Origin of the sequence: Mycobacterium bulgaricum, from assembly GCF_041287165.2 — a bacterium.
GTDB lineage: Bacteria > Actinomycetota > Actinomycetes > Mycobacteriales > Mycobacteriaceae > Mycobacterium > Mycobacterium bulgaricum.
This window is the reverse complement of record NZ_JBGGKV020000015.1, coordinates 1-55,171: the sequence shown is the minus strand read 5'-3', so window position 1 is coordinate 55,171 and position 55,171 is coordinate 1. Positions and strand designations below refer to the sequence as shown.

The 55,171-nt window shown below is 68.2% G+C and carries 65 protein-coding genes (1 of these 65 cut by a window edge); 33 read left to right on the top strand and 32 right to left on the bottom strand.

Annotation, left to right across the window (positions count from 1 at the left end; genetic code table 11):
* The 8 genes in view from ACAG24_RS26445 to ACAG24_RS26410 are tightly spaced (at most 39 nt apart) and all read right to left on the bottom strand, a layout consistent with a single transcriptional unit that may run on beyond the window.
* A protein-coding gene (locus ACAG24_RS26445; RefSeq protein ID WP_370475372.1) for an FUSC family protein crosses the window boundary here: on the bottom strand, positions 1–631 show its 5' portion. 449 nt of this gene lie to the left of the window's left edge; the window shows 631 of its 1,080 coding nt (coding positions 1–631); the start codon lies at positions 629–631; its stop codon lies off the left edge, out of view.
* A complete protein-coding gene (locus ACAG24_RS26440) occupies positions 618–1,133 on the bottom strand; it encodes a (2Fe-2S)-binding protein (RefSeq protein WP_370475371.1) in 516 nt (171 codons plus the stop codon). The genes ACAG24_RS26445 and ACAG24_RS26440 overlap by 14 nt, the downstream gene beginning before the upstream one ends.
* On the bottom strand, positions 1,123–2,022 hold the full coding sequence (locus tag ACAG24_RS26435) for an FAD binding domain-containing protein (protein ID WP_370475370.1): 900 nt from the start codon (positions 2,020–2,022) through the stop codon (positions 1,123–1,125). Before ACAG24_RS26435 ends, ACAG24_RS26440 begins: the two co-directional genes overlap by 11 nt.
* On the bottom strand, positions 1,998–4,349 hold the full coding sequence (locus ACAG24_RS26430; RefSeq protein ID WP_370475369.1) for a xanthine dehydrogenase family protein molybdopterin-binding subunit: 2,352 nt from the start codon (positions 4,347–4,349) through the stop codon (positions 1,998–2,000). The genes ACAG24_RS26435 and ACAG24_RS26430 overlap by 25 nt, the downstream gene beginning before the upstream one ends.
* A complete protein-coding gene (locus tag ACAG24_RS26425; RefSeq protein ID WP_370475368.1) occupies positions 4,328–5,131 on the bottom strand; it encodes an ABC transporter permease in 804 nt (267 codons plus the stop codon). The genes ACAG24_RS26430 and ACAG24_RS26425 overlap by 22 nt, the downstream gene beginning before the upstream one ends.
* Positions 5,128–5,982, bottom strand: coding sequence for an ABC transporter permease (locus ACAG24_RS26420; protein WP_370475367.1), 855 nt, complete (start codon positions 5,980–5,982; stop codon positions 5,128–5,130). Before ACAG24_RS26420 ends, ACAG24_RS26425 begins: the two co-directional genes overlap by 4 nt.
* A complete protein-coding gene (locus tag ACAG24_RS26415) occupies positions 5,979–6,779 on the bottom strand; it encodes an ABC transporter ATP-binding protein (protein ID WP_370475366.1) in 801 nt (266 codons plus the stop codon). Before ACAG24_RS26415 ends, ACAG24_RS26420 begins: the two co-directional genes overlap by 4 nt.
* Positions 6,780–6,818: 39 nt before the next feature.
* Positions 6,819–7,829 (bottom strand): ABC transporter substrate-binding protein, encoded by a 1,011-nt coding sequence (locus ACAG24_RS26410; protein ID WP_370475365.1) that lies wholly within the window; start codon positions 7,827–7,829, stop codon positions 6,819–6,821.
* A gap of 154 nt (positions 7,830–7,983) precedes the next feature.
* Between ACAG24_RS26410 and ACAG24_RS26405 the strand changes: the two genes are divergently transcribed.
* Entirely contained in the window at positions 7,984–8,196 is a 213-nt protein-coding gene (locus tag ACAG24_RS26405) for a hypothetical protein (RefSeq protein WP_370475364.1), read from the top strand.
* Here ACAG24_RS26405 and ACAG24_RS26400 read toward each other — a convergent pair.
* A complete protein-coding gene (locus tag ACAG24_RS26400) occupies positions 8,177–9,175 on the bottom strand; it encodes an LLM class flavin-dependent oxidoreductase (protein ID WP_370475363.1) in 999 nt (332 codons plus the stop codon). The two genes, ACAG24_RS26405 and ACAG24_RS26400, sit on opposite strands and share 20 nt — an antisense overlap.
* Positions 9,176–9,275: 100 nt before the next feature.
* Here ACAG24_RS26400 and ACAG24_RS26395 point away from each other — a divergent pair, with 100 nt between their 5' ends.
* Positions 9,276–9,881, top strand: coding sequence for an SRPBCC family protein (locus ACAG24_RS26395; protein WP_370475362.1), 606 nt, complete (start codon positions 9,276–9,278; stop codon positions 9,879–9,881).
* Here the strand turns inward: ACAG24_RS26395 and ACAG24_RS26390 are convergent.
* The 7 genes from ACAG24_RS26390 to ACAG24_RS26360 all read right to left on the bottom strand — a co-directional run bounded on the left by ACAG24_RS26390 (position 9,859) and on the right by ACAG24_RS26360 (position 18,976).
* On the bottom strand, positions 9,859–10,326 hold the full coding sequence (locus tag ACAG24_RS26390) for a RidA family protein (RefSeq protein ID WP_370475361.1): 468 nt from the start codon (positions 10,324–10,326) through the stop codon (positions 9,859–9,861). The two genes, ACAG24_RS26395 and ACAG24_RS26390, sit on opposite strands and share 23 nt — an antisense overlap.
* Entirely contained in the window at positions 10,323–10,979 is a 657-nt protein-coding gene (locus tag ACAG24_RS26385; protein ID WP_374150807.1) for a GntR family transcriptional regulator, read from the bottom strand. Before ACAG24_RS26385 ends, ACAG24_RS26390 begins: the two co-directional genes overlap by 4 nt.
* 264 nt (positions 10,980–11,243) lie before the next feature.
* Positions 11,244–12,374: an alpha/beta hydrolase family protein gene (locus ACAG24_RS26380; RefSeq protein ID WP_370475417.1), complete on the bottom strand. Its 1,131-nt coding sequence runs from the start codon at positions 12,372–12,374 to the stop codon at positions 11,244–11,246.
* Between the two features lie 63 nt (positions 12,375–12,437).
* Positions 12,438–14,351, bottom strand: a complete 1,914-nt coding sequence (dxs, locus tag ACAG24_RS26375; protein ID WP_370475359.1) for a 1-deoxy-D-xylulose-5-phosphate synthase — start codon at positions 14,349–14,351, stop codon at positions 12,438–12,440.
* Positions 14,352–14,373: 22 nt separating this feature from the next.
* Positions 14,374–15,708, bottom strand: coding sequence for a Na+/H+ antiporter NhaA (nhaA, locus tag ACAG24_RS26370; protein WP_370475358.1), 1,335 nt, complete (start codon positions 15,706–15,708; stop codon positions 14,374–14,376).
* 65 nt (positions 15,709–15,773) lie between these two features.
* Positions 15,774–16,976, bottom strand: coding sequence for a class I SAM-dependent RNA methyltransferase (locus ACAG24_RS26365; RefSeq protein ID WP_370475357.1), 1,203 nt, complete (start codon positions 16,974–16,976; stop codon positions 15,774–15,776).
* Positions 16,973–18,976: an APC family permease gene (locus tag ACAG24_RS26360; protein WP_445206229.1), complete on the bottom strand. Its 2,004-nt coding sequence runs from the start codon at positions 18,974–18,976 to the stop codon at positions 16,973–16,975. The genes ACAG24_RS26365 and ACAG24_RS26360 overlap by 4 nt, the downstream gene beginning before the upstream one ends.
* 91 nt (positions 18,977–19,067) lie before the next feature.
* On the opposite strand from ACAG24_RS26360, the gene ACAG24_RS26355 reads away from it, so the two are divergent.
* Both ACAG24_RS26355 and ACAG24_RS26350 read left to right on the top strand, forming a co-directional pair.
* Positions 19,068–19,739 carry a potassium channel family protein gene (locus ACAG24_RS26355; protein ID WP_370475355.1) on the top strand — a complete coding sequence of 224 codons (672 nt, stop codon included), beginning with the start codon at positions 19,068–19,070 and terminating at the stop codon, positions 19,737–19,739.
* A 28-nt stretch (positions 19,740–19,767) separates the two neighbouring features.
* Positions 19,768–20,433 carry a potassium channel family protein gene (locus ACAG24_RS26350; protein ID WP_370475354.1) on the top strand — a complete coding sequence of 222 codons (666 nt, stop codon included), beginning with the start codon at positions 19,768–19,770 and terminating at the stop codon, positions 20,431–20,433.
* A gap of 8 nt (positions 20,434–20,441) precedes the next feature.
* Here the strand turns inward: ACAG24_RS26350 and ACAG24_RS26345 are convergent, their stop codons facing one another.
* On the bottom strand, positions 20,442–21,164 hold the full coding sequence (locus tag ACAG24_RS26345) for a DUF3159 domain-containing protein (RefSeq protein WP_370475353.1): 723 nt from the start codon (positions 21,162–21,164) through the stop codon (positions 20,442–20,444).
* The gene (locus tag ACAG24_RS26340) at positions 21,161–21,532 is read right to left on the bottom strand and encodes an OB-fold nucleic acid binding domain-containing protein (protein ID WP_278038541.1); all 372 of its coding nucleotides are present in this window, start codon (positions 21,530–21,532) and stop codon (positions 21,161–21,163) included. The genes ACAG24_RS26345 and ACAG24_RS26340 overlap by 4 nt, the downstream gene beginning before the upstream one ends.
* A gap of 145 nt (positions 21,533–21,677) precedes the next feature.
* On the opposite strand from ACAG24_RS26340, the gene ACAG24_RS26335 reads away from it, so the two are divergent.
* A complete protein-coding gene (locus ACAG24_RS26335) occupies positions 21,678–22,394 on the top strand; it encodes a serine aminopeptidase domain-containing protein (protein ID WP_370475352.1) in 717 nt (238 codons plus the stop codon).
* A gap of 105 nt (positions 22,395–22,499) precedes the next feature.
* On the opposite strand, the gene ACAG24_RS26330 is transcribed toward ACAG24_RS26335, so the two are convergent.
* Together ACAG24_RS26330 and dut are read right to left on the bottom strand one after the other, a co-directional pair.
* Complete coding sequence (locus ACAG24_RS26330) at positions 22,500–23,312, bottom strand: DUF3710 domain-containing protein (RefSeq protein WP_370475351.1); 813 nt, start codon at positions 23,310–23,312, stop codon at positions 22,500–22,502.
* 29 nt (positions 23,313–23,341) lie between these two features.
* Complete coding sequence (gene dut, locus ACAG24_RS26325; protein ID WP_370475350.1) at positions 23,342–23,806, bottom strand: dUTP diphosphatase; 465 nt, start codon at positions 23,804–23,806, stop codon at positions 23,342–23,344.
* A gap of 25 nt (positions 23,807–23,831) precedes the next feature.
* Here dut and ACAG24_RS26320 point away from each other — a divergent pair, with 25 nt between their 5' ends.
* Complete coding sequence (locus ACAG24_RS26320; protein WP_370475349.1) at positions 23,832–24,320, top strand: DUF3093 domain-containing protein; 489 nt, start codon at positions 23,832–23,834, stop codon at positions 24,318–24,320.
* A 4-nt stretch (positions 24,321–24,324) separates the two neighbouring features.
* Here the strand turns inward: ACAG24_RS26320 and ACAG24_RS26315 are convergent, their stop codons facing one another.
* Positions 24,325–24,627 carry a DUF4193 domain-containing protein gene (locus ACAG24_RS26315; protein WP_011894786.1) on the bottom strand — a complete coding sequence of 101 codons (303 nt, stop codon included), beginning with the start codon at positions 24,625–24,627 and terminating at the stop codon, positions 24,325–24,327.
* Between the two features lie 177 nt (positions 24,628–24,804).
* Between ACAG24_RS26315 and cei the strand changes: the two genes are divergently transcribed.
* A complete protein-coding gene (cei, locus tag ACAG24_RS26310) occupies positions 24,805–25,461 on the top strand; it encodes an envelope integrity protein Cei (RefSeq protein WP_370475348.1) in 657 nt (218 codons plus the stop codon).
* Between the two features lie 2 nt (positions 25,462–25,463).
* Here cei and ACAG24_RS26305 read toward each other — a convergent pair whose 3' ends face one another.
* Positions 25,464–26,345: an inositol monophosphatase family protein gene (locus ACAG24_RS26305; protein ID WP_370475347.1), complete on the bottom strand. Its 882-nt coding sequence runs from the start codon at positions 26,343–26,345 to the stop codon at positions 25,464–25,466.
* A 130-nt stretch (positions 26,346–26,475) separates the two neighbouring features.
* Between ACAG24_RS26305 and ppgK the strand changes: the two genes are divergently transcribed.
* The 16 genes from ppgK (at position 26,476) to ACAG24_RS26225 (ending at position 37,394) form a co-directional block, all read left to right on the top strand.
* A complete protein-coding gene (gene ppgK / locus ACAG24_RS26300) occupies positions 26,476–27,273 on the top strand; it encodes a polyphosphate--glucose phosphotransferase (RefSeq protein WP_370475346.1) in 798 nt (265 codons plus the stop codon).
* Between the two features lie 219 nt (positions 27,274–27,492).
* Positions 27,493–28,950, top strand: coding sequence for an RNA polymerase sigma factor (locus ACAG24_RS26295; protein WP_370475345.1), 1,458 nt, complete (start codon positions 27,493–27,495; stop codon positions 28,948–28,950).
* A 91-nt stretch (positions 28,951–29,041) separates the two neighbouring features.
* Positions 29,042–29,947: a tyrosine-type recombinase/integrase gene (locus tag ACAG24_RS26290; RefSeq protein WP_370475344.1), complete on the top strand. Its 906-nt coding sequence runs from the start codon at positions 29,042–29,044 to the stop codon at positions 29,945–29,947.
* A 20-nt stretch (positions 29,948–29,967) separates the two neighbouring features.
* Positions 29,968–30,525, top strand: coding sequence for a hypothetical protein (locus ACAG24_RS26285; protein WP_370475343.1), 558 nt, complete (start codon positions 29,968–29,970; stop codon positions 30,523–30,525).
* Positions 30,526–30,633: 108 nt separating this feature from the next.
* Positions 30,634–31,002, top strand: a complete 369-nt coding sequence (locus tag ACAG24_RS26280) for a hypothetical protein (RefSeq protein ID WP_370475342.1) — start codon at positions 30,634–30,636, stop codon at positions 31,000–31,002.
* Positions 30,999–31,349: a hypothetical protein gene (locus ACAG24_RS26275; protein ID WP_370475341.1), complete on the top strand. Its 351-nt coding sequence runs from the start codon at positions 30,999–31,001 to the stop codon at positions 31,347–31,349. The genes ACAG24_RS26280 and ACAG24_RS26275 overlap by 4 nt, the downstream gene beginning before the upstream one ends.
* Positions 31,346–32,506 carry an AAA family ATPase gene (locus tag ACAG24_RS26270; protein WP_370475340.1) on the top strand — a complete coding sequence of 387 codons (1,161 nt, stop codon included), beginning with the start codon at positions 31,346–31,348 and terminating at the stop codon, positions 32,504–32,506. The genes ACAG24_RS26275 and ACAG24_RS26270 overlap by 4 nt, the downstream gene beginning before the upstream one ends.
* A gap of 259 nt (positions 32,507–32,765) precedes the next feature.
* Positions 32,766–32,951, top strand: coding sequence for a hypothetical protein (locus ACAG24_RS26265; protein WP_370475339.1), 186 nt, complete (start codon positions 32,766–32,768; stop codon positions 32,949–32,951).
* Positions 32,948–33,112: a hypothetical protein gene (locus ACAG24_RS26260; protein WP_370475338.1), complete on the top strand. Its 165-nt coding sequence runs from the start codon at positions 32,948–32,950 to the stop codon at positions 33,110–33,112. Before ACAG24_RS26265 ends, ACAG24_RS26260 begins: the two co-directional genes overlap by 4 nt.
* On the top strand, positions 33,109–33,996 hold the full coding sequence (locus tag ACAG24_RS26255) for a hypothetical protein (protein WP_370475337.1): 888 nt from the start codon (positions 33,109–33,111) through the stop codon (positions 33,994–33,996). Before ACAG24_RS26260 ends, ACAG24_RS26255 begins: the two co-directional genes overlap by 4 nt.
* Positions 33,993–34,445: a helix-turn-helix domain-containing protein gene (locus tag ACAG24_RS26250; RefSeq protein ID WP_370475336.1), complete on the top strand. Its 453-nt coding sequence runs from the start codon at positions 33,993–33,995 to the stop codon at positions 34,443–34,445. The genes ACAG24_RS26255 and ACAG24_RS26250 overlap by 4 nt, the downstream gene beginning before the upstream one ends.
* A 5-nt stretch (positions 34,446–34,450) precedes the next feature.
* Positions 34,451–35,029: a hypothetical protein gene (locus ACAG24_RS26245; protein ID WP_370475335.1), complete on the top strand. Its 579-nt coding sequence runs from the start codon at positions 34,451–34,453 to the stop codon at positions 35,027–35,029.
* Positions 35,026–35,409 (top strand): capsid cement protein, encoded by a 384-nt coding sequence (locus tag ACAG24_RS26240; RefSeq protein ID WP_370475334.1) that lies wholly within the window; start codon positions 35,026–35,028, stop codon positions 35,407–35,409. Before ACAG24_RS26245 ends, ACAG24_RS26240 begins: the two co-directional genes overlap by 4 nt.
* A gap of 14 nt (positions 35,410–35,423) precedes the next feature.
* Entirely contained in the window at positions 35,424–36,308 is an 885-nt protein-coding gene (locus tag ACAG24_RS26235; protein WP_370475333.1) for a major capsid protein, read from the top strand.
* A gap of 24 nt (positions 36,309–36,332) precedes the next feature.
* Positions 36,333–36,812 carry a hypothetical protein gene (locus ACAG24_RS26230; RefSeq protein ID WP_370475332.1) on the top strand — a complete coding sequence of 160 codons (480 nt, stop codon included), beginning with the start codon at positions 36,333–36,335 and terminating at the stop codon, positions 36,810–36,812.
* 87 nt (positions 36,813–36,899) lie between these two features.
* On the top strand, positions 36,900–37,394 hold the full coding sequence (locus ACAG24_RS26225; RefSeq protein WP_370475331.1) for an HNH endonuclease: 495 nt from the start codon (positions 36,900–36,902) through the stop codon (positions 37,392–37,394).
* Positions 37,395–37,604: 210 nt separating this feature from the next.
* Here ACAG24_RS26225 and ACAG24_RS26220 read toward each other — a convergent pair whose 3' ends face one another.
* The gene (locus tag ACAG24_RS26220; RefSeq protein WP_370475330.1) at positions 37,605–38,060 is read right to left on the bottom strand and encodes a hypothetical protein; all 456 of its coding nucleotides are present in this window, start codon (positions 38,058–38,060) and stop codon (positions 37,605–37,607) included.
* On the bottom strand, positions 38,053–38,904 hold the full coding sequence (locus ACAG24_RS26215; RefSeq protein WP_370475329.1) for a TIGR02391 family protein: 852 nt from the start codon (positions 38,902–38,904) through the stop codon (positions 38,053–38,055). The genes ACAG24_RS26220 and ACAG24_RS26215 overlap by 8 nt, the downstream gene beginning before the upstream one ends.
* Before the next feature lie 284 nt (positions 38,905–39,188).
* On the opposite strand from ACAG24_RS26215, the gene ACAG24_RS26210 reads away from it, so the two are divergent.
* Entirely contained in the window at positions 39,189–40,283 is a 1,095-nt protein-coding gene (locus tag ACAG24_RS26210) for a methyltransferase (RefSeq protein WP_370475328.1), read from the top strand.
* 14 nt (positions 40,284–40,297) lie between these two features.
* On the opposite strand, the gene ACAG24_RS26205 is transcribed toward ACAG24_RS26210, so the two are convergent.
* The 3 genes from ACAG24_RS26205 to ACAG24_RS26195 form a co-directional block, all read right to left on the bottom strand.
* On the bottom strand, positions 40,298–41,980 hold the full coding sequence (locus ACAG24_RS26205) for a hypothetical protein (protein ID WP_370475327.1): 1,683 nt from the start codon (positions 41,978–41,980) through the stop codon (positions 40,298–40,300).
* A gap of 116 nt (positions 41,981–42,096) precedes the next feature.
* Positions 42,097–42,879 (bottom strand): hypothetical protein, encoded by a 783-nt coding sequence (locus ACAG24_RS26200; protein WP_370475326.1) that lies wholly within the window; start codon positions 42,877–42,879, stop codon positions 42,097–42,099.
* 75 nt (positions 42,880–42,954) lie between these two features.
* Complete coding sequence (locus tag ACAG24_RS26195; RefSeq protein WP_370475325.1) at positions 42,955–43,320, bottom strand: DUF952 domain-containing protein; 366 nt, start codon at positions 43,318–43,320, stop codon at positions 42,955–42,957.
* A 133-nt stretch (positions 43,321–43,453) separates the two neighbouring features.
* Here ACAG24_RS26195 and ACAG24_RS26190 point away from each other — a divergent pair, with 133 nt between their 5' ends.
* Both ACAG24_RS26190 and ACAG24_RS26185 read left to right on the top strand, forming a co-directional pair.
* The gene (locus ACAG24_RS26190) at positions 43,454–43,645 is read left to right on the top strand and encodes a DUF7455 domain-containing protein (RefSeq protein WP_278038528.1); all 192 of its coding nucleotides are present in this window, start codon (positions 43,454–43,456) and stop codon (positions 43,643–43,645) included.
* Positions 43,646–43,674: 29 nt separating this feature from the next.
* On the top strand, positions 43,675–44,733 hold the full coding sequence (locus ACAG24_RS26185; RefSeq protein ID WP_370475324.1) for a YihY/virulence factor BrkB family protein: 1,059 nt from the start codon (positions 43,675–43,677) through the stop codon (positions 44,731–44,733).
* Here the strand turns inward: ACAG24_RS26185 and ACAG24_RS26180 are convergent.
* The gene (locus ACAG24_RS26180; RefSeq protein ID WP_024445914.1) at positions 44,723–44,959 is read right to left on the bottom strand and encodes a DUF3039 domain-containing protein; all 237 of its coding nucleotides are present in this window, start codon (positions 44,957–44,959) and stop codon (positions 44,723–44,725) included. The two genes, ACAG24_RS26185 and ACAG24_RS26180, sit on opposite strands and share 11 nt — an antisense overlap.
* 78 nt (positions 44,960–45,037) lie before the next feature.
* Between ACAG24_RS26180 and ACAG24_RS26175 the strand changes: the two genes are divergently transcribed.
* The 3 genes from ACAG24_RS26175 (at position 45,038) to ACAG24_RS26165 (ending at position 47,399) form a co-directional block, all read left to right on the top strand.
* The gene (locus ACAG24_RS26175; RefSeq protein ID WP_370475323.1) at positions 45,038–45,439 is read left to right on the top strand and encodes a DUF3099 domain-containing protein; all 402 of its coding nucleotides are present in this window, start codon (positions 45,038–45,040) and stop codon (positions 45,437–45,439) included.
* 147 nt (positions 45,440–45,586) lie between these two features.
* Positions 45,587–46,546 carry a sigma-70 family RNA polymerase sigma factor SigB gene (gene sigB / locus ACAG24_RS26170; RefSeq protein WP_270715310.1) on the top strand — a complete coding sequence of 320 codons (960 nt, stop codon included), beginning with the start codon at positions 45,587–45,589 and terminating at the stop codon, positions 46,544–46,546.
* Between the two features lie 160 nt (positions 46,547–46,706).
* Positions 46,707–47,399 carry an iron-dependent transcriptional repressor DtxR gene (locus ACAG24_RS26165; RefSeq protein WP_370475322.1) on the top strand — a complete coding sequence of 231 codons (693 nt, stop codon included), beginning with the start codon at positions 46,707–46,709 and terminating at the stop codon, positions 47,397–47,399.
* 1 nt (position 47,400) lies between these two features.
* On the opposite strand, the gene ACAG24_RS26160 is transcribed toward ACAG24_RS26165, so the two are convergent.
* Positions 47,401–48,471: a DUF4192 domain-containing protein gene (locus tag ACAG24_RS26160; RefSeq protein WP_370475321.1), complete on the bottom strand. Its 1,071-nt coding sequence runs from the start codon at positions 48,469–48,471 to the stop codon at positions 47,401–47,403.
* A gap of 177 nt (positions 48,472–48,648) precedes the next feature.
* Here ACAG24_RS26160 and sthA point away from each other — a divergent pair, with 177 nt between their 5' ends.
* A complete protein-coding gene (gene sthA, locus ACAG24_RS26155; protein WP_370475416.1) occupies positions 48,649–50,055 on the top strand; it encodes a Si-specific NAD(P)(+) transhydrogenase in 1,407 nt (468 codons plus the stop codon).
* Positions 50,056–50,061: 6 nt separating this feature from the next.
* Here sthA and ACAG24_RS26150 read toward each other — a convergent pair whose 3' ends face one another.
* The gene (locus ACAG24_RS26150; protein WP_370475320.1) at positions 50,062–50,862 is read right to left on the bottom strand and encodes a trypsin-like serine peptidase; all 801 of its coding nucleotides are present in this window, start codon (positions 50,860–50,862) and stop codon (positions 50,062–50,064) included.
* A 291-nt stretch (positions 50,863–51,153) separates the two neighbouring features.
* Here ACAG24_RS26150 and ACAG24_RS26145 point away from each other — a divergent pair, with 291 nt between their 5' ends.
* Genes ACAG24_RS26145 through ACAG24_RS26135 form a run of 3 tightly spaced genes read left to right on the top strand, consistent with a single transcriptional unit; the run spans position 51,154 to position 53,877 of the window.
* A complete protein-coding gene (locus ACAG24_RS26145) occupies positions 51,154–52,092 on the top strand; it encodes a proteasome assembly chaperone family protein (RefSeq protein ID WP_370475415.1) in 939 nt (312 codons plus the stop codon).
* Between the two features lie 42 nt (positions 52,093–52,134).
* The gene (locus tag ACAG24_RS26140) at positions 52,135–53,157 is read left to right on the top strand and encodes an alpha/beta fold hydrolase (protein ID WP_370475319.1); all 1,023 of its coding nucleotides are present in this window, start codon (positions 52,135–52,137) and stop codon (positions 53,155–53,157) included.
* Between the two features lie 33 nt (positions 53,158–53,190).
* Positions 53,191–53,877, top strand: a complete 687-nt coding sequence (locus ACAG24_RS26135) for a PhzF family protein (protein ID WP_370475318.1) — start codon at positions 53,191–53,193, stop codon at positions 53,875–53,877.
* 6 nt (positions 53,878–53,883) lie between these two features.
* Here ACAG24_RS26135 and nrdR read toward each other — a convergent pair whose 3' ends face one another.
* Complete coding sequence (gene nrdR / locus ACAG24_RS26130) at positions 53,884–54,348, bottom strand: transcriptional regulator NrdR (protein ID WP_024445924.1); 465 nt, start codon at positions 54,346–54,348, stop codon at positions 53,884–53,886.
* Between the two features lie 158 nt (positions 54,349–54,506).
* Positions 54,507–54,977: a LysM peptidoglycan-binding domain-containing protein gene (locus tag ACAG24_RS26125; protein ID WP_370475317.1), complete on the bottom strand. Its 471-nt coding sequence runs from the start codon at positions 54,975–54,977 to the stop codon at positions 54,507–54,509.
* Between the last annotated feature and the right edge of the window lie 194 nt (positions 54,978–55,171).

Here is a 55,171-nt window from a genome sequence, read left to right as displayed (position 1 = left end):
CGCCGACCAGGTCGTCGGGCAGCAGGCCGGCCAGGGCCACCGCGACGGCGACTGCGACACCGACGCGCAGCGCATGCGGCCACGAATCCCGCCAAGTCGCACCGCGAAGCGCTTCGGATTGCACCTGCTCGCCGCGACCGCGACGGATCGCCTCCGCGCACAGGAACCAGCCCGTCCACGCGATCACAACGACGACCGCACCCACCAGGTAGGGCACCAACCAGAGCGCTCCGGCCCCATCGGGCATGTCCACGGCAATCAACACCACCGCGAGTCCGGCAGTCGGGCCCACTCGGCTGAGCAGGCCCCCACACAGCGCGGCGGCCACCGTCGCGGTCGCCAGCAGGAGCGGGTGCCCGGCCGTCGACAACGCCGCGCCGGCGCCGGCGAGAACGGTCAGGCCGCGGATCCCGAGAACGGTCACCGCCGGCCGCCATGCCACCGGCAGCGACGGCACCGCCGTCAGCACGAACCCGAGCCCGATCGCCGACCCGAGCTCGGCGTGACCGAACGCCGCGGTCAGGACCAGGATTGCGCCGAGCGCGCCGGCAAGCCACGCGGCCATGCCCCAGCGGCTCTGGCCGACGGGCCGCAGCAGGTCGACAGCACGCCGACGGTCAGGAGTCCGCACTGTCTGCGCCGTCCGCCGACGCCGCGGCATCCAGCACTGCCGCCACGATGCCCTGATAACCCGTACATCGACAGATGTTGCCCGACAACGCCTCTCGTACAGAGTCGGCAGTCAGCGGTTTTTCGGCGTCCGGATCGCGCAGCAGTTCGACCGCGGTCACCAGAAATCCAGGTGTACAGAAGCCGCACTGAAGTCCGCCGCGCTCGGAGAACGCCCGCTTGAGCCGCGCAGCCTCCTCGAACTGATCGAGACCTTCGACGGTGTCGACGCGCAACCCGTCGGCCTGTACCGCGAACATCAGGCACGCACGCCCCGACCGGCCCTCGATGAACACGGTGCACGCCCCGCAGACCCCGTGCTCGCACCCCAGATGTGTTCCGGTGAGCCCCAATTCGTCTCGCAGGAAGTCGGCCAGCGTGACCCGTGGCGAGACCGAACGCACGACCTGCCTGCCGTTCACGACGAGCGTGACGGTCACCGGCGGCGGGATGTCAGCGGACATCGCGTCCGCCCTGAGCCGCATCGGCGCGACGGTGGGCGTCCGTCAGCGCCTCGGTCAGCGCCGCCGCACAGAGACGGCGTGCGTAGTCGGCGTCGTCGGCAGGAGGCTCGGTGTCGCGGGCCCACGTGTTGGCGAGGTGGCGCCACAGCCGGTCGGACGGAACCTCCCCGACGGCGTCCTCGCCGACGAAAAGCAGCGGGCGGTCGGCGAGGCTCAGCACCCCGGCGCGTACCGAGGCGATCCGCCCGTCCGGTCCGAGGGTCACCACGCAGCCGGCGCCGGCAAGTCCGTAATCACCGTGCTGGTGGGCGTATTCGACGAAGCCCCACCCCTGCTCCGGCCTGATCGCGGGTACCGAGATCCACGTGATCATCTCGTCGGGGGCAAGCCCATTGGTGTAGAAGGAGACGAACATCTGGTCCGCCGGCACCCGGCGGCGCCCCGACGAGGCCGACTCTACGTAGAAGGTGGCGTCGAGAACCAAAGTTGCCAAGGGCATCTCAGCCGCCGGGTCGGCGTGGGCGATCGAACCACCGAGAGTGCCGCGGTTGCGGATGCCGACGTGACCGATGTAGCGGGCAGCGTCGGCGAGCAGCGGCGCGCGGGCTGCGATGAGCGGGTCGACTTCCACTGTCCGGTGCGTGACGAGCGCGCCGAGCACGAGATCGTCGGTGTCGTCGAAGATCCGGCCCAACTCGGTCAGCCGCCCGATGTCGATGACCGCAGAAGGCCGGGCGAGGCGAAGGTTCATCAGCGTCATCAGTGACTGCCCGCCCGCCAGCAACTTCGCGTCGGGGTCGTGCGCCAGCCGTGCGAGTGCCTCGGCGACGGAATCCGGTCGGTGATAGGTGAACGGCGCCGGCTTCACGATGCGTCCCTGAGCAGCCATCGGCACAGGTCCCCGGTGCGCACGGGTGTGCCGGTGAGATGGAAACCGCCACCCATCGCGTCGTCGACGGCGCTCGCAACGGCCGAGTACACCGCAATGGTGCCGCTCTCCCCTGCACCGCGCACGCCGATCGGATTGACCGGGGTGTCGACATGCAGATGGTTCACGATCACGTCCGGCAGGTCGGTGGTCAGCGGAAGGTGATAGGCGGCGAACGTGGTCGACGTCGGCTCGCCGGCGGGCGAGTACCGCCACGCCTCGAACAGCGCGCCGCCGATCCCCTGCGCGACACCACCGACGATCTGGCCCTCGACGATCCGCGGGTTGATCTCGCGTCCGCCTTCGTGAGACACCGCGTAGCGCAACACCTTCACGATGCCGGTGCGCCGGTGTACGCCGAGCACGACCGCGTGCACGCCCATCGTCCACGTCACGGTCTCGACCCGGTAGACCGTGCTCACATCCAGCGCGGCACCTCCCTCGTCGGCACCGCCGACACGAGCCGCCGCGGCGAGTTCGTCCCACCCGATGACCTCGTCGCCGGCGGTGAACCGCCCGTCGGCGTACTCGGCCTGATCACTGCCCAACAGGATCGCGGCCCGGCGCGACGCGAGTTCGACGAGTTCGCCGCAGGCCTGGTGCACGGCCGATCCGGCCAGGATCGCCGATCGGCTGGCGAATGTCCCGACCCCGTCGGGGAGTCGTTCGGTGTCCGACGCGACGTAGCGGACCTGCGACAGCGGCACGGCGAGTGCGTCGGCGGCGACCTGCGCGAAGACGGTCTCGTGCCCCTGACCGGCCGACGCCGCACCGGCGGTCACCTCGAACTGGCCACTGGGCAGCACTCGGGCCCGCGCGGTCTCGTGCGGACCGCGACCGGTCGCCTCCAGGTAGGACGACAGCCCGAAACCGACGTGAAGGTCCGGGTTTTCCCGTGCGCACACTTCGACCGTCGAGGGCGGGAGGGCTTCGAGCACCGACTCCAGGCACGCGGTGTAGTCGCCGCCGTCGTAGGCGATCGGCACACCGTCGCGGTACGGGATCGGGCGTCGGTAGGGCATGTCCTCGGCGGTCAGCAGGTTGCGCCGCCGGATCTCGACTCCAGAGATACCCACGGCCTCGGCGGCGGCGTCGAGGCTGCGCTCGAGTGAGAACGTCGCTTCGGGTCGGCCCGCACCGCGGTACTGCGCCACGAGTGTCTTGTTGGTCAGCGCGGCGCGCCCGCGCACGGAGATCGCCGGGACCCGGTACGGGCCCATCAGATGCACCGCCGTGTTCGCGACAATCCCTGCCACCCACAGGCTTCCCGCGCCGATGTCGACGACGAAATCCACCTCCCAGGCGAGGATGCGGCCGGCGTCATCGACGGCCAGGCGGGCCCGGTGCGTCTGATCTCTGGCCTGCGCGCTGGACACCAGGTGCTCCTGCCTGTCCTCGACCCAGATCACGCGGCGCCGGATGTGTTCGGCGAGCACGGCCAGTACGATCTCTTCGGCATAGACGTTGGCTTTGGTGCCGAAACCGCCCCCGACGTCGGGCACGCTGACCGTCACCTTCTCGCGGGACCAGCCCGTCACCGAGCAGATCGCGTTGCGCACCATGTGTGGAACCTGCGTGGAGGTGTGCAACTCGACGCGGTGCCGACGGTCGTCGAAATCCGCCAGCACGCCGCGGCATTCAAGGGGTACCGCGCCGTGCCGTTCCATCCGGTAGGTGTTTTCGACCACATGCGGCGCCGTGGACAGCGCAGCGGCCGGATCGCCGAATTCGTACTCCAGCCGCGCAGCCTCGTTGTCGGGCAGATGGTCGAACAGGACGGGTGCATCCGCGTCCAGGGCCGCCTCGGCGTCCACCACCGGCGGCAGCGCCTCGTAGGACACCGCCACGTTCTCCGCGGCGTCCTCGGCAACGTACCGATCGTCGGCGACCACGACGGCGATCGGCTGACCCACGTAGTGCACACGCTCGGAGGCGAGGATCGCCAACCGCTGCTCGGCGAGGACCAGCGACGTCGCTGCGGTGAAGCCGGGATCCGGCGTCGTCAGCGACGGGATCGGGGTGCCTTCGAGTCCCAGATCGGGTGCGGTGAACACCCCGTGGACGCCGGGCATGCGGCGAGCATCCGCGGTGTCGATCCCGGTGATCCTCGCGTGCGCACGCGTCGAGCGGATGAACACGACATGCCGCGCTCCGGCCGCCTGATCGGCGAGGAACCGCCCGTTCCCGTCGAGCATGCGGTCGTCTTCACGACGCCGCACCGAGCTGCCGACCCATCGCCCGGTGCCCGGGGTCGCTGCCTCAGAGGTCAATGTATCCGTTTCTCCCACTGCCACAGGGCAATCGAGATGGCGAACGAGATCGTGATGAGCAGCATGATGGTCGCCACCATCGACGGATAGTCACCGTGGCTGTATGCCTGCAGCACCACGCGTCCCAGTCCGCGCCGCGTCGCGAAGAACTCCGAGAGCACCACGCCCACCACGGCGAGGCTGACGGCGAGCCGGATACCGGTGAGCATGGGGCGACGGATGGCGGGAAAGATGATGCGGGTCAGCATCTGCCACGCATTGGCCCGCACCGAACGGGCGAGCTTCCAGTAGACCTTCGGGATCTCCTGCACACCGGTCGACACATTGATGAGCACCGGGAACAACGCGAACAGCACGCCCATCACGACCTTCGAGCCCGACAGGCTGAAGATGGGCAACAGTACCGGGTACAGCACGATTTTCGGGATTCCGTTGAGCATGATGATGAGTGGCTCGAAGATCGTGCGCAGTGTGGCGGACAAGCCCAGCAGCAATCCGATGCCGCCGCCCACCGCGGTCCCGATGACGAAAGCCATCAGCACCGACTGCGCGGTCACCTGCAGATCGAACAGGTAGGCCGGGTCGGAGAGGTTCGCGAACAGCACGGTGATGGTCTGCACCGGCGACGGGATAACGAACGTCAGGCCGGACATCACCTCCCACGCGACCAGCACGACGACCGCCAGCACGCTGGCTCCGAAGAGCTGGCTGGAGAGGATCTTGTGTGTCGAGAAGCGTTGCAGCGCAGCGGTTTCGGTGTCTGACGAGCTCGGTGCCGGGGCCGGGACGGTGGCGGTCATGCGTTCCTCCCCCGCAGCAGCACGCGCTCGACCGCGGCGAGCGCGACCGTCAGCAAGCAGGACAGCACGAGCACCACGGCGATGTAGGCGAACATCTGAATGTTGTCGAAGATCTCGTAGAGGTAGCGGATCCGGTAGCCGAGCCCTGCCTGGGCGGTGGTGAACTCCATGGCGATGGTCCCGATGAGCGCGTAGACAACAGCCAGGCGCAGACCGGCGACGATGTACGGGCCCGCGGCGGGAATGGCGATGGCGAACAGCATCTGTCGCGGTGAGGCCTTCAGCGACCGGGCCAGCTTCAGGTAGACGGCCGGCATCTGGTTGAGTCCGACGGCGGTGTTCAGCGCCATCGGAATGGCGGCCATGATCGTGGCAAGGATGATCACCGACATCGCGTTGATACCCACGAGCACGATCATCACCGGGTAGAACAGCACCAGAGGCACCGCGTAGAAGGACACCAGGTACGGCTCGAAGACCCGCCCGAGCAACGGGACCTTCCAGAACAGCAATCCGGCGGCGAATCCCAGCAGGCTTCCGAACACGATCGACACGGCCACCTCGACGCCGGTGCGCTGCGCGTCGATCCAGAACTGCGGCTCGGTCAGCAATTCGCCCAGCGCGGCGAAGATCACCGACGGGGCGGGCAGCACGTGGTCGTTCCACCAGCCCGCGGCGGATCCGAGCTCGGCGAACGCGGTGAAGAGCGCCAGCAGCCCGATCGTCGAACCCACGCTGTAGGCAGACCTGCCGAACCGGCGCCTCGCGCGGCGAGGCGCGTCGCGATCGGCTCCGTGCGGCGGCATGCTCTCGGTCGGCAGGTCATCGGTGGCCGCGAACGAGGTGCTCACGTCGCTGCGCTTTCCTGCTGCTGAAAGCCTCGCATCGACTCGGCTTGGAGGGAACCCCAGACGCGGTTGTGCAGCTCGTTGAAGCGCGGAGTGGAGACCACGCCGGCATCGCGCTCGCCCGGCAGGTCGATGTCGACCACGTCGATGATCGTGCCGGGCCGGTAGGACATCACCCAGACCTGTTGAGACAGCAGGATTGCTTCGGAGATGTCGTGGGTGACGAACATGATCGTCTGCTTCGTCCTGGCCCAGATCTGGCGGACCTCGGCACCGAGGAACAACCGCGTCTGCTGGTCGAGCGCTGCGAAGGGCTCGTCCATCAGCACCACCTCCGGCTGCACCGCCAGGGTGCGGGCCAGCGCGACACGCTGGCGCATGCCGCCGGAAAGCTGTGACGGATAAGATTTTTCGAACCCACGCAGGCCGACGAGTTCGATCGCGTCCTTGGCCCGCTTGCGTCGCGCGTCTTTCGAGGTACCGATCATCTCCATGGCGAAGCTGACGTTCTCTTCGACCGTGCGCCACGGCAGCGTCGAATCCTCCTGGAACACCACACCGATCTTCGGGTCCGGCCCCGTGACGGGCTTGCCCGCGACACTGACCGTGCCGGTGGTGGCCTTCTGCAGGCCAGCCACCACGGCGAGCAGCGTCGACTTCCCGCACCCGCTGGGCCCGACGATCGAGACGAAGCTCGAATGCGGAACACTCTGGTCGATATCGGTCACCGCTGTGACCCGACGCGCCGCAGTATCGAAAACCACTGAGACGCCGTCCATCTCGATGCCTGGTGAGTCCAAGACGCTACCTTTCGGTTCGATCGGTGGGAGGAGGGTGACTTAGAACGTGGCTCGGTCGTCCTCGGGCAGGTACTGCTGATCGAGCATGGTGGCCCAGTCGACGGGGGTATCGATCTGACCGGCCGCGACCATCAGCTCGGACAGGTTGTTCAAACCTTCGGGGTCCACCTTCAGCGAATACGCCTTGGCGAGATCCGGATTGTTCTTGAGCGCGGCCTGCATGGTTTCCGGTGCGACGCCCACCAGCGGCCCGATCTCGGCGCCGGCTTCGTCGGGGTTCGAGACCACCCACTCGTTGAGCCGGTCGGCAACCTTGAAGAAAGTTTTGATGTTCTCCGGGTTGGCGTCGGCGTACTGGGTGTTGACCGCCACCAGGTCGGCCGGCAGGTCCCCGAGCACGTCACGGGAGTTGACCAGAACTTCGGCACCCTCGCTCGCCTGCTTCTCGGCGATGAAGGGCTGCATCGCCCAGCCCGCAGTGATCTGATTGGCCTTGGCCGCGGTCCAGTTGTCGCCCATCTGGCCGACCGCCTGGGCCCGGACACCTTGACCGAGTTCACGTTCGAGGCCCTTGACGATCAGTTCGGTGGACGAACCCGCCGAGCTGAATCCCAGGACCGCGCCCTCCACGGTGCGCCCCGGGGGGCTGATCCACGAGAAGTCGTTGATCTGGAACCACGGCGCGACGACCTTCAGATTCGAATTGGGCTGCTGCGCCGCGAGGAGAACCGACGTGTTGCCCGCGATCGCCATGTCGGCGTCGCCACTGGTCACCACCCGCAGCGTGTTCCCGCCACCACCGCCGGAGAACAGGTCGACCTTCAGGCCCTCCTCCTCGAACCACTTCTTGTCGATGCCCGCCTGCAGGATGGCCATGAACGGCAGACTGTCGACGCCGGTCGCCGAGATGCTGAGCGTGTCCGTCGTGGCCCCGCCCCCGCCGCCGCCGTCGCCCGACGGCCCCGCGGACTCGTCGGCGCATGCGGTGGCGCCCACGAGGAGGGCTGAAGTGGCGACGATCGCGCCGATGACCTTGGGGAACCGTGACATCCGAGAAGCCTCCGTAAGCCGTTGAATATTGGATACACTATACGAAGGCAGTGTGATCTACGTCAACGTTTAGCTGTTACGACGGTGTGAAATTATCGCCGCCAGTTCCAGGCCGAGGGCCATGCCCAGTAATGCCGCGGCACCCAGGAATCGCGTGACCCCGCGCGAGGGCGTGATCATCGAATCGCACTGCGCCACTGGCGATTCCGACAATCCCCTCGGCGGTGGCGGTGACGCGACGAAAGTCCCGTCGGCGGGCGTCAGCGCCCGTTTCAACGGCGGCGGGGCCCCCGGTGTCGCGCTGCCCGGGGCCGGGTACGAACGCGGGTCGGGGACACCGGACACTGTCACGCCAGGCGGCCGCTGACGATGTCGGCGAAGGCGCGGATGGTGGCCTCTCGGCTCTGGCCCGGCCTGACGAAGGGAACGATGGACACCTGGTCCACCCCGAGAGACTCGATCTCTTTGAGCCGCTGCGCACACTCGGCCTTGGTGCCGGCGAGAGCGAAGAGATCGACCAGCTCGTCGGGCACCAGATCCGCGTGTGCCGCTTCGGGATTCATGTGCTCGTAGTAGTTGTACTGCTCCCGGATCCGGTCGATCGCCTTCTCCAGCGACGGGTCGACCTTCGCCGGAAGTGGTCGGATCGCGACCCGCGACACGTGGGCACGGACCAGATCGCGCGCTTCGGTGCTGTCCTCGCCGATCGCCGTCGGCGTCCAGAGCACGATGTGCAGATCGTCGAGGGAACGACCACTTTGCTCAGCGCCGCGCCCGATGGTGTCCAGGGCACCCTTGATGAACTCTGGTGCCGTACCGACCAGGACGATCACCCCGTCGGCGATGCGTCCCGACATCTCCAGAATTTTCGGCGCCGACGCCGCGATGTAGATCGGGATGTCCACCGGGCCGTCGAGATAGTTCAGGTGGTACTCGGCCCCACTGGTGGGTTCGGCCACCTTTTCGCCGCGGAACAGCGCACGCAGGTCACCGATCGAATTCTCCAGTTCGGCGAGCTTGAGCGGCTTGAGACCCATGGTTCGCAGCGACGAGTCGCCGGTGCCGATTCCGAGAGCCACACGGCCGCCGGTGAATTCGGCCAGGGTCGCCCATGTCGACGCCAGCAGGGACGGGTGCCTGGTGACCGCGTTGGTGACACCGGTGCCGAACACGATGCGTTCGGTGCCGACCGCGGCCGCACCCATCACGGTCGACGACTCACGCCAGATGTTCTGTGAATCCCCGAACCAGACGTGGTCGTAACCGAGGTCCTCGCACAGCCGAACGTAGGAGCACATGACCCCCGTCGGTTCGGTGGGGAACAGTCCGACGCCCATGCTCAGCATCCGGCAAGCCTCCTTGGGCCTCTGCGCGATCAACGGTTGATGTATATCGTATCCAATCGTAAGGTGATGTGGTCCGATCCACAACAGCGAAGGCAGGCCAATGCAGCTCGTCAACGAGTTCACGGTCGATGCGCCGCTGGCGGCGACATGGGCCGTGCTGACCGACATTCCCACCGTGGTGCAGTGCATCCCGGGAGCCCAGCTGGAGCGCCGTGAGGGCGACGACTACTACGCCAACGTCGGCGTCAGGGTGGGGCCGATCGGAATGACGTTGGCAGGCAAGGCAACTCTGGCCAGCCAGGATGACGACGCCCGGGAGATGGTGGTCCGCGGCATGGCCAGCGACCGAAAGGGCAACGGATCCACCGAGGCGACGGTGCGCCTGATCGCCCGCGACGCCGCGGGTCGATCGACCGTCACCGTCACCACCGACCTCGAACTCAGCGGTCGCATCGCGCAGTTCGGCAAAGGCGCGATCGTGCCGGTGAGCAACCGCATCGTCGGCCAGTTCGTCGACCGACTCAACAACGTCATCGTCGGTGGCGACCCACCGCCGCACACACCGACCCGCGACGTCGGCCGGAATGCCGTGGCGACAATGCCCGGGGACTGGATCGCCTTGATCTGCACGGGTTTTGCCGGTGTGGCACTCGGAATTGCAGTCGGCCGCTGGTTGGATCGCCTCAGACCTGCGTCGCGATACTGACGACGAGGTCGAGTTCGACACACGCCCCGCCCGGCAGGGAGGCGACACCGATCGCGGTCCGCGCGTGGGCGCCGACATCGCTGCCGAATGCGTCGATCAGCACCTGCGATGCCCCGTCGATCACCGACGGATGCGCATCGAATTCGTCGACGGCGCGGACATAGCCGCGCAGCTGGATCACCGCGGCCACCGCGTCGAGTCCGACTGCGGCGTCGACGGCCGCCAGCAGGTTGATCGCCGCCTGTCCGGCCTGCTCGGCGGCTTCCCCGAGACTGACGCTGTCACCGACGACACCGCGCAGCGCGGGTATGCCGGCCCGACGGGCCGTCGCCCCGGACACCCAGAGCTGATCACCACAACGCCGACTCGGCGAATAGGCGCCTTTCGGCGGCGGTGGAGCGGGAAGTTCGATCCCGCGTTCCCGCAGCCGTGCGGCGACCGTCATGCCGACGCGTCGGCTTCCGTCTCGAAGATCCGATGGATCGGATCGATGGCATGGGAACGGTGCTCGTGATTCAGCGCGACCATGCGTTCGACGTCGCGGGCAGCCATCGCGTCGATCATCGCGACGTGCTCGTGGCAGACCTTCGGCATGTCGAGCAGCGGGGAGTACATCGGCCGATAGGCGTCGGCGGTGTTCCACAACTGCGTGACGATGCGCTTGGTGCGCGCCATCCCGCTGGCATGAAAGGTCAGGAAATGGAACTGACGGTTGAACACGCCGACCGCGATGGTGTCGCCATCGGCCAGTGCGGCATCCATTTCGGAGTTGCACGAACGCATTTCGTCGACGATCTCGTCGGTGACCCCCGGCATCGCGTCGCGGATCAGCGCTTCCTCCAGGATGGCGCGCAACGTGAAGACCTCGACCAGATCGTCCAGGCTCAGCTTGGTGACGCGGTATCCGCTGTGGGGCACATAGGTGATGTACTCCTCGGCCTCAAGCGTCTTCAGCGCTTCTCGGATCGGGATACGCGACATCCCGAACTGTTCGGCCACCGCCTCCTGGACGATCCAACTGCCCGGAGGAAGCTTGCCGGTGGTGATGTCGTGCCGTAACGCCTCGGCGACGGCCTGCTGCGCGGTCTTCGGGCGCACGAAGTCCGACCGGCGGCCACGAACGGCCTCGCCGCTCAGGCCATTTGGTTTGGATCTGTCGGCATCCCGGGGCCCGGGACGCTTGGCTGCGGTGCGCGGTGGCATCGGCTCTCGCTTTCGCTGATATTGGATACACTATGCGATCACCGTGGCCGCGAGTCAACTACGCCGCGTCTTGAGCCTCTTTGATCCCCCGGTCGACAGCGACGCCGATCCGACGATCACCCGCGCTGAAGCCCATGATTCAACCGGAGGCCGCCTGCGTCAAGCCAAGACGCGCGCGAGGAACGCCGTCGAATCCGGGATCGATTCGAGCACGGTGCCGCTGTGGTCGGCATCCGGATACACCTTGAGGGTCACGTCCTGACCGTTGGCTGCGAGTTCGTCGGCGAACCGCAGCGTCAAACTCGGTGGCACATCGCGGTCCTGCATCCCGACACCGAGGAACACCGGCCGGTCGTAGCCCGACGCCGGGATGCCCATGAAGCGGTCGATGGCCTCCGCGGCACCGGGGATCGACACGACCGGCGCGGTGAAGAACTCGGGCATGGTGATGTCGCTCAGTGCACCGGCCAACTGCGCCGCGCACAGCGTCTCGGCCTCGTCGGCGGCGGACGCGCCTGCCTGCGTCAGCACCTGGTCGAGACCGAGGTCCGGCCGCGCATCACGAAGCGCCGCAACGATATAGGCCGTGTAGACGCTGACCATGGGTCCGAGCTCGGCAGGCACCGCCATGTCGGGTCCGGCCTGCTTGACGATGGTCTCCACACCCGCCGGGGTGCCGGTGGCGACGACCCCCCGAAAGTCCAGATCCGTGCCCCGGCTGAATTCCGTTGCCCATCGCGCGGTCGCGACGGCCGCTCCCCCGCCCTGAGATTGGCCGACCACCGCCCATTTCGGCGAGAGGTCGAGGTCCATGTGCTGCGCGGCTGCCACCGAATCGACCACGCCGCGGGCGGTGGTGATGCTGTTGAGATAACTCATCAAGCCGGGTGTGCCCAACCCCGCATAGTCCGTGCCGACGACCGCGTACCCCTCATCGAGCCAGTGCGACAGGTACTCGCCGTCGCGCCCGCTGCGCGACTGAGTCGACGGAGCGCAGTCGTCGCCGAGGCCGACGGTTCCGTGAGCCCAGGCAATGACGGGCCAACCACCCTGTGGCGGAGGGCTTTTCGGGGTGAACACGGCTGCGGTGCTGACCGCCGGACGGTCATGCTGGTCGATCGTCGAGTACAGGATCCGGTAGGCCTCACCCGCACCTGCGACGGAAAGCCCCTCGTCGAGTGGGACGGACCCGAGGAGCTCTCCCGGCGGCGGAATGGGACCGTCGAAGTCGCGGGCGTCCATTCCGGACCATGCGGGTTCGGTTTCGCGCGCGCTGGGCGCGCACCCCATCAGGGCAACGGCTGTCAGCAGCAGAGCGGCCAGGAGGCGAACGGCGCCGGCGGTTCTCACGCGTCAGTCGACGGGCTGGCTGACTTCGCGTTCCCCGGCCGAAGCGCCCAACGCGGCCACCCAGCCGGTGATCTGGCGGGCGACGTTGCGTTCGGTGAGCCCCACGGCGTTGAGCACCTCGCCGCGCGAGGCGTGTGCGAAGAACTCCTGCGGCAGCGCCGCGTCCCGGCAGGGCACGTCGATCTCCTCGCGCCGTAGAGCCGCCGAGACCGCCGAACCGATGCCACCGTGCCCGCCGTTGTCCTCGAGCGTCACGACGAGTTTGTGCGACGAGGCCAGCGCGCCGATGTGCGCGGGAACGGGCAGCACCCAGCGTGGATCGACGACGGTGACGCCGATTCCCTGATCTCGCAGCCGTTCCGCAACCGCGATCGCCATTCCGGCGAACGCGCCGACGGCGACGATCAGAACGTCGTCGGAAAGACCCTCGGCCGGGACCGCGAGCACGTCCACCCCGTCGCGCCGCTCGATCGCCGGAATGTCCTCGCCGACATCGCCCTTGGGGAAGCGGATGGCGGTGGGACCGTCCTTGATGTCCACGGCCTCGGCGAGTTCTTCACGCAGCCGGGCACCGTCACGCGGCGCGGCGACCCGCATCCCCGGCACGATGCCGAGGATCGACAGATCCCACATGCCGTTGTGGCTGGCGCCGTCGGGACCGGTGATGCCCGAACGGTCGAGCACCAGGGTCACCGGAAGCTGATGTAGGGCAACGTCCATCAGCATCTGGTCGAAGGCGCGGTTCAGGAAGGTCGAGTAGATGGCTACGACGGGGTGCATGCCGCCCATCGCCAAACCTGCCGCCGACGTCATCGCGTGCTGCTCGGCGATCCCGACGTCGAAGAACCTGTCGGGGAAACGCTTCCGGAACGCGCTGAGGCCGGTGGGGCCCGGCATCGCCGCCGTGATCGCCACGATGTCACGCCGCTTGGCGGCGAGTTGGATCAGTTGCTCGGAGAACGCCGACGTCCACCCCGGGCCGGGAATCGACGTGGCCAGTCCGGTTTCGGGATCGATGACGCCGCAGGCGTGCATCTGATCGTCGACGTCGTTCTCGGCGGGCGCATATCCCATGCCCTTGCGGGTGACGACATGGACCACGACCGGCGCGTTGAACGCGCGGGCATGCCGCAGCGCGCCCTCCACCGCGGCCTCGTCGTGGCCGTCGATCGGGCCGACGTATTTCAGACCCAGATCGGTGAACATCACCTGCGGCGACAGCGCGTCCTTGATGCCCGCCTTGATGCTGTGCATGCACTGGTAGCAGAACTCGCCGACCAGCGGAACCCCGCGGACGGCCTTACGACCCTCCTCGAGTACGCGCTCATATCCGGGCTGCAGACGCAGGCCCGCGAGATGCTCCGCGAAGCCGCCGATGGTCGGGGCATAGCTGCGGCCGTTGTCGTTGACGATGATCACAACCGGACGCCGCGACGCGGCGATGTTGTTGAGCGCCTCCCAGCACATGCCGCCGGTGAGGGCGCCGTCGCCGACGACGGCAACGACATGGCGGTTGCGGTGGCCGCTGAGCTCGAAGGCCTTCGCCAAGCCGTCGGCGTAGGACAGCGCCGAGCTGGCGTGGCTGGACTCCACCCAGTCGTGCTCACTCTCGGACCGCGACGGATACCCCGACAGGCCGTCTTTCTTGCGCAGCGAGTCGAAGTCCTGGCAACGGCCTGTGAGCATCTTGTGCACGTAAGCCTGGTGGCCCGTGTCGAACAGGATCGGATCGTGCGGCGAGTCGAAGACGCGATGCAGCGCCAGCGTCAACTCGACGACACCGAGGTTGGGTCCCAGATGTCCACCTGTCGCCGCGACCTTGTGGATCAGGAAGTCGCGGATCTCGCGAGCCAACTCGTCGAGCTGTGCCCGGGACAGGTGCTGCAGATCAGCGGGACCGCGGATCTGTTCAAGCATCAGGCCAGTCTACGCACGGCCGTCACTGTGGGTCCTGTCGAGTCTGGTAGACGTCAGGGATCCCATCGCGGTCCTCGTCAGCCGTTTCCGTGCTGTATATGCGCCGGTAGGCGGCATTTCGCGTGAGCAGGACGACCGCGGCCAACAGAGCTGCGAGCAGCGATCCGGACAACACGCCAATCTTTACGAATTCGTCACGTTCTGACCCGAGTCCGTAGGCGAGGTCACCGATCAGCAGCGAGACCGTGAACCCGATCCCCGCGAGCATCGACACACCGATCACGTCGACCCACCGCAGCGACGAATCGAGGTTGGCGCGCGTCACCGCAGACAAGACCCTGGTCGTCAGGAAGATGCCGATCGGCTTGCCCGCGACCAGGCCGAGCACGATCCCCAGCGTGATCGGGTCGGTCAGCGCCCGCCCCAGCCCATCCAACCCCCCGAGGCTCACCCCGGCGGCAAAGAACGCGAAGACCGGTATCGCGACACCGGCGGAAATCGGACGCAACCGGTGCTCGAAGTGCTCGGCCATCCCCCCGTCGAGTTCACGCCCGTCTCGCAGCTCTGAACGCCGCACCGGAACCATGAAGCCCAGCAGCACGCCCGCGACGGTGGCGTGCACGCCCGACTCGTGCATGAGCACCCAGGTGGCTATCGCGAGCGGCGCGAGCACCCACCACGCCGAGACGCCACGCTGCACACACACGCCGAACAGAACCAGAGGCAGAGCAGCGAGCGCGAGCGCCACCAGGTTGATCTCCTCGGTGTAGAACACCGCGATGACGGTGATCGCCAAGAGGTCGTCGACCACGGCCAGCGTGAGCAGGAAGGTGCGCAGCGACGACGGCAGATGGGTCGAGATCACGGCGAGTACCGCGACGGCGAAGGCGATGTCGGTCGCCGTGGGGATCGCCCATCCCCGCAGCGCCCCGTCGCCGGTGTTCAGGTTGACCAGGACGAAGATCAGCGCCGGCGCGACCATGCCGCCCACCGCCGCAGCGATCGGCAGCGCCGCACGGGCAGGGTCCCTGAGGTCGCCGGCGACGAACTCGCGTTTGAGTTCCAGTCCGACCACCAGGAAGAAGATGGCGAGCAGACCGTCGGCGGCCCACTCACCGATGCTGAGGTCGAGGTGCAGACCCAGCCACTGACCGCCGACGACGAAGTCCCGCAGGCCGAAGTAGTGTTGCGACCACGGCGAGTTGGCCCAGATCAGCGCTGCGGCGGCGGCGACGAGAAGGATGGTCCCGCCGACGGTCTCCTTGCGCAGAATCTCGCTGACCCTGCTGGTCTCGGCCCAGGAGCCGCGAGAGAAGAGTGCGCGCCGGATGCGTCCGGACGAAGGGTCTGGGGTCACGGCCTGCCTTTGTCGACGTCGTCAGATGACGCCGACCAGACTTCCCGGCACACCTGCCGAGCATCCTATCGGCCGCCAGGGGCTCGCCGCAGCGCGGCCACGCACTCCACATGGTGCGTCAGCGGGAACGAGTCGTATACCGTCAACTGCTCCACCTCGTAGCCGTGGCCGCGATACAAGCCCACATCCCGTGCGAAAGAGGCGGCTTCGCAACCAATGTGAACGATCCTGGGCACCTCGGCCGCGGCAAGCAGGTCGATCACGTCGCGGCCGGCCCCGGTGCGCGGCGGATCGAGGACGGCGACGTCGGCGCGCTCGCGCTGTCCCGCCAGTGCGCGCCGCACCGAATCCGTCACGACGGAGACGTTGCCCAGGTCGGCCAGTGCCGACCGGGCCGCGCGGGACGCACCCCGCGACGTGTCGACGGTGAGCACGCTGCCCTCCGGACCGACGGCCTGGGCGAGCGCCGCGGCGAAAACCCCTGCGCCGCCGTACAGATCCCACGCCGACATCCCCGGCTCCACATTCGCCCATCGCGAGACGAGCTCGCTGTAGAGCGCGGGCGCATCCCGGTGCGCCTGCCAGAACGCTGTCGCGGGCACCCGCCACGTGCGTCCCGCCACCCGCTGCACGGTCTCGTAATCACCCTCGGTCACCGTGGTTTTCCTGCCGCGCCCCGCCACCACGGTGTGCCGCTTCCCGTCGTCGTCGACCACGACGTGGACCGCGGCCTCGGCCGGCCACTGCGTTTCCGACACCCCGTCGAGCATGCCGGCGGGCAGCTGCGCGCAATCGAGCCGGTGCACCAGTTCGGCGCTGTGGTAGCGGTGGAAGCCGGCGCGCCCGTCGCCGGATGTGGCCAGCCGCACCCTGGTCCGCCAGCCCGTGGCGTCGCCGTCGCCGACCGGTTCCGCCGTCGCCTCGGATTCGTCGACCCAGTGGTAATTGCCAAGGCGCGAAAGCTGATTGGCGACCACCGCGCCCTTGATCCGGCGCGCGGCCGAAGGTTCGGCGAACGCCAGATCGCAGCAGCCCGCCCCGTCCACCCCAGCGATCGGGCACAGAGAGTCGACGCGGTCAGGCGCCGGTTCGAGGACCTCGACCACCTCGGCGTTCCAATACGAACCCTTGCCGCCCACCAGGCGGGCCCGCACCGTCTCTCCGGGCAACGCGTAGCGCACGAAGACCACCCGGCCCTCGTGTCGCGCAACGCAACTGCCCCCGTTGGCCGCCGCGGTCGCCGTGAGCGTGAGCACCTCGTCGCTCAATCGAGGAAACCCTTGCGCGCATCGCCAGGCGCCGACTCCGGCGCCAGCTTCTTGAGCCGTTCGGACGAGGACAGCTGCCAGGGCACCGATGTCACCATCACGTTGGGTTCGAACAGCAGCCGGCCCTTGAGCCGCAGCGCACTCTGATTGTGCAGCACCTGTTCCCACCAGTGCCCTACGACGTACTCCGGGATGAACACGGTGACCACGGTGCGCGGCGAATCCTTACCCACCCGCTTGACGTAGTCCAGTACCGGACGGGTGATCTCGCGGTACGGCGAGGCGATCACCTTCAACGGCACGGAGATGTCGCTGTGCTCCCACTTGTGCACCAGCTGGCGGGTTTCGGCATCGTCGACGCTGACCGTGATCGCCTCCAGCACGTCGGGACGGGTGGCCCGCGCGTAGGCCAGCGCACGCAGCGTCGGCATGTGCACGTTGGACACCAGCACGATCGCGTGGTTGCGGCTGGGCAGCACGATGTCCTCGGTCTCGGCGGCCCGCGCTTCGAGTTCGCGGCTCACCGAGGCGTAATGACGGTGGATCATCTTCATGATCACAAACAGCGCACCCATCGCGAGGATCGCGATCCACGCTCCGACAAGGAATTTCGTGACCACCACGATGATGAGTACCGTGCCCGTGCAGACGAAGCCGATGGTGTTGATCACCCGGGCCCGCACCATCCGCGCCCTGGCCGCCGCGTCGGTCTCCGTGCGCAGCAGGCGCGTCCAGTGCCGGACCATACCCACCTGGCTGAGCGTGAACGACACGAAGACACCGACGATGTAGAGCTGGATCAGCGCCGTCACCTCGGCCTGGAACGCGATGACGAACGCAACGGCCCCGAACGCCAGAAAGAGAATGCCGTTGGAGAACGCCAGCCGGTCGCCACGGGTGTGCAACTGGCGTGGCAGGAAACGGTCCTGAGCCAGAATCGATCCCAGCACCGGGAACCCGTTGAACGCGGTGTTGGCCGCGAGCACCAGGATCAGTGCCGTCACACCGGCGATCAGGTAGAGCCCGACCGGGAAGTCGTGGAACACCGCGTCGGCCAGCTGCGCCACCAGGGTGCGCTGGTGATAGTCCGCCGGTGCGCCGACGAGCTGTTCCTGCGGACGCTCGGCGATCTGCACGCCGGTCGCCTTGGCCAGCATGATGATGCCCATGAAGAGGGAGATCGAGATTGCGCCCAGCAGCAGCAGTGTGGTGGCGGCGTTGCGCGACTTCGGTTTCCGGAAGGCGGGCACACCGTTGCTGATGGCCTCCACACCGGTGAGTGCGGCGCTGCCGGACGAGAATGCCCGGGCGACGAGGAACACCAGAGCGAACCCCAGGATGTCGCCGTGCTCGGAGTGCATCTCGAAGTCCGCCGACTCCGCACGCAACGGCGTTCCCAGCACGTAGATCTGGAAGAAGCCCCAGCCGAGCATCAGGAACATGCCGATCATGAAGGCGTACGTCGGAATCGCGAACGCGGTGCCGGACTCCCGGATACCGCGCATGTTGATCGACGCCAACAGCATGATCGCGATGACGGCGAACAACACCTTGTGGTCGTTGACGAACGGCACCGCCGACCCGATGTTCGACATCGCCGAGGACATCGACACCGCGACCGTCAACACGTAATCGACCAGCAGCGCGCTGGCGACGGTCAGGCCCGCGGTCGGCCCCAGGTTCGTCGTGACCACCTCGTAGTCGCCGCCACCCGACGGATACGCATGCACGTTCTGCCGGTAGCTCGCGATCACGATCAGCATCACCCCGGCCACCGCGAGGCCGATCCACGGCGCCATCGAATAGGCGGCAAGGCCCGCCACCGACAGCACCAGGAAGATTTCTTCGGGTGCATAGGCCACTGAGGACAGGGCATCGGAGGCGAAGACCGGCAGTGCTATCCGCTTGGGGAGCAGCGTGTGCGACAGCTTGTCGCTGCGGAACGGCCGGCCGAGTACCAACCGCCGCGCGACGGTCGAAAGCTTGGACACGAGTGCCAAGGGTAAGCCCGTCGGCCACCGGCCGTCGGAAAGCGGTAGCGTTCCGGGGACGCGGGTTTTGCGAGAGCCTCGGCCGGGAAAGGACCCTCAGGTGCGTGTAGTGGTGATGGGGTGCGGCCGCGTCGGCGCATCGTTGTCCGACAGCCTGGCCAGAATCGGCCACGACGTCGCCGTGATCGACCGTGACGGCACCGCCTTTCACCGGCTCTCCCCCGACTTCCCCGGCGAGCGGGTCCTCGGCATGGGCTTCGACCGCGACGTACTGATCCGGGCGGGCATCGAAGATGCATCCGCGTTCGCGGCCGTGTCTTCCGGTGACAACTCGAACATCATCTCCGCACGTGTCGCCCGTGAGACCTTCGGCGTGCAACGCGTCGTCGCACGCATCTACGACGCCAAGCGCGCCGCCGTCTACGAACGGCTCGGCATCCCGACCGTCGCGACGGTCCCGTGGACGACCGATCGGCTGCTGAACGTTCTGACCCGCGAAACCGAGACCACCAAATGGCGCGACCCGACGGGCAACGTCGGGGTCACCGAACTGACGCTGCACGAGGAATGGGTGGGCCGCCGGCTCACCGACCTGGAAGCCGCAACCTCCGGACGGGTCTCGTTCCTGATCCGGTTCGGCGCCGGAGTACTGCCCGACGCCAAGACCGTCATCCAGGCCGGCGATCAGGTCTACCTCGCCGCGATCTCCGGCCACATCGCCGAAGCGCTCGCGATCGCCGCGCTGCCGCCGAGCGAAGACGCGGAGGGATGACGATGCCTCGGACGCCAGGAGCACTCCGATGAAGGTCGCCATCGCCGGCGCCGGCGCCGTCGGCCGGTCCATCGCCCGCGAGCTCGTCGACATGCACGACGTGACGCTGCTGGAACGCAACCCCGACCACATCGACGTGGACGCCATCCCCGCCGCGCACTGGCGGCTCGGGGACGCCTGCGAGCTGAGCCTTCTCGAATCGGTGGGCCTGCAGGAGTTCGACGTCGTCATCGCAGCCACCGGCGACGACAAGGCCAACGTCGTCCTAAGCCTGCTGTCGAAGACCGAATTCGCCGTCCCCCGCGTGGTGGCCCGCGTCAACGACCCGCGCAACGAATGGCTTTTCGACGAAGCGTGGGGCGTGGACGTCGCGGTGTCCACCCCCCGCATGCTGGCCTCGCTCGTGGAAGAGGCGGTGTCGGTGGGTGATCTGGTGCGGCTGATGGAATTCCGCAAGGGCCAGGCCAATCTCGTCGAGATCACGCTGCCCGACGACACCCCGTGGGGCGGCAAGCCGGTCAAGCGTCTCGAGCTTCCCCGAGACGCCACGCTGGTGACGATTCTGCGGGGGCCGCGCGTGATCGTCCCCGAACGCGACGAACCGCTCGAAGGCGGTGACGAGCTGCTCTTCGTTGCCGCGGAATCGGCAGAAGACGAACTACGCGAACTGCTGTTGCACCCCCAGCAGCGCTGAGGGCTTCGTCAATTCGGCTTGCGCACCGGGTCGTTCGTGTCGTCGGTGTCAGTCTCTTCTGCTGCTGTCGGCTCGGCCGTCTCACTGAGGCCCGACTCGCGCACGGCGCGCTGCGCCTTCCTGATGGCCAGGTAGGTCACCAGCGCCGCGACCGCAGTCAGCGGCCATCCCATCGCGATACGGGCCACACCGAGCCATCCGGTCTGGTCGGCGTCATACAGGTGGTGCTGCACCACGAAGCGGGACGCGAAGACCGCGACCCACACCATCGTCGCGACGTCGAAAGCCAGCACGGCACCATGGACTTCGCGCCAGCGCCGGTCGTGGGTGTTCACCCAACCCCAGATGTAGCCGACCACGGGCCGCCTGATCACGACCGAGACCGTGAACACCACGGCCCACAGCAGCGATGTCCAGATGCCCAGCAGGAAATAACCCTTCGAGGCGCCCACCAGATAGGCAATCAACGCGCTGATGCCGACACCCATGAAGCCGGAGATCGCGGGCTGGACGGATTCCTTGCGCACGAGGCGCCATATCAGGATCAGCGTGGCGACACCGAGTGCGGCGGCGATGGCGGGCATGAGGCCGAAGGCCGAAGAGACGGGGACGAACACCAGCACCGGAAGCGATGAGTAGATCAGGCCGCTGATGCCGCCCATCTGCTCCAGGACGGCCGCGCCTCGCGCCGGTGAGCTCTGCGTGCCCGGATCGGAACCGGGGTCGCTCACTTCTGAATCTCGTAGTGGGGGTTGTAGATCGCCTTGGTGCCGTTGTCGAGCTTGCCGACACGACCGTGGACCTTGAGGGTGCGTCCCGACTCGATGCCCGGGATGCGGCGCTGACCCAGCCATACCAGCATCACGGTGTCGGTGCCGTCGAACAGTTCGGCTTTCACGCCGCCCGCGCAGCTCTTGCCGTTACACTCGACGCTGCGCAGGGTGCCGATCATGGTCACTTCCTGACCACGCTGACAGTCGATCGCCTTCTGGGCGCCCGTACTCGCAGCCTCATCGCTGAGCTCTTCGACGTCGAGCTGTTCCGGATCTTCGGTCAACCGGCGGGTGAGCCGGCGAAGATATCCCTCGGCCGTGGCCATGGCCTCTCCTGACCTTCTGCCAATCGTCTGTGGACCTCATTTGACCAACGCCACGGTAGACCTCTTGGTTCCCGAGCGCTAACCGCAGGCCGGGTGTTGCGCGAGTCGCAGGGCCCGGACTTCCCTCAGCAGGCACGATCGAAACATGGCGGTCAATCTCCGCGGGATCACCACCGTCCTGCTCCCCGGCACCGGATCCGACGACGACTTCGTCTACCGCGCGTTCTCCCCAGCGCTCCACGAGGTGGGCGCGGTAGTGGTGACGCCGCCGCCGCAGCCGCACCGACTGGTGGCCGGCTACCGCGAAGAACTCGACAACACCGCCCGCGCTGCTGCGCCGCTTCCGATCGCGGTCGGCGGTGTCTCTATCGGCGCCGCGGTGGCGCTCGAATGGGCGCTGACCCATCCGGGGTGTGCCGCCGTGCTGGCAGCGTTGCCCGCGTGGACGGGCGACCCTGAGACAGCGCCCGCGGCGCAGGCAGCACGGTATTCCGCCGACCTGCTGCGCCGCGAAGGCCTGGTGTCCACGACCGCGCAGATGCAGGCGTCCAGCCCGAAATGGCTCGCCGACGAGCTGACCCGCTCCTGGCTGGACCAATGGCCGGCACTGCCCGACGCGATGGACGAGGCGGCGCGGTTCGTCGCGCCGACGAGCGGCCAACTGGAAAGCCTCGCCGCGCCGATGGGCGTGGTGTCCGCGACCGACGATGCGGTGCACCCGCTGGAGGTGGGCCTCGAATGGGTGTCGGCCGCCCCGCGCGCCGCGCTGCGGACCGTCACACTCGACGAGATCGGCGCGGACCCCGCCATTCTGGGTGCCCAATGCCTGGCGGCACTGCGGGACGTCGAAGGGCGCGAATGAGCGCTATCCGCCCGGTCTGATGGGCGGATTCCTCACCGCTTGATCGTCATCCGCCGGCCCGATTGGCGGATTCCTCAACGCGGCTCGTCCCTCACCGCTTGATCGTCATCCGCCGGTGATGGTCCGCAGCTGCTGCATCGCCGAGCCCAGCGTGCTCCGGCGCGCGTTGGGCGCCGGGGGCTCGTCCTGCAGCTGCGGAGGCGCCGGCTGGGGCGGAGCCGGCTGCTGCGGGGCCGGCGCCTGCGGCCGGCCCGCGACCTGTTGCGCGGCCTGCTGTTGCGCGGCCTGCTGTTGCGCGGCCTGCTGCTGAGCGGCGGCGAGCTGGGCTGCCATCGGCTCCGGTAGTTGCACCGGCAGCGGCGTGCGCACCGGCAGCGGCGTATCGCCGCGTCGAACTACCGTGTCGGCCAACGCATTTCGCGCCTGTTCCGCCAGTTCTGCCATGCGCTCGAAGGGCCCGTTGACCACGCACCGGACCATCCAGCGGTACCCGTCCACACCGATGAACCGCACGACGGCGGCACCCTCACCCGCGGAGCCGACCACCTCACGGCCCCACGGGCCGTCCTCGATGCTGACCTTCGGCGCGTCCTTGCGCAGCGAGTCGGCGAGCTCGGAGGCGACCTCGCGCCACAGGCCCGCGGACTTCGGCGCCGCATACGCCGCGATGGTGAACCGCCCGTTGGCCGTCACCACCCACACGGCGCTGGGAGTGCCCGCCTCATTGAGCTCGACCTGCACCTGTCCGGCCTCGGGCATCGGGATCAAGACCGAGCCCAGGTCGAGCCGCGCCAGCGTCGCCACCGACGGATCGTCGAAATCGTCGATGTCGAACGGGCCGTCGAGTTCCTCGTCCTCGATGTCCACCGACGTCACCTCCTCGGGCTCTGCGGCCCTGTCGCTGCGGTGTCTACTCATGCTTTACCCCGCGTCACGCGCACCTCCACCTACAGACTGGCATGTCCACCCGAAGATCCGTGGCCACCGTCGCCCCGGGTCGTGTCGGCAAGCCCCGCCTCGTCGAATGATGTCACCTCGACCAACTCAGGCAGTTCCACGCGCTGCACCACGAGCTGCGCGATCCGGTCTCCGCGCGAAATCACGATGGGGACCGCGGGGTCGAGGTTGATCAGCGACACCTTGATCTCGCCGCGGTAGCCCGCATCGATGGTGCCGGGGCTGTTGACAATCGAAAGTCCAACGCGCGCAGCGAGTCCCGATCGCGGATGAATGAGGCCGACCATCCCGTGCGGAATGGCGACGGCGACGCCGGTCGGCACGAGCGCCCGCGCGCCGGGCGCCAGTTCGACGTCCTGCGCACTGAACAGATCGACCCCCGCATCACCGTCATGCGCCCTGCTGGGCAACGGAAGGTCGCGGTCGAGACGCACTACCGCCAGAGAGGTGGACACGACGTCAGAGATTACTCTGGGCCGCGTGTCAGAGACGCGCGCCACCGCTCAACGGGTTCGCTACCGAGAGCGGCTGTGGGTTCCGTTGTGGTGGTGGCTGCCCGGCCTGGGCCTGGCCGCCCTGATCGCACTCGAGGTGGGCCAGGGCGTGCAGGCGCTGCCGGACTGGCTGCCGTATGCGGTGTTGCTGCCTGTCGCGGCGGTGGTGCTGCTCGGGTTCGGCAGAACCGAGCTGCGCGTGGTCGGCGACGACGGCGGGCCGGCCGAGCTGTGGATCGGCAACTCGGGACGGGGCGCCCACCTGCCCGCGTCGGTGATCGCCCGCTCGGCAGCGGTGCCCCGATCGGCGAAGTCGGCGGCGCTGGGCCGTCAGCTCGATCCGGCGGCCTACGTCGTGCACAAGCCATGGGTCGGTCCGATGGTCCTGCTGGTCCTCGACGATCCGGATGATCCCACCCCGTACTGGCTGATCAGCACCAAGCACCCGGACAAGGTCCTCGCGGCCCTCGGCTAGAGCGTCAGGCGGCGCAATCGGTGCAGATCATCATGCCGTTCTTCTCGCTGGCGAGACGGCTGCGGTGGTGCACGAGGAAGCAGCTCGAGCAGGTGAACTCATCGGCCTGCTTGGGGATCACGCGGACCGACAACTCTTCGCCCGACAGGTCCGCACCGGGCAGCTCGAAGGATTCCGCGGATTCGGACTCGTCGACGTCGACGACAGCCGACTGAGCTTCATTGCGCCGTGCCTTCAGTTCCTCGAGGGAATCCTCCGAAACGTCGTCCGTTTCTGTGCGCCTTGGGGCGTCGTAGTCAGTGGCCATGCCAGTCCCCTCCATGAAGCTCGTTGCAGCAGTGCTTTGTACCAGCGTCGAACGCATCCACCAAACGATTCGTGCCCGGATTGACACCAGTTCTAATGTGATTTGCGTCACATCAGAGAAACCGCTGCTTGACGAGCCGGGCGGTGAGCGGGCGACGCTGCCTCTAGAGTGCTGTGCGTGGTCGCGCAAATCACCGAGGGCACGGCCTTCGACAAACACGGCCGGCCGTTCCGCCGCCGCAGCTACGTGCCGGGCGCTGCGATGTTCGCTTGCCTGGCGGTCGCGGCGCTGCTGGTGTGGGTGATCGCCCTGTCACGTCCGCCGGAGGTACCCCAGGCCGCGATCTGCAACCGGCCGCCCCCGCCGGCCCAACCGGGCGCCCCCGTTCCCGACCTCGGCGAGCAGGTGACGCGATCGACGATGCTCGACGTCACGCCCGCGAAACTCGCCGATACCAAGATCCGGGTGCTCAACGCCAGCGGGCAGGGCGGACAGGCCGCCGAGGTGGCCGGCGCGCTGCGGGACATCGGCTTCACCGAGCCCGAGGCGGCCAACGACCCCATCTATGAGACCGCGCGCCTGCAGTGCGTCGGCCAGATCCGCTTCGGGCCATCCGGCCGGGCCGCCGCGGCGTCGATCTGGCTTGTCGCGCCGTGCACGGAACTGTTCCAGGACGGCCGCGCCGACGACACCGTCGACCTGGCCATCGGCACCGACTTCACCGAGCTGACCCACAGCGACGACATCGACGCGGTCCTGGCCAGCCTGTTGCCCGACGCCACCGCCCCCGCCGACCCCGACCTCCTCACCCAGGCGCACACCGGAACCTGCTGAGCTCAGCGCTGATCGGGCGCGGGCTCCGACACCCCGCAGCGCACCAGCGCCTCATCGAAGGCCGCGCTGATCCCCGCCGCAGCGGCCACCATCAGACCCGCGCCGTCAGCGGTCGCGGGGGGACGCACCCCGGCGCCGGCTTCGGCCGCTATCAGTGCGCCCGCGGCCCAGTCCCACAGGTGCACACCGTCTTCGTAGTAGGCGTCGAGCCTGCCCGCGGCCACCATGCACAGATCGAGCGCGCAGGATCCCAACCGCCGGATGTCGCGGACATCCGGGACGAGCTTGGCGAGACTCTCGCCCTGGCGCCGCCTGCGGTCGCGCTCGTAGGCGAACCCGGTACCGACGAGCGCCATCGACAGGTCGGCCACCTGGCTGCAGCGCAGCGGCGTTGGCCCATCCTCCGTCCGGAGAAGCGCCCCGTGGCCGACGGCGGCCGAGTAGAGCTCTCCTGCCGCGACGTCGGCCACCGCTCCGGCGACCGGTACGCCGTCGCGGAGCACCCCCACCGAGACCGCGTAGGCCGGAATTCCGTAGAGGAAGTTGACCGTGCCGTCGATCGGGTCCAGTACCCAGGTGAGTTGCCCCGGCTCGACCCCGACCGGTCCGCCTTCCTCCTCACCAAGGATCGCGTCGCCGGGGCGTAGCACCGCGAGCCGCTCCCGCAGGAGCCGTTCGGTCTCGGTGTCGACGACGGTGACGGGGTCGGTCGGGGTGCTCTTCACCCGCACGGCGGGCTCCCCGCTCCCGGGCACCGCGCCGCTTGCATTCCCTCCGAACACCTCGATGCGGCGGCTGCGGACGAACGCCGCGGCTTGCGCGGCCAATTGCTCGGCCACCTCGCGCAGTTCGACGGGGTCGGGGGCCGGGTTCGCAACGCTCACACACCTATCGCAGCACACGGAGGCACACCGCACGCGATCCGGCCGGGCGGGATGCGGGACTGACACGCATCGCAATTGGCGAGCCGATAGGGTGTCATCGCGTCCCGCCCACCTCCGCAGAGGAGCCTGCATGACCGCCGCTGCCACCCCCGATTCGGGCCCAGGCCGACCGCGCCGCGGTTTCGGCATCGACGTCGGCGGGAGCGGCGTGAAGGGCGGCGTCGTCGACCTCGACACCGGAATGCTCATCGGCGATCGCTTCAAACTGCTGACACCGCAACCGGCCACCCCCGAGGCCGTCGCCAAGACCATCGCCGATGTGGTGGCGCACTTCGACTGGAAGGGTCCGCTCGGCGTGACGTATCCGGGCGTCGTCGCCGATGGCATCGTCTGCACGGCCGCCAACGTCGACAAGGCCTGGATCGGGCTCAATGCCAAAGACGTCATTGGAGGAGCGCTCGACGGACAGCCGGTGACGGTGCTTAACGACGCCGACGCCGCCGGACTCGCCGAGGAGAAATTCGGCGCCGGCCGCGACAACACCGGTGTCATCGTGTTGCTGACATTCGGCACGGGCATCGGCTCGGCGGTGATCCACAACGGCATCCTGTTGCCCAACACGGAGTTCGGACACCTCGAGGTGGGCGGTAAGGAGGCCGAGCACCGCGCCGCGAGTTCGGTGAAGGAACGCAAGGAATGGAGCTACGAGCGCTGGACCCAGGAGGTCACGAAAGTGCTGGTAGCAATCGAAAATGCGATCTGGCCCGATCTTTTCATCGCCGGCGGCGGGATCAGCCGCAAGGCCGACAAGTGGATACCGTTGCTCAAGAACCGCGTGCCGGTCGTCGCGGCGGAGTTGCAGAACACCGCCGGCATCGTCGGTGCGGCGATGGCGGCCGAATTCAACGTCACTGCTACCGGCAAGTAACCGGCTGGCGCGGCGCGCGGGCGCGTCAAATTTGCCGCCGTGGACAGCGCCGACCCACACTGTCGTTACAATGGTCGACGGCGGCCACCGACCAGACAGCGACGGGGAGCAAACCACCCCGAGATGACGCTTTGAGATCGACGCCGACAATCGACATAGCCGACACTTTCGGTGGCGCACGTGTGCGTGCCGAATGACCCGCAGACCGAAAGGGTGTACGTGGCAGCGACCAAGGCAAGCCCGGCAACCGACGAGCCGGTGAAGCGCACCGCAGCCAAAGCCCCCGCGAAGAAGGCGCCCGCGAAGAAGGCGGCGACCAAGACTGCCGCCAAGGCCGCCAAGCCGCGCGCCGCCAAATCCGGTGACGCCCCCGCGAGCCGCAGCCGCGCCAAGAAGGCGACCTCGCCCGAGGCCGGCGGCACCGACGAGGAGCTCACGGGCGAAGAGCTTGAGACCGACGGCGACATCGAGCCCGGCGAGGACCTCGAAGACGACACCGACCTCGAGCTCGACGACATCGAGGTCGACGACGACGCGTCCGCCGACGGCGACGACGACTCAGACGACGAGTCCGACGAGGTAACCGTCGAGGGCGAAGCCGAAGCCGCGCCCAAGGCGGCCGCCAAGCCGGCCAAGGAGGGCGACGACGACTCGCTTCCCGAGCCGTCGGAGAAGGACAAGGCTTCCGGCGATTTCGTCTGGGACGAAGAGGAGTCCGAGGCGCTGCGGCAGGCCCGCAAGGATGCCGAGCTCACCGCCTCTGCCGACTCGGTTCGCGCGTACCTCAAGCAGATCGGCAAGGTCGCGCTCCTCAACGCCGAGGAAGAAGTCGAGCTCGCCAAGCGCATCGAGGCCGGCCTCTACTGCACGCAGCTGATGGCCGAGCTCGCCGAGAAGGGCGAGAAGCTCACGACCGCGCAGCGCCGCGACTACATGTGGATCTGCCGCGACGGAGACCGCGCGAAAAACCATCTGCTCGAAGCGAACCTGCGACTGGTGGTGTCGCTGGCCAAGCGCTACACCGGCCGCGGCATGGCCTTCCTCGACCTGATCCAGGAAGGCAACCTCGGTCTGATCCGCGCCGTCGAGAAGTTCGACTACACCAAGGGTTACAAGTTCTCGACCTACGCCACCTGGTGGATCCGTCAGGCCATCACCCGCGCCATGGCCGACCAGGCCCGCACCATCCGCATCCCGGTGCACATGGTCGAGGTGATCAACAAGCTGGGCCGCATCCAGCGCGAGCTGCTGCAGGACCTGGGCCGCGAGCCCACGCCCGAAGAGCTGGCCAAGGAAATGGACATCACGCCGGAGAAGGTGCTGGAGATCCAGCAGTACGCGCGTGAACCCATCTCGCTGGACCAGACGATCGGCGACGAGGGCGACAGCCAGCTCGGCGACTTCATCGAGGACTCCGAGGCCGTCGTGGCCGTCGACGCCGTCTCGTTCACCCTGTTGCAGGACCAGCTGCAGTCGGTGCTGGAGACGCTGTCGGAGCGCGAAGCCGGCGTCGTACGGCTGCGCTTCGGCCTGACCGACGGCCAGCCCCGCACCCTCGACGAGATCGGCCAGGTGTACGGGGTCACCCGTGAGCGCATCCGCCAGATCGAATCGAAGACGATGTCGAAATTGCGCCACCCCAGCCGTTCTCAGGTGCTGCGCGACTACCTGGACTAGCCGGTTCGACGGCTAGCACCGTTGACCTGCCGAAACACGGGTATTTTCACGTTCCCTGGACGTGAACAACGGTGCTAGTCAAGATAGTTATGTGCCCAGGAATTTGCCGCCGCTCGACCTCGCTGCCCTTCTGACGTCGTGGCAGTTAGCTCTGCGCGCCGAACGGAAGTCCCCCTCGACGCTCAAGGTCTACAGCGACGGCGTGAACGGATTCCTCCGCTGGTGCGACACCAACGGCGTCGACCCGGTGCTCGATCGGACCACTGTGCAGGCGTTCACCGCGGCCCTGCTCGAGGCCGGTGCGGAGGCGGCCACGGCGCGGTCCCGGCAGCTGTCACTGAAGCGGTTCTCGGCGTGGCTGACCGACGAGGGCGAGTTCAACACCGATCCCCTACTCGGCCTCAAACCGCCGAAGCTCGACACGAAGGTCACCGATGCTCTCACCGACGACGAACTCAAGCGGTTGATCAAGGCGTGCGCCGGGCGCGACCTTCGGGAGCGGCGCGACGAGGCGATCGTGCGACTGATGGCCGAGACCGGGATGCGAGCCGGTGAGGTCGTGGCGCTACGCGTCGCCGACGTCGACCTCACACGAGGGCTGGCGACGGTGTATCGCGGTAAGGGCGGCAAGGGTCGGATCGTTCCGTTCGGGCCGCAGACCGCCACCGCGCTGGATCGCTACATCCGTGTGCGGCGCGGGCATCTTCGCGCGGACTCCCCCGAGCTGTGGGTCGGCGATCGCGGGAAGGGATTCAGCTACGACGGACTGCACAAGGCGTTGCAGTTCCGTGCCCGACAGGCCGGTGTCGACCGCTTCCACCCGCACCTGCTGCGGCACACCGCGGCGACACGCTGGCTGGCCGCGGGCGGATCGGAGGGCGGGCTGATGGCCGTCGCCGGGTGGGCGAGGCGGGACATGATCGACCGCTACACCGCGGCCACGGCGTCGGAGCGCGCTGCGGCTGAGGCCCGCGGGTTGGGTCTGGGAGATCTGTGACCGGCGGGCTGGTGCAACCGATGACGGCTGCGACGTGGGCCGATCACCGCGACGAGATCAAGGCGCAGGTGGCGAAGATCCGCGCGTGTGACCGGTCATCGCCCATTCGGCGACGGACGCTCCGGTTGTCGGTATTCGGCGATGCCAACGACGCGCTGGTCGCCGAGGTTATCCGCACCACATTCGGCGATGTGGTCGTCACCTACCGGCGCGGCGGTGTGCGCGCAGTCGCACCATTGACCGACGATGACCCCGCACGAACCTACCCCGTGGACGGCTACCAACCACTCACCGCCGCCGTGCTGCGTAACCGAATAGGCAACGGTGCCAAACGATTAACGCTGCTGCTGCCTACTCAGGCCAACCAGGAGCGGATGGTCCTCGGCCACCGCGCCGACGCCGACCCCGAGGTGGTTGCGCGGTCACAGGTGGCCCGACTACAGGCCGCGGTCGCCTACCGGCGCGAGCAAGGCCACGATGACGCCCAGATTGCAGGCACTGCCGAGTATCTCGCGGCGGCCGAGGCCAACCTCGCTGCGATCCGCGCCGAGCGGTCGTCTGGGCGCAAACGCCGTTGATCGTGCTAGCGTCGTTCGTGTAGTCCACCTGACCGGCCACGCCGGGTTTAGGTAACGCTCCCACTGGCATGGGCTGGAGCCGACACCCCGAAGGGGGTCCGGTACCCCATGCCCGAATATGAATCCGAAGCCGCCCGCACCGAAGCGTCGTTGCGTGGCCGCCTGGCAGTCCTGTCGTCGTGGGCACAGACCGAGGACCGGCAAGCCCGCACCAAGCCCGGCCGCGACGCCATGCTCGCCAAGTTCGAGGAGCAGGTGGACCCGGACGGGAAGCTGTCCCCCGCCGAACGCGCGCGGCGCGCCGAATACGCCCGCAAAGCCCACTTCACCCGCCTCGCGTTGAAGGCCGCGAAGGCGCGGTCGGCGAAGGCCGCAGCCCGCCGCGCCGCCGCCGACGCCGCAGCCGCGCAGACGACCGCGCAGCGGCTTGCCGAACTCGACGCTCTCGCTGCCGGGGTGGACGGCGGCAACGGGTGATTGACGACGAACGGCCCGGCGCGGAGGCCGGGCCGTTATCCGCGGGAACGGATGCCTGCCAGGGTAACGCGGCGATCCGGCAGCAGCTGAGTCGACTTCGGACCGCGGCCGCGCGATGCGTCCCACTCGACTGCGGCTGCCGCGATCCGTGGCGATGCACGTGCACAGAGCCGCCGCTATCGGAGGTGGTCGTCGACGGGTGGCGCGATAGCGCGGTGCACATCCTGTCCGCCGGTCTGCTGCCACGGTTGCCGATCGAGGTGCTTCGCGCCCTGTATCGCCGAGGCGGCCGTGACCGGGTGCTGGCCGAGATGCTGCACGACGCGATCGGCGGCGAAGCGACGTGAGCCGATCACCCGAGGAGGTGCTGCGCGCCTTCCACACGTACCCGGCCGCCGACGTCACCGACCGCAACGGGCACACGCCCGACCCCTACCGCGACGTGCCGCCACCCGACCGGCCGCCCGGAGAAAGCGGCCCTCGCGCAACACCTGTGGAGGCGCTCGACGTCGCCGTCGACGGTGCCCGGTTCATCCTCGACCAGCCCGGTGGCATCCCGGCGGTGTGGGGAACCGGCGCGCGGGTGCTGTGGGCCGAGGGCGAGGCGCTGATGATCGCTGGGCCGCAGGGCGTCGGCAAGACCACGCTGGCCGGGCAGCTGGTCCGCGCGTCGCTGGGCATCGGTGACACCGATGTCCTTGGCCTGCCCGTCGCCGATCGTGGCGGCCGGGTGCTGTATCTGGCGATGGACCGGCCGCGGCAGATCGCCCGATCGTTGGGCCGCCAGTTCGGTGAGAACGACCGCGACGTGCTTGCCGATCGGCTGGTGGTGCGGCCGGGTCCGCCACCGGCCGACCTTGCCGCCCAGCCGCTGCTGTTGGTCGGCATGGCCGAAACCTACGGCGCTGACGTCGTTTTCGTGGACTCCCTCAAGGACGCTGCGGTCGGGTTGTCCGAGGACGAGGTGGGTGCCAGCTACAACCGCGCCCGCCAGCACCTGCTGGGGTCGGGCCGCCAGATCGCCGAGGTGCACCACGTGGTGAAGCGCGGCCAGCAGGCGGGTGGGCCGCCGACGTCGATTGACCAGGTGTACGGGTCGACGTGGCTGACGTCGGGGTGCGGGTCGGTGGTGCTGCTGGCGGGCGAGCCGGGCGATCCGATCGTGTCGTTTCGGCACCTGAAGCAGCCTGCCGATGAGGTGGGTCCGTGGCGGTTGTTGCATGACCCGGCGGCCGGGGTGCTGACCGTCGAGCACGCCGTCGACTTGGTGGCGTTGGTGCGGGCGTCGGGCGTGGACGGGTTGACCGCCCGCGGTGCGGCGCAGGCGATCACGGAGAAGTCGAACCCGTCGCGTGCCGATGTAGAGAAGGCCCGACGCCGCCTGACCGCGTTGACCGACGAGGGCGTGCTGGTCCGTATGGAGGCCGGGTCGAACGGTGGCGCCGACGGCGGCAGCCCGGCGGTGTGGTTTCAGGCCGAGAACCGATCACGGGAGCCGCAGTGATGGCCGCGAATTGGACGCACAGACCGATCACGCCCGATCACGTTTTGAGCAATAACCGCAGGTCAGGAGCGATCACGCGACTTTTGCGCCGGGCACCGATCACAGGCGGTCACGGCCGGTCACGTTCGCGGCATCACCGCAGGTCACGCGATCACGCGACCGTTCACGCCGTTCACGCGGCCAGCGTTCACGAAACCCACCACCCCTATAAGGGGTGGGTTTCTGACGCCCCGCACGCCGGGGAGGTCGGGGGTGTCCCGTGCGGCTGAACGGAGACGGGAACATCCGGCCCGTGGTGGTCGGCAAGCGCAAGCCGCCGCGGGTGCAGGTTCGGGCCGGGCCGCTGCGGTTGACGTTCACCGTATCCGAGGCCATTGCCCTGGCCGACGCGATCGTCGACGCCGCCGAACGCATCGAACACCCACCGAAGGAGCGCACACCGTGATTGCCGCCCTGGCTGATTCCGTTCGCCTGCTGATCGGGTTCGCGGTCGGCTACGCCACCGCCCGCGCCGCCGACCCGTGCCCGGTGTGCGGGCAGCCCACCAGGACCGGCCTGTGCGCCCGCTGCGCGCCGGTCGTCCACCCACGCAAGGAGATCCCATGACCCACCACCCGAGTCGGCCACACGACGACGACCCGACCGAAGCCGACGCGCTGGCGCGCGTCAACCGGATACGGGCCGCCCGCGGCCTACCGCCGATCGTTGAACGCAACCCGCAGATGGTGCGCCGCGACCTGATCGACGACCGCGACGCCGCCATGATTGCCGTCGCGGTGCTGCGGCGCGAAGGTGCCGGGTTCAACGTGCCGGACGCGATCGACACCGCCACCGCCGGGTTCGGCCCGGAGGTGTTCGACGCGATGCCGCACGCCGTCGCCGTCGCCATCCGCGACCGGCTACCCGCCGAACACCGACCCGCCGTCATCGACGCGCTCGACGAGGTGCTCGAACGGTTCGAAGCTGGTCCGGGCGGGTGGGCGCACGCCCAACTGTGCGTGCACCGGATCGCCGACACCGTGCGCGGCGCGCTCACCGCCAGCATCGCCGCCGAAGGGTCCGGCGCGATCGACCACATCACCGGACTGCCGGTGTCCGAACCCGCCGACCAGCTCGCCGCCGCCGCGGACTTCGCCGCCGGGATCGTCTACGCCGACCTCATCGCCGCCCTCCGGGACTACCTCGCCGCAATGGCCGGCCTGCCCGCCGCGGTCGAGGTGGACGACACCGCCCACGAAACCCGGTGCCTGCGCGCGTCGGTGATGAACGCGCTCGCCCAGATGCGCGGCGACAGCGACATGCAGGACGAGGCCGTCCGGTTGGCGCTCATCGTGTGCCACGACCGGCCCGGCATGAAGATCAGCGACGTGTTCCGCGCCGGTACACCGCTTCTGCTGCTGCCTGCCGACGCCACCCGCGCCGACATCGAAGCCGCGCTGGTGGCCGAACTCGCCGCGATCGCCGACACCGACGACGGCGGCGCGCCGTGATCCGGTTGCCGCCCGGCGCGGTGCTGCTCGATCCGGCCGAGGCCGCCGACGTGGCGCGCGCGCTCGACCTGCTCGGCGACGTGCTGGGCCGGTTGCGCGACGCACGCGGCAACCCCACGCCGTCTACGCCGTCGCCGCGCCTGGCCGCGATCACCGCCAAGCTCCGCAAAGCGTCACGGATCGCTGACGATTCACCCCGAACCGACAGCGGAACCGTCAGTTTGTTTGCGCTACAACAGGTTCCCGTGGACGCTCGCGGTCATGCGGCAGTCATGGGCACCGGTGCGGCCGCCCGCACCCTCGGCGTCACACCCGGCGCTGTCCGCGACCTCGCCCGCCGTGGCCGCATCCCCGCGACCTACACCGGCACCCGGTGGCAGTTCGACGCCGCCGCGGTCGTCCACCTCGCCGAACACCGCGCACGTAAACGGGACCAACGCCGCGGGTGATCGCCGTGCCTAACGTGCGCACGATCCGCGGCGTGGAGTTGGTGCGCGTCGGCACGTGGGAGATCAGCACCGGGGAGTGGGCGGTCACCGCCGACGACCTGCGCGCCGCTGTCGCCGCCCACGCCGCCGGTGTGCTGCCGCGGCCGCGGTTGAAGATCGGGCACACCGATCCCCGCTTCGACGGCAGCCCGGCGCTCGGCCGCGTCGACAACCTCCGACTCGCCGACGGCGACGCCGTGCTCGTCGGCGACTTCGTGGACGTGCCCGCCGCCGTCGCGTCGCTGCTGCCGCACTCCTACCCGTCCCGGTCGGTCGAGGCGTTGATTGACTACACCGCGCCTGACGGCACCGTGTGGCCGCTGGTGATCCAGGCCGTCGCCCTGTTAGGCGGCACCGCGCCGGGCATCGAAACACTCGCCGACATCACCGGCCTCTACGGCGTCGCCGCCTCGGCCGCGCGCCGCGTCGTGGTCGCCGCGACACCACGACCCGGTGACCGCTCCCGCGCCGTCGCCGTCGCCGTCGCACGCGCACGCCGCACCCGCACCGCTCGAACCGTCTCCTACGAAAGGACACCCTCGTGAGCACCACGATCACCAACCCGTCGGTCTATGACCCCGGCAAGGACATCACCGCCGAAGCCACCGTCGCGGTCACTGCGCGCCGGTTCGTGAAGATCAGCGGCAACCGCACCGCGGGCGGCAATATCGCCGTCGCCCCGGCTGCCGCCGGTGACCGGCCGTGCGGCGTCGCGGGCAACGACGCACCCACCGGCGGCCTGGTCCGCGTCGTGCGCGGCAACTCCCGCGTCGTGCGCGTGATCGCCGCCGGTGCCATCGCCGCCGGTGCCGAGGTCCAGGTCGGCGCGAACGGCACCGCCGCCACCAAGGCCGCCGGTGTCGCCGTCGGCTACGCCGTCACCGGGGCGGCCGATGCCGCTACCGCCGAAATCTCGCTCTATTAGGGAGGATTCACTCAATGACCAGCCCACTGATCCCGACGCTCAACGGCCGCACCCTCACCCTCGACATCGCGCTCCGGTCGCCCACGATCATCCGCGACCGCATCGCCGCACTCGCCGACGACCAGATCCTGCTGCCGCGGTTCTTCCGGCAGTTCGGCGCACGGGTCGAAGGCGGCGCGCTGGCCTACAGCGTGGTGGCGGCCTCGGACCTGTTCACCAGCGACGTCGAAAAGCGTGCACCCGGTAGCGAGTACCGCGTCGTCGAAGGTGTCGACCCCGACGTGCGCCTCGCACTCGTCGAGGACTACGGCGGCCGCTTCCAGGTCACCGACGAACAGTTGACCCGCAACGCCGTCAACTACCTCGACCAGCAGGTGACGCAGCTCGCCAACACCATCGCCCGCAAGCTCGACACCCGCGCCGTTGCGGCATTGCAAGCCGCAACCATCGGCAGCCTCGTCCCGGCGACCGGTTGGGACGACCTGGTGATGGTCGGCCCGCTCGACGCCATCACCCCGTCCGCGGACCGGCCCACCGCGCACTTCGCCGAAGCGCAGGAGATGGCCGACCTCGAGGAGCGCGGCGTCCGCCACAACGTCGTCATCGTGCACCCCGAACAGGCCCGGCAGTTGCGCACCGCCTACGCCGAGAACCTCGACGACATGCTCGCCTCGGCCGGGTTCACCAACGGCATGTTTGCCAACCCGCGCATTCCCGCCGGGGTCGCGTTCGTCGCCGAAGAGGGCGCGGTCGGCACCATCGGCTTCGAGGTGCCGCTGACCGTCGAGGTGTACGACGACCGCTCGACCCGCTCCAAGTGGGTCCAGGCTTACGCCGTGCCCGCGTTCGCCGTCGACCGGCCATACGCCGCCAAAAAAATCAGCGGACTCAGCGCCTAAGCGCACGGAAAGGATTGCAGTACAATGGCACTCACGCTCAACGATGACCAGGAAGCCGACCTGTTGAAGCTGCTCGGCCTGCCCGAAGCTGCGCCGGGTGACACCGACGCCGGGCTCGTCATCGACACCATCGTCGACCTCGCCGCCCAGGTCGAGGCCCTCGACCCGGCCAAGCCGTCGACCGTGGCCGCCGCCGCGAAGCGCAACGGCATGGAGGTCATCGACACCGCCACCGCCGACGCACTGCGCCGCGACGCCGCCGAAGGCCGCAAGATCGCCGCGGCCGCCGCACGTGCCAAGGTGGAGGCCTCCGTCGACGACGCGATCGACAAGGGCAAGATCATGGCCTCCCGCCGCAAGCATTGGGTGACGCTCATCGAGGCCGACCCCGGCATGGCCGACGTGCTCGCCGCGACACCCAACGAAACCGCGGTGCCGCTGTCCCAGATCGGCCACGCCGCCGACAACGCCGACCTCGCCCAACCCGCCGGGTGGTTCTACTGACCCGCTAACCCCTGGGCGTCGCGTTCGGTGCTGTCCGCGTGATGCGCCCAGGCCGTGCCGGAACCCGGAACCCGGAACCCGGAAGGAATGCCATCCGGGTCGGGTCCGGCGCAGCGGCACCCCGGCCAGGAGGGAACCTTCGCCCCGCGGCCGGGCCGGGGTGCCGCACCACCCGACACCCCCGAGAGGTTCGACATGCCGTCACGCGCCGGACGCGTCCAACCGCCACCGAGCGGGAAACGCAAGCGCACCAACCGCGAACGCGGCGTCGGATGGCAACACACACAACAGCGCGAACGACTCCTCACCCGGCACCGGGACGGCCGCCCCTGCTGGTGGTGCGGCAAGCCGATGTGGCGCGACGCCGACCGCAACCCCGACGGGGAACCGCTGCACGCCGACCACACCAAAGCGCGATCCAAGGGCGGCACGACCGCCGATCGGCTACTCCACGCCACCTGTAACCGGACCCGCGGCGACGGCAGCCGCGACCACGAACGCCCGGCCGCCCACACGCCCGCAGGCGACCCCGATCACGACCTCGGCCACCTGGCCATGAACTGGCCGAACTTCGACCGCTGACGGGCACCCAGCCCCACCACGCCACACCCCGACCCCACCCCCGGAAATGTTGGAGGGGGCGGGTACCGAACTCCCCTCGCGGTAGTTCGGACTTTTTTATTGCGCGGCCGCGAAAACGCGCCCGACCTGGGGCGGGCGGGGGTGTTAGCGGGGTATCACGTTGTGTCACAACGCTTCTGAACGCAGCGCATCGGGTGTCGACCGGGGCGCTTAGAGCAGGTGCGCTTGCCAGTGCCGCCACACCTTCGACTTCTGGTCGAGCGCCGCGCGGTGCGCCTCGATCCGCTGCCGGTTCCCGCGGCGGCTCAGCAGCTTCGATACGAAGCCGGGGATGCGTCGGTGGGAGGCTTGGCGGTCCCACGGCCACACGCGGCGGTAGTCGACGCTGATTACCTCGCCGGTCGGGATGTCCCGGACGTCGAGCATGAGCGATTGGTCCCGGTGGAGGCTGCGCCAGGTCGCGTCGGCGGCTGCGTCGGCGGTGCGCAGTTCCGCCCGGTGGAACACGTACACCACCCGGATCTGGACAGCGGGTCGGCGGGTGCGGGTGAGCTGCACGACGTCGCCGCGTCGCTCGCTGAGCCGGAACGGATGCCGCTCGCGGGCCGATAGCCAGGCGAGTAGGGCGAACACCGCGCCAACGGTGCCGACAGCGACTTCAATCACGCAGGTGTGCCTTTCCGGTGTCGGGCGCTTCGATCAGGTCGCATTGGTCGACCCACCGTGCGAGCAGGCTGAGCACCGATAGGCGTTCGACAGCCTCCTGTTGAGTCATCTCGCCCGGCCCGTGGGTGGCAGGGTTGCGGATCGTCATTTGTGTGCCGGGAGCAAAGCGGCGCAGTCCGTCATTCATCGAGACCACGGTTCGGTCGGTCTGGTCACCCGGCCACCGAAGGCGCGGCCTGCCCGGCTCGGGGTCCTTCTCCGAGAACGCCTGATTCCACCGCGCGGTGTCGTCGAGTTCCGGCCCGCCGACGCGTGACTTCAGCAGCTGCACGACGCCATCCGCGCCCGCCTGCACCGCCTGCCGGTAGTGGCCGTCCCGCCACAATCGCGCGGCAAGACCCCACACCGCGGGATGCATCTGCGCGACGTCGACCGTCGGCGGCAAGTCGGCTTCTGCTTGCGCGGCCATGTCCTCGAGCGATCCGATCATCTGGTCGCACGCGTCGATGATGTTCTCCGGTTCGAGCAATGGCTTGGGCTGGAGGACGGTGCCCCACGCGGCTATTGGATCGACTTCGCCGAAGCCCGCGACGCCGAAGCGGACACCGGTCAATGCGGGTGCCCGGCGGGCGCGGCCAGCGGCGGTCGACACGCGTGCACGCCGCTCATTCAGATCGGCCTGGTCGACGTCGTCCAAGGGCGACACCGCAGGGAACATTCCGCGACCGGTACCTGTCCAGGTGGGCGTGTGCAGTTCGAGAAACGACACGAACGCGGCTCGGAACTCCGCGACGTCGCCTGCGAGGGTACGGAGATAGGTGGGGTTACGGTCAGCATCCGCCATGGCCACCGACGCTACTTCCGGCCGGGCCGGGTTCCGCGGCGCGACATGCCGGATGCAACCGTTCGCCGGAAGCGAACCCATCAGAGATCACTGAGCGTGTTTGCCCATTACAGGATATTGACGACTACAGCGGTGCCGCACGACCATGTTCTTGCCGGTTCCGTACGACGCTCAGTCGTCCCTAGTGCGCGACTACCTGGACTAGGTCTGGCGCAAGAAAAATTTAAGGGGCCTGACCTACATTCGTCGGCGACGAGATCAACGCCGACGAAAGCAGACTTCCGATGTCCCCCACCCCGAAAAGGGTCCCGCCGGTCCGGCTCATCAAGGCCGTCGAGCGCGTGCGCGCCGGACTGCAGCGGCTGCACCGGTCCTCGGCACCCGGCAACATCGCCCTCCTGGAGCTCGCGACGGGGGCATGGACGACCCAGGTGCTCTACGTCGCCGCCAAGCTCGGAATCGCCGATCGCTTGGCCGGCGGACCTGCGCATGCCGAGAAGGTCGCCGAACAGATCGGCGCCGACCCCGACGCGGTGTACCGGCTGATGCGGGCGATGACGAGCCGCGGGGTATTGCGCGAAGGCCGCGACGGCCGGTTCGCCCTGACCCCCGTCGGCGAGGCGCTGCGGTCGGATTCGGAAGGATCGCTGCGCGACATGGTGTTGTTCATCGGGCATCCGTCGCGATGGGCCGACTGGGGAAGTCTGCTCTATTCGGTGCAGACGGGTGAGCCCGCCTCCGACAAGCTGCGCGGGATGCCGTTCTGGGACTACCTCGACACCGACCCGGACTTCGCGGCGGTGTTCAACAAGGCGATGACGGCGGCCAGCGGGCTCTCGAACGACGTTGCGCTGCAGGCGTATGACTTCATCGGAGCCCGGCTGGTGGTCGACGTGGGTGGCGGGCACGGCGCGGTGCTCAGCACGATCCTGCGAGCAGCGCCCGCCGCCAACGGAATCCTCTACGACCTTCCGGCGGTGGTCGCCGGTGCCGCGCCGCTCCTGGAGGAGGCCGGTGTGGCCGGGCGGGTCACCGTCACCGGCGGCTCGTTCCTGGAGTCGGTACCTGCGGGCGGGGATGTGTACGTGATGAAGAACATCATCCACGACTGGAGCGACGCCGACTCGACCACGATCCTGCGGAACATCCGCACCGCGATCGCCGACGGGGGCCGCCTGATTCTGTTGGAAATGGTTCTGCCGGAACGGGCTTCGTCATTCATCGGCCACATGCTCGACCTGGAGATGCTGATCACGCTGCACGGAAAAGAACGCACCCGGGCGCAGTACTCGCAGCTTCTCGGCGCGACGGGCTTTCAGCTGACGCGGGTCATCCCGACGGTGAGCCCGCTTTCGGTCATCGAGGCCCGGGCCGTCTAGCCGTTCGGGCGTCGTCAGTCGTCGGCGGGGCGACTGCCGTTGCCCGCGTCACCACCGCGGCCGCCTGCACCCCCGTTGCTGCCGTCCGGGCCGCTACCGGCCGAACCCGAGCCGCCGGACTGGCCTGCCGTGCCGTCGCCGGCAGATCCGCCGTTCCCGCCCTTGCCGCCGGCACCTCCGGAGCCGCCCGCGCCGGTCCCGCCCCGCGTACCGTCGGCGCCCGCTGATCCCTCGACGCTGCCCGCGCCGCCCTTGCCCGCGGCGCCACCGGCACCGCCGTCACCGCCGGCACCGCCCGCACCGCCGAATCCGCCGAAGCCGCCCTGGCCGTCTTTGACGTCGCCGCGGCCTGCGTCCGAAACGTCGGTTCCGCCCGTGCCGCCGTTGCCGCCGTCACCGCCGACCGCACCGTTTCCTCCGGCACCGCCCGCACCGCCTGCACCGCCCGCGCCGCCGTTCCCGGTCTGCGACCCACTGCGGCCGCCGGCGCCGCCGGCTCCGCCACTGGTGCCCGTCGCGCCGGCCGCGCCGGTCCCGCCGTTTCCGCCCGTGCCGCCGGGCCCTGCGAAGCCGACGCCGATGCCCATCTTGACGTTGCCGCCGGCCCCGCCGTCGCCGCCGCGGCCTCCCGCGGCACCGCCGTCGCCGCCCTTGCCGCCGTTGTTGCCGAAGACGGCCACTGTCGGTGAAATGCCTTGGCCCAGGCCGCCGTCGCCGCCGTTACCGCCTGCGCCGCCGCCCGCACCGTCGCCGCCGTCGCCGCCGGCCCCGCCGATGGCGAAATTGTGCGACGGGGCGAACAGAGGCGTGACGCCCTGGCCGTGACCACCGTTGCCGCCGGATTGATTCGTGCCCGGGGCGCCGTCGGCTCCGCGGCCTCCGATGGATCCGATCAATGCGCCATCGACGACATTGGTCGACGGCGGCAAACCGCTGGATCCGAGATAGTTCGGTGAGCCGGTCGCGGCATTTCCCGCCGCGGCCGGGTTGACCCCGTCCTGTCCCCTGCCGCCCGCTCCACCGCTACCACCTGCGCCGCCGTCGCCGTGAGTGCGGCCGGCATTGCCGCCCGCCCCGCCGTTGCCGCCTGCGATGCCGAGGGCGCCGTCGGCGCCGTTCCCGCCGTCGCCGCCATCGCCCGTCGAGGCCAAGCGTCCGGCATTGCCTCCGTCGCCCCCGTCCTGGCCCGGGAAGTAGCCGTCGCCCCCGCGCCCGCCGTTACCGCCAAACAGCCCGGCGTTGCCACCGTTGCCGCCTCGCGCACCGTTTCCGCCCGATCCCCACAACAGACCGCCGTTTGCGCCATTGCACGCCGAGCCCGCGCAGTCCGCCGCGGCATCCACACCGTCGCCGATTAGCCAGCCGCCGGGACCGATCATCGGCCGAGGCGCCAGGGCGCTCGGCGCCGCGGTGGTTGCCGACGACGCTCTGTCGTGGTCCCGCGATCCGGCGTAGCCGAACCACAAAAGTTCTTCTGGCACAGGCGCATTCGGTACCCAAACGGAGTCGAAGGAAACGAGCCGGACATCCTGGTCGGCGATTGCGGGCTCCCCCGTGTGCATGCCGAACAGCACCCCGACACCGATCATCGCCACCCCACCGGTACCGATGGCGAGCAATTGCCGCGCCGGCACGACACCGCATGCCGCCTCGTTCTCGATGGTCGATTTCCGATGTTTGCCACCACGCTGTGCCACGCGGACGTCCCCTCGTCAGCTTGTCTTTCGGATTAGCTGAAATGTAACACGGCAAACAAACTGCACATCAAGGAGACTTTCGGCGCCTCGCGCCGGCATACCGCGCGACGGCCGTGTCAGCGCTTACGTTCGCGCACCTTGTACGTCGACGGCCACGATTCCCTGGTGTCATCTCCGACCAACGGGACGCCCTTCGAGCCGATCCTGATGTCGTAGGCCTCCTTGCCCGCACCGACCTCGCGGTTGGCGTGCTCGGTGGCCAGATAGATGAGCTGATCGATCTCGGCTTCGGCGAAAGCGACGAACGTGGTCTTGCGGACGATCTCCTCAGCGGGAGGCACCATGCGGTCGGGAAGTATGCGGGTCAGCAGCGCTGCGACGCCCAGCAGCGAGAAGGGCACCACCCAGTAGCAGATGAAGGACAGCGGGGTCCTGGTGTCGAGGATCGTCGCATCGCCCTGCGCGATCGGCGGGATCGCCGATGACACCGTCATACCGCCGAAGGCGGCGATCCAGATCCACGTGAGCACCGAGGTGATCTTGGCGAACGGTTCGCTCTCGACCACCTCCTTGGGCTGGCCCACCTCGGCGAACTCGCGCACGAACGGCCGGCCGATCAGCGCGCTCGTCAGCGCCGCCAGGAACACGCCCGCATTGCTCAGCGGCTGCAACCACTGCTCCATGAACGACTCACTGACGGTGAACGTGACCGCCGTCAATACGAGAAACGTTGCCAGAGCACCGATTTCCAGCGTGCGACCCGGTGAGCCGGCCATCCGCGCGACGACGAACGCTGCGACGGACACGGCAAGTGCAACCAACACCGCAGTGTGGAACGGGACGTTTCCGACCAGGACCCAGTAGATGATCCACGGTGCAAAGCCAAAGATGATGCCCACGGCAGGTCAGTGTATTGAGTCGGAAGGCGCCACGGCAGCGGCCTATGTCGATTGTGAGAATGGCGCTCTTGTCGGCTAAGAGCGCAACGGGGCGAAACCACCGTCCCGGCCCGGCCGGTACGCAGTGACGCGTATCACAGCCTCCGCAGGCAAAGGTCCATACAAATGTGGGAACTCCATGCCATCGGGATCGGACGGAACGCCCGGTTCCCAGCGAACAGGAGAAGTCAGCCGTGCAGCGTCGATGCGGAGCAGCACCAGATCGGACCTCCCGGCGTACAGCCGGTTGGCCGGGAGATGGACCTGCTCCGGAGTCGACAGGTGCACGAAGCCGACGGCCCTCAGCGACTCCGGCGAGTGCTGACCCATTCGCTTCGCCTGCTCCCACTCTGCGGCTGTGCACAGATGTACGAGCACCTCGCCTCCACTCTCGTCCGGCATATCGGCACTCTCCCCTTGTCGCAACGCGGGCGCCCGTGAGACACGACACACCCGTGAACCCCCGGGGAACAAGGCCGGAACCCCAAGCGTCTGACACAGTAGATGTACGTCGCAACCACCCTATGGAGGTGCCATGACCGCAACGCTCACCAGTCCTGAACTCACCAAGGCTGACCGCTGCGACCGTTGTGGGGCTGCAGCTCGCGTGCGGGCGACACTTCCGTCCGGAGCCGAGCTGCTGTTCTGCCAACACCACGCCAACGAGCACGAGGCGAAACTCGTGGAATTGGCGGCCGTGATCCAAGTCAGCCCGCTGGAGCCCTAGAACCACGAATCGGCGATGCTGGACTGGTCATGAGTGACCAGTCACAGCGTCTGCCGATGCGGCCTTCGGTGAAGCCCAAACCGTCACGCCACCACGTCCGGCACATCGCCTTGCGAACGCTGGGCAAGAGTTGGGACGACTCGATCTTTTCGGAGTCGGCGCAGGCTGCATTCTGGTGCGCCTTGTCGTTGCCTCCGCTGTTGCTCGGAATGCTCGGCAGTCTTGCCTACATCGCTCCGCTGTTCGGACCGGAGACGCTGCCGACCATTCAGGACCAGATCATCAACACGGCCGAGAGGTTCTTCTCCTCCAACGTCGTGAACGAGATCATCGAACCGACGGTCCGTGACATTGTTCGGGGCGCCCGCGGCGAGGTCGTGTCCGTGGGCTTCATCATCTCGTTGTGGGCAGGCTCCTCGGCCATCTCGGCCTTTGTCGACTCGATCACCGAGGCGCATGACCAGACGCCGCTGCGTCACCCCGTACGGCAGCGGTTCTATGCACTGGGCCTCTATGTGGTGATGCTCGTGGGCGCGATCATCACGGCTCCGTTCCTGGCGCTGGGGCCGCGCAAGATCGCCGAGTACATCCCCGACAGCTGGGATCACACACTGCAATTCGCCTATTACCCCGTGCTGTTCGTCGCACTGGCAGTGGCGGTCAACGTGCTCTACCGCGTCTCGCTGCCGAGGCCGCTGCCCTCCCACCGACTACTGCTCGGCTCGGTCCTGGCCGCCGTCGTCTTTCTCATCGCGACGTGGGGGTTGCGCCTCTATCTGACCTGGATCACGAGCACCGGCTACACCTACGGCGCGCTGGCCACGCCGATTGCTTTCCTGCTCTTCGCGTTCTTCCTGGGGTTCGCCATCATGATCGGCGCCGAGTTGAACGCCGCCATCGAGGAGGAATGGCCGGCCCCCGAGACACACGCCAAGCGCTTCCGCTGGTGGCTGGAGGCCAAGGCCGAATCGCTCAACGGCCGCAACGGCTCCGTGCCGCCGGCGGCGCCCCCGTCGGCGCCCGGTGTGATCGCACCGCAGGCGCCCGTCACCGACGGTCCGCCCGGCGGCGGACCTGCTACTTCTTGAGCTGCTCGTAGATCCGCTTACAGTCCGGACACACCGGCGAACCGGGCTTCGCCGACCGCGTCACCGGGAACACCTCGCCGCAGAGTGCGACGACGTGCGTTCCCATGACGGCACTCTCGGCGATCTTGTCCTTCTTGACGTAGTGGAAGAACTTGGGCCGGTCGTCGTCGGTCCCGTCGTCGACGCGTTCGTCGGTCTCGGTGCGCTCGATCGTCTGGGTGTCCATGGCGTCCATTCTGCCTGGCAACCGATCCGTAAGAAACGGGACGGGCGCAGAGGTGACCACGTGTGGAACAGTGGAGGTATGAAACAAGGCCCAGAGCTAAGTTTCGACGACGAGGGCCGTCCGGTCCTGATCACCCGGGCCGCCCCGGCGTACGAAGTGCAGCACCGCCGCCGCGTCAAGAAGTACCTGTCGCTGATGGCATTTCGTATCCCCGCGCTCATTCTCGCCGCGGTGGCCTACTCCGTGTGGGAGAACGGGCTGATCTCGCTGGCCATCATCGTGGTCTCGATCCCGCTGCCGTGGATGGCGGTTCTGATCGCCAACGACCGCCCGCCGCGGACCGCCGAGGAGCCCCGCCGCTACGACACCCCTCGACGCATCCCGCTGTTCCCGACCGCCGAACGGCCGGCAATCGAACGCATGCCTCGCACCGCGCCGCAACATGGCGGCGACGATGTGCGGGGCGATGTTCCTGGCTGAGCGCCTTCTTCGGGCATTCTCAGCACATTCTCAGGTCTTCGACCAATAACCGCTGATCAGAACGTGTGAACCTCCGAGAACGTGGGAACTCTCTGCGCGCCTGGGGCGTTGTAGTCCGTGAAAGTTCCACCCGATCAGGAGGCCGCCATGGCAAATGCCACCACAAGCCGCATCGACCAAGACCTGGACGCTCAGAGCCCGGCCGCCGACCTGGTGCGCGTGTACCTGAACGGCATCGGCAAGACCGCGCTGCTCAACGCTGCCGACGAGGTCGAGTTGGCCAAGCGGATCGAGGCGGGCCTGTACGCGCAGCACCTGCTCGCCACGCGGAAGCGCTTGGGCGACAACCGCAAGCGTGATCTGGCGGCGGTGGTGCGTGACGGTGAGGCGGCGCGGCGGCACCTGCTCGAAGCCAACCTGCGTTTGGTGGTGTCGCTGGCCAAGCGCTACACCGGCCGCGGCATGCCGCTGCTGGACCTCATCCAGGAGGGCAACCTCGGACTGATCCGCGCGATGGAGAAGTTTGACTACACCAAGGGATTCAAGTTCTCCACGTACGCGACGTGGTGGATCCGTCAGGCGATCACCCGCGGTATGGCCGATCAGAGCCGCACCATCCGCCTGCCCGTGCACCTCGTCGAGCAGGTGAACAAGCTCGCCCGCATCAAGCGTGAGATGCACCAGAACCTCGGGCGCGAAGCCACCGACGAGGAGCTCGCGGAAGAGTCGGGCATCCCGGTCGAGAAGATCACCGACCTGCTGGAGCACAGCCGCGACCCGGTGAGCCTCGACATGCCGGTCGGCAGCGACGAAGAGGCCCCGCTGGGCGACTTCATCGAGGACGCCGAGGCGATGTCGGCGGAGAATGCGGTCATCTCCGAGCTGCTGCACACCGACATCCGCTATGTGCTCGCCACGCTCGACGAGCGTGAGCAGCAGGTCATCCGGTTGCGGTTCGGCCTCGACGACGGCCAGCCGCGCACGCTCGACCAGATCGGCAAGCTGTTCGGCCTGTCGCGCGAGCGCGTCCGCCAGATCGAGCGCGAGGTGATGGCCAAGCTCCGCAACGGGGAGCGTGCCGACCGTCTGCGCTCGTACGCCAGCTGAGCCGACCCAGCTCAGCCCACCTCGCGAAAACCCGCCGGGCGACCCGGCGGGTTTTCTGCTGGGAGCAGGCGGTGGGCCCGCAGTGTGACCGTGTCGCTCCGGGAAGGACCGCAGTCGGGCCACATCGGCCGGTAGACTCACCTCAGACGGAGGGTGTGCAATGAACGATCTTGTCGATACCACCGAGATGTATCTGCGAACGATCTACGACCTCGAGGAAGAGGGCGTGATCCCGCTGCGCGCGCGCATCGCAGAACGTCTCGACCAGAGTGGACCCACCGTGAGCCAGACTGTGTCGCGCATGGAGCGCGACGGACTGCTCCACGTCGCAGGTGACCGCCACCTGGAGCTCACCGACAAAGGCCGCGCGCTGGCAGTCGCGGTGATGCGCAAGCACCGCCTCGCCGAGCGCCTTCTGGTCGATGTCATCGGCCTGCCGTGGGAAGAGGTCCACGCCGAGGCCTGCCGCTGGGAACACGTCATGAGCGTCGACGTCGAGCGTCGACTGGTTCAGGTCCTCAACAACCCGACGACCTCTCCCTTCGGCAACCCGATCCCGGGCCTTTCCGAACTCGGCGTCGGCGACGAGTTCGCCGACGAGGCCTTCAGCCTGGTGCGCCTCACCGAGCTCCCGGCGGGAATGCCCGTCGCCGTCGTCGTGCGTCAGCTGACCGAACACGTCCAGGGCGACGTCGAACTGATCGCCCGCCTCAAGGACGCCGGCGTGGTGCCCAACGCCCGCGTGACCGTCGAGGTCAACGATCACGGCGGTGTCATGATCGTCATCCCCGGCCACGAGCAGGTCGAGCTGCCCCACGAAATGGCGCACGCCGTCAAGGTCGAGAAGGTCTGACTCAGCCCGCCCGGCTGCGGAGCCACCGCTTGGGCGGCAGCCGCACACCCAGCTGTGTAGCCAGCCGATAGCCCGTGTCCGCGAGTTCGCGGATCTGGTCGGGCCGCATGCCTGCCTGCAGCGCCTGATCGAGCATGCCTGCCATCCTGTGCGGGCCGCACCGCAGCGCCGCGTCCAGCGAGATTCCCGCCAACGGCCCGTCGCCGCGCACATAGGCCGAGAAGGCCAGCAGCACAAGGGCTTCCACCCGCCAGGGCTCGGGCAGCGTTCGGGAGAGCTGCACCCACAGCGATTCCGCCGATGCGGCCTTGTCACCGACGGCCAACGCATAAAGAGTGTCGCGCACCCGCGTGTCGGTCAGCGCCCAGGCCAGCCGGGTCAACTCCGCGTCGGTCAGCACTGCCCCGTCGTCATCGCGTTCGGCACAGGCCAGGACGTGCTCGATGTCGCCGCGGGCCGCAGAATCCGGCCGCTCGCGGCCGCGCCCGCCACCCTGCTCGATGACCTCGACGAGCGCCGCGGTGCGTGCAGGATCGGCGGTGGCGACGACGGCGAGCAACTCCTCGCGAGTGGCGTAGAGGCGCCGACCGTCCAGCACCGCCGCCACAGCGGTGGGTGACGACATCGGGTCATCGACCACGCCGGTTCGGCCGCAGCCGTCCGCGCAGTACCACCGGGCCCCCGCGGCGACCTCGGGGACGACGTGCGCGGCGATGAGTTCCACGTCGTTGTCGGCGAGTTCGCCGGCGAGCGTGCGCACCAGCCAGCGATGGTCGTCGAAGCACGCGGGGCAGTCGGCCCCCTCGTCGTCCACGATGACGGCGATGACGATCTCGGCTCCCGAGGCTGACGCCAGTTCGGCCAGTTCGCCCAACCGCTGCGGGGTGGCGTCGTACAGATCGCCACGCAGCACGGCGCCCATCTCGCCGCGGGCAGCGGTGACAAGGACCACGGATTTCGCAGGGACGAAACCGAGGACGGCGGGCAGTGCCGCGATCAGCGCTCCGGGGCAGTCGGCCGAGAAGTCGGGATGGTTTTCGGCGTTGTTTCCGAACTGATGTAGTGAGGCCATACCGCAAACTTGGCAATCGCCTCCGACGTCGCGGCCCCGTCGGCGCCGTGGCGCCGCGCAACTGGGGATGAAATCGGGTTTGGGGATCGATCGCGCGCCGACGTCTGTTCACCAGTTGTTGACGCGCCTCGGCATGCGGGGTCCGGGCAACCGGCGTAGACCTGACCCATGGCTTCGATGCTGGAGTACGACCTTGTCGTCATCGGTTCCGGCCCGGGCGGGCAGAAGGCTGCGATCGCCGCTGCGAAACTCGGGAAATCGGTCGCCGTCGTGGAGCGTGGCCGCATGCTCGGCGGCGTCTGTGTCAACACCGGCACCATCCCGTCGAAGACGCTGCGCGAGGCGGTCGTGTACCTGACCGGTATGAGTCAGCGAGAGCTGTACGGTGCCAGCTACCGGGTGAAGGAGAAGATCACCCCGGCCGATCTGCTGGCCCGCACGACCCATGTGATCACCAAGGAACAGGACGTCGTGCGTTCCCAGCTGATGCGCAACCGCATCGACCTGGTCGAAGGGCACGGCCGGTTCCTGGATCCGCACACCGTCCTCGTCGAGGAGCCGCGGCGGGGCGAACGCACCACGGTCACAGGCGAATACATCGTGGTGGCCACCGGCACCAAACCGGCGCGCCCGGCGGGTGTGGAATTCGACGAGAACCGGGTGCTGGACTCCGACGGCATCCTCGACTTGAAGTCGCTGCCCTCCTCCATGGTGGTCGTCGGCGCGGGCGTGATCGGTATCGAGTACGCGTCGATGTTCGCCGCGTTGGGCACCAAGGTGACCGTTGTCGAGAAACGCGACACCATGCTCGACTTCTGCGACTCCGAGATCATCGAGTCACTCAAGTTCCACCTGCGCGACCTCGCGGTCACGTTCCGCTTCGGCGAGGAGGTCACCGCCGTCGATGTCGGCTCCGCCGGCACCGTGACGACGCTGGCCAGCGGTAAGCAGATCCCGGCCGAGACGGTGATGTACTCGGCCGGCCGGCAGGGGCAGACCGACCACCTGGACCTGGAGAACGCAGGCCTGGAGGCCGACCACCGCGGCCGCATCTTCGTCGACGACAACTTCCAGACCAAGGTCGATCACATCTACGCCGTCGGCGACGTCATCGGCTTCCCGGCCCTGGCGGCCACGTCGATGGATCAGGGGCGGCTGGCGGCCTATCACGCCTTCGACGAACCGCGGCACGCCATGACGGAGCTGCAGCCCATCGGCATCTACTCCATCCCCGAGGTCTCCTATGTCGGTGCCACAGAGGTCGAGCTGACCAAGGACGCCATTCCGTACGAGGTCGGCGTCTCGCGCTACCGCGAGCTCGCCCGCGGCCAGATCGCAGGCGACTCCTACGGCATGCTCAAGCTGCTGGTCTCGACCGAGGACCTACGGCTGCTCGGTGTGCACATCTTCGGCACCAGCGCTACCGAGATGGTGCACATCGGTCAGGCCGTCATGGGGTGCGGCGGTACCGTCGAATACCTCGTCGACGCGGTCTTCAACTATCCGACATTCTCCGAGGCCTACAAGGTCGCTGCGCTCGACGTGATGAACAAACTGCGGGCTCTCAACCAGTTCCGCGCGTAAGGGCGGTCATTCGCAGCCGTCGGTGAACGCCTCCGGCGGCCGGTCGCCCGGCGCCCCGGCCAGCGCACGCGAGACCAGGTCGGTGACCGCGACGCCGAACGGCGGTGAATATGAGATCTCGTCGACGCAGCCGCCGCCGTCGAGCCCGCCGACCAACCCCGACACCGTCGTCCCCGACATCCATGGCGCCCCGGAGAAGCCGCCGACCACGCCGTCGCAGTGCAGCGCCGGAAACCCGTGGTGTGCGACCGCCACGGGGGCCCGGCACGCCGATGGCCCGCCGCCGACCCCCGCCGGATAACCGACGACGGTGATCTCGTCACCGGTCCCGGGAGCGCCGCCGAGCATCAGGCCCTCCCCTGCCACCGACTGCAGCCGAGCACCGTCGGCGCGCTCCACCCGAGCCACCGCGAAGTCGGCCGCCGGATCCTGCTCGGCGACCCACCGCGAATCGAGGTAGACCGCCGCGACGTGCCAGGCGGCGTCATCCCCCGCTTCGTCGGCTCCGCTTCCGAAGCCGGGAACGAACCGCGTGTCGACGTCCGCGACGAGGCAGTGCGCCGCTGTCAGGATGAGGTTCGACGACCGCGGGGCCAGCACCGAGGCGGTGCACACATGCAGATCCCCCGCGCCCACGAAGACCGCACCCACCCGTGGGTCGGGGGCTATCGGGCGCGCGGCGGGCAGGCCCTCGACAGGCACCGGCCGCTCCACAGCCCGCGGTGTCGAACAACCCACCACCAGGGGCAGGGTCACCAGCACCCACACGCAGGCTCGCCGCACCCGGGCGACGGCGAAGGGTTGCATACCCGCCCATCCTCCCCCACCCGGCGTCACCGTGCGTTCGCCCGGCGTTTCCGCAGCGACGCAGCAGGGTAGAAGGCGGGTCATCATCGAGGAATGTCACGTCGGCGTGTTCGCGTTCGAACAACTGGGTGACGCCCGCCCGGGCAGGCGCGGTGACGTTACCGTCGTGCGAGACACTGGTGCACACGGTCAACCACCCATCAGGTGAGACCGCACCGAGGCGAGGAGGCGAGACTAGTGACGGACGAGACACAGGATCCCGGCCAGCGGTATCAGCCAGAGCAGACCGGGATGTACGAGCTCGAGTTCCCCGGCCCGCAGCTGACCTCCCCCGACGGACGGGGCCCGGTCCTCGTCCATGCGTTGGAGGGCTTCTCCGACGCCGGGCACGCGATCAAGCTGGCCGCACAACACCTCAAGAACACGCTGGACACCGAACTGGTCGCGTCGTTCGCAATCGACGAACTGCTCGACTACCGCTCGCGCCGGCCGATGATGACGTTCAAGACCGATCACTTCACCGCCTACGAAGAACCCGAGCTGAACCTCTACGCGTTGCACGACAACGTGGGCACGCCGTTTCTGCTGCTCGCCGGACTGGAACCGGACCTGCGCTGGGAGCGCTTCATCACCGCCGTGCGGCTGCTGTCCGAACGGCTCGGGGTCAGGCGTGTGATCGGGTTGGGCTCCATCCCGATGGCCGTCCCCCACACCCGTCCGATGACCCTGACGGCTCATTCCAACGACAAGGAGCTCATCGCCGACCATCAGCCGTGGGTCGGCGAGGTGCAGGTGCCCGGCAGCGCATCCAATCTGCTGGAGTTCCGGATGGCGCAGCACGGCTACGAAGTCGTGGGTTTCACCGTGCACGTGCCCCACTACCTGGCGCAGACCGATTACCCGTCCGCCGCGGAGACGCTGCTGTCCGAAGTCGCCCGGAACGGTTCGCTGGAGTTGCCGACCGCCGACTTGACCAAGGCCGCCGCGAACGTGTTCGACAAGATCAACGAGCAGGTTGCCGCCAGTGCGGAGGTCGCTCAAGTGGTAGAGGCACTGGAGCGACAGTACGATGCATTCGTTGCCGCACAGGAGAACAGGTCTCTGCTGGCGCGCGACGAGGATTTGCCGAGCGGAGAGGAGCTGGGCGCGGAATTCGAGCGGTTCCTTGCCCAGCAGGCCGGTGAGAAGAAGCGGAAGGACGGGGACGACCACCCGCGGGAAGGTCTCTGACTTCTGCCGGCCCCCAGCCGGCCTGACGACGAAGTGGGCGACATGACCGAACGCACGCCGAAGCTGCGTCCCGTACGCGAACTGACACCGACGCTGCAGTACTGCACCATTCACGGCTACCGGCGGGCGTTTCGCGTCGCCGGATCCGGCCCCGCGATACTGCTGATCCACGGCATCGGCGACAACTCGACCACGTGGAGCAGTGTGCAGATGCAGCTGGCTCGGCGGTTCACCGTCATCGCGCCCGACCTGCTCGGGCACGGGAAATCCGACAAGCCGCGTGCGGACTATTCGGTGGCCGCCTATGCCAACGGCATGCGCGACCTGCTCAGCGTGCTCGACATCGACAGTGTCACCGTGGTCGGCCATTCCCTCGGCGGCGGTGTTGCCATGCAGTTCGCCTACCAGTTCCCGCAATTGGTCGACAGATTGATCCTGGTCGGCGCCGGCGGTGTTACCAAGGACGTCAACATCGCATTGCGGGTGGCATCGTTGCCGATGGGCAGTGAGGCACTCGCGCTGCTGCGCCTGCCGCTCGTGCTCCCCGCGCTTCGGCTGATAGGACGCATGGGCGGACCGTTCCTGGGTTCGAGCGGACTCGGCCGTGACATCCCCAACATGATGCGGATCCTGGCCGACCTACCCGAGCCCACCGCGTCATCGGCATTCGCGCGCACGCTACGGGCTGTCGTCGATTGGCGCGGTCAGGTGGTGACGATGCTCGACCGCTGTTATCTGACGCAATCGGTTCCGGTGCAACTCATCTGGGGCAGCCGCGACTCGGTGATCCCCGTCAGTCACGCAGAGATGGCGCATGCGGCGATGCCCGGATCACGGCTGGAGATCTTCGAGGGATCGGGCCACTTCCCCTTCCACGACGACCCCGACAGGTTCGTCGAACTCGTCGAGACGTTCATCGACACCACCGAACCCGCTGTCTACGACCAGGAATATCTGCGCGGACTGCTGCGCACCGGCATCAGCGAGCGGGCCATCTCAGGCGATGTCGACACCCGCGTCGCCGTCCTCGATGCCATGGGCGCCGACGAACGCAGCGCTACCTGACCCGCCCGGTACCCACCACGTAGCATCGGGCGCATGGCCATCGACGTGACAGTGCTGCGTGTATTCACTGACAGGGACGGCCGATACGGCAACCCGCTGGGCGTCGTGGACGCCGCCACGGTGGATCCCGGCGATCGCCAACGCATAGCCACCGAATTGGGTTACAGCGAAACGATTTTCGTCACCCCGCCGGCTGCGGGCCTACACAACGCGCAGGCGCGTATCTACACCCCCACCACAGAACTACCGTTCGCCGGGCATCCAACGGTGGGCGTGTCATGGTGGCTCAAAGACCGTGGCATGCCCATCAGGACACTGCAGGTGCCCGCAGGCATCGTGCAGGTCACCTACGACGGCGACCTCACCGCGGTCAGCGCCCGAGCAGAGTGGGCGCCGGCCTTCTCCATCTACGACATCGCTTCGCTCGAGGATCTCGCCGCTGCCGACCCCGACGACTACGCCGATGAGTCCGAGCATTATCTGTGGACTTGGCTCGACAAGGAAGCGAACACAATCAGGTCCCGGATGTTCGCGCCACACCTCGGTATCCGGGAGGACGAGGCCACCGGCGCTGCTGCGGTGCGAATCACCGAGTATCTGAGCCGCGACCTGACCATTGTCCAGGGACAGGGATCAATCATCGAGACCACCTGGAGCGCCGAAGGTTGGGTGCGGGTCGCCGGCCGGGCAGTCGATGACGGGCAGCGGCAGATCGATTAGGGCCAGCTAGCCTTTCGCCGGGACCTCGCGATGCGCGCGCAACGCCTGTATCTCGCGTTCGAAGTCCTCCGCGGAGGAGAACGAGCGGTACACCGAGGCGAACCGCAGGTAGGCGACCTCGTCGAGATCTCTCAGCGGCCCGAGTATGGCGAGCCCCACCTCGTTGCTGGGCACCTCGGGTGATCCGGTGGCACGCACCGCATCTTCGACCTGCTGGGCGAGCAGATTCAGCGCATCGTCGTCGACCTGGCGCCCCTGGCACGCTCGCCGTACACCGCGGATGACCTTCTCGCGGCTGAACGGCTCGGTGACCCCACTGCGTTTGACGACCGCCAGCACCGCGGTCTCCACCGTGGTGAACCGCCGCCCGCATTCAGGGCACGACCTGCGCCGCCGTATTGCCTGGCCTTCATCGGTCTCGCGAGAATCGACCACCCGGGAATCAGGATGGCGGCAGAACGGACAGTGCATCACTGCTCCTTCGCCGCACCGACAGACAACCGCTTCGAACGTCTTTGAGCGTACCTGCGCCACCCACGGGCGGCCCAATGCCGGACCCAAACGCGCGTACGTCATCACAGGACTTCCGAGAATGCTTGAGCAGTATGTCTTTTGACGTCGGCGACCGGTCAGGCGACCGGCGCGATCAGCGTCTGCCCCGCATCGAGCACCACGGACTCGAGCTTGTTCAGTTCACGAATCCGCTCGACCACCTCGGACACCGGGGCATCCGGGGCCACCCGCTGCGCGACGTGCTGCAGGGACTCGCCGCTGTGGACCTGCACGACCGCAAGGCGGCTCGGAATCTCCGCCTCGACGCCGGACACACCGCCGGACTGAGCCACCAGGCCGAGCCACAGCGTGATCGCTGCGGCCACCAGCGCGAGCGCCACCGTGGTCACAGGAGTGATCGGGCGGCGCCGATGGGATGCACGGCTCACGAGCACACCGGTCCCGCGGTGGTTCATCGGGGCGCCGGCGGGCCGACGGGACTGCGGCCTGCGCGTCGGGGACACCGTCCTGAAGTGGCCCCCACCGACCTCCAGGCGAGGGGCGCGCTCGAACTCGTTCCAGGTCTCACGATCGTCGATGAGGGTCATCTGTCGGCCTTTCCGTCAGGGGTCGCATTCGCTCTTGTGTTCGAACCGTACTCGATCATCTGTTCGATTGATAGAACACGTGATCGAACTGTTGTGAACCGTAACGACGCCCACTGACATTGATTCTGTTAAGCGGGTTCGGGTGAGGATGGTCTTGCTCGTTCGCCGCCGGTGATGACTCGTCCTCCGACTGG

Bases quoted from the DNA above. Each gene is read 5' to 3' on its own strand.
- sigB (WP_270715310.1), top strand. From the start codon at position 45,587: ATGGCAAATGCCACCACAAGCCGCATCGACCAAGACCTGGACGCTCAG.
- ACAG24_RS26180 (WP_024445914.1), bottom strand. From the start codon at position 44,959: ATGGACACCCAGACGATCGAGCGCACCGAGACCGACGAACGCGTCGAC.
- ACAG24_RS26140 (WP_370475319.1), top strand. From the start codon at position 52,135: ATGACCGAACGCACGCCGAAGCTGCGTCCCGTACGCGAACTGACACCG.
- sthA (WP_370475416.1), top strand. From the start codon at position 48,649: ATGCTGGAGTACGACCTTGTCGTCATCGGTTCCGGCCCGGGCGGGCAG.
- ACAG24_RS26440 (WP_370475371.1), bottom strand. From the start codon at position 1,133: ATGTCCGCTGACATCCCGCCGCCGGTGACCGTCACGCTCGTCGTGAAC.
- ACAG24_RS26235 (WP_370475333.1), top strand. From the start codon at position 35,424: ATGACCAGCCCACTGATCCCGACGCTCAACGGCCGCACCCTCACCCTC.
- ACAG24_RS26185 (WP_370475324.1), top strand. From the start codon at position 43,675: ATGAGTGACCAGTCACAGCGTCTGCCGATGCGGCCTTCGGTGAAGCCC.
- ACAG24_RS26425 (WP_370475368.1), bottom strand. From the start codon at position 5,131: ATGACCGCCACCGTCCCGGCCCCGGCACCGAGCTCGTCAGACACCGAA.
- ACAG24_RS26335 (WP_370475352.1), top strand. From the start codon at position 21,678: ATGGCGGTCAATCTCCGCGGGATCACCACCGTCCTGCTCCCCGGCACC.
- ACAG24_RS26175 (WP_370475323.1), top strand. From the start codon at position 45,038: ATGAAACAAGGCCCAGAGCTAAGTTTCGACGACGAGGGCCGTCCGGTC.
- ACAG24_RS26380 (WP_370475417.1), bottom strand. From the start codon at position 12,374: ATGGGGTGCGCGCCCAGCGCGCGCGAAACCGAACCCGCATGGTCCGGA.
- ACAG24_RS26160 (WP_370475321.1), bottom strand. From the start codon at position 48,471: ATGGCCTCACTACATCAGTTCGGAAACAACGCCGAAAACCATCCCGAC.
- ACAG24_RS26280 (WP_370475342.1), top strand. From the start codon at position 30,634: ATGCCCGAATATGAATCCGAAGCCGCCCGCACCGAAGCGTCGTTGCGT.
- ACAG24_RS26395 (WP_370475362.1), top strand. From the start codon at position 9,276: ATGCAGCTCGTCAACGAGTTCACGGTCGATGCGCCGCTGGCGGCGACA.
- ACAG24_RS26135 (WP_370475318.1), top strand. From the start codon at position 53,191: ATGGCCATCGACGTGACAGTGCTGCGTGTATTCACTGACAGGGACGGC.
- nrdR (WP_024445924.1), bottom strand. From the start codon at position 54,348: ATGCACTGTCCGTTCTGCCGCCATCCTGATTCCCGGGTGGTCGATTCT.
- ACAG24_RS26145 (WP_370475415.1), top strand. From the start codon at position 51,154: ATGTACGAGCTCGAGTTCCCCGGCCCGCAGCTGACCTCCCCCGACGGA.
- ACAG24_RS26340 (WP_278038541.1), bottom strand. From the start codon at position 21,532: ATGGCCACGGCCGAGGGATATCTTCGCCGGCTCACCCGCCGGTTGACC.
- ACAG24_RS26215 (WP_370475329.1), bottom strand. From the start codon at position 38,904: ATGGCGGATGCTGACCGTAACCCCACCTATCTCCGTACCCTCGCAGGC.
- ACAG24_RS26390 (WP_370475361.1), bottom strand. From the start codon at position 10,326: ATGACGGTCGCCGCACGGCTGCGGGAACGCGGGATCGAACTTCCCGCT.
- ACAG24_RS26165 (WP_370475322.1), top strand. From the start codon at position 46,707: ATGAACGATCTTGTCGATACCACCGAGATGTATCTGCGAACGATCTAC.
- ACAG24_RS26255 (WP_370475337.1), top strand. From the start codon at position 33,109: ATGACCCACCACCCGAGTCGGCCACACGACGACGACCCGACCGAAGCC.
- ACAG24_RS26315 (WP_011894786.1), bottom strand. From the start codon at position 24,627: ATGGCCACTGACTACGACGCCCCAAGGCGCACAGAAACGGACGACGTT.
- ACAG24_RS26125 (WP_370475317.1), bottom strand. From the start codon at position 54,977: ATGACCCTCATCGACGATCGTGAGACCTGGAACGAGTTCGAGCGCGCC.
- ACAG24_RS26225 (WP_370475331.1), top strand. From the start codon at position 36,900: ATGCCATCCGGGTCGGGTCCGGCGCAGCGGCACCCCGGCCAGGAGGGA.
- dxs (WP_370475359.1), bottom strand. From the start codon at position 14,351: ATGCTTGAACAGATCCGCGGTCCCGCTGATCTGCAGCACCTGTCCCGG.
- ACAG24_RS26190 (WP_278038528.1), top strand. From the start codon at position 43,454: ATGACCGCAACGCTCACCAGTCCTGAACTCACCAAGGCTGACCGCTGC.
- ACAG24_RS26400 (WP_370475363.1), bottom strand. From the start codon at position 9,175: ATGCTGAGCATGGGCGTCGGACTGTTCCCCACCGAACCGACGGGGGTC.
- ACAG24_RS26285 (WP_370475343.1), top strand. From the start codon at position 29,968: ATGACGGCTGCGACGTGGGCCGATCACCGCGACGAGATCAAGGCGCAG.
- ACAG24_RS26230 (WP_370475332.1), top strand. From the start codon at position 36,333: ATGGCACTCACGCTCAACGATGACCAGGAAGCCGACCTGTTGAAGCTG.
- ACAG24_RS26350 (WP_370475354.1), top strand. From the start codon at position 19,768: ATGAAGGTCGCCATCGCCGGCGCCGGCGCCGTCGGCCGGTCCATCGCC.
- ACAG24_RS26195 (WP_370475325.1), bottom strand. From the start codon at position 43,320: ATGCCGGACGAGAGTGGAGGCGAGGTGCTCGTACATCTGTGCACAGCC.
- ACAG24_RS26435 (WP_370475370.1), bottom strand. From the start codon at position 2,022: ATGGCTGCTCAGGGACGCATCGTGAAGCCGGCGCCGTTCACCTATCAC.
- ACAG24_RS26150 (WP_370475320.1), bottom strand. From the start codon at position 50,862: ATGCAACCCTTCGCCGTCGCCCGGGTGCGGCGAGCCTGCGTGTGGGTG.
- ACAG24_RS26210 (WP_370475328.1), top strand. From the start codon at position 39,189: ATGTCCCCCACCCCGAAAAGGGTCCCGCCGGTCCGGCTCATCAAGGCC.
- ACAG24_RS26330 (WP_370475351.1), bottom strand. From the start codon at position 23,312: ATGAGTAGACACCGCAGCGACAGGGCCGCAGAGCCCGAGGAGGTGACG.
- ACAG24_RS26410 (WP_370475365.1), bottom strand. From the start codon at position 7,829: ATGTCACGGTTCCCCAAGGTCATCGGCGCGATCGTCGCCACTTCAGCC.
- ppgK (WP_370475346.1), top strand. From the start codon at position 26,476: ATGACCGCCGCTGCCACCCCCGATTCGGGCCCAGGCCGACCGCGCCGC.